Source organism: Streptomyces sp. NPDC012935, from assembly GCF_042900345.1.
In the GTDB taxonomy this organism is placed as follows: Bacteria; Actinomycetota; Actinomycetes; order Streptomycetales; family Streptomycetaceae; genus Streptomyces.
The window spans coordinates 169969-227639 of sequence record NZ_JBIBBC010000001.1 but is presented as its reverse complement, the minus strand read 5'-3'; the positions used below and the strand labels follow the sequence as shown (position 1 = coordinate 227639).

27 protein-coding genes and 2 pseudogenes (2 of these 29 only partly in view) are annotated in these 57671 nt (G+C 70.6%); 18 read left to right on the top strand and 11 right to left on the bottom strand.

Annotated elements, in window-relative coordinates:
* Positions 1-3100 carry the beginning of a neuraminidase-like domain-containing protein gene (locus ACFY5C_RS00895; protein ID WP_389439012.1) on the bottom strand. 6302 nt of this gene lie to the left of the window's left edge, so only the first 3100 of its 9402 coding nucleotides appear in the window; the start codon lies at positions 3098-3100; its stop codon lies off the left edge, out of view.
* Positions 3101-3299: 199 nt separating this feature from the next.
* On the opposite strand from ACFY5C_RS00895, the pseudogene ACFY5C_RS00890 reads away from it, so the two are divergent.
* Both ACFY5C_RS00890 and ACFY5C_RS00885 read left to right on the top strand, forming a co-directional pair.
* Positions 3300-4040 (top strand): annotated as a pseudogene (locus ACFY5C_RS00890) (IS5 family transposase); the annotation flags it as partial.
* Positions 4038-4840 (top strand): IS5 family transposase gene (locus tag ACFY5C_RS00885; RefSeq protein WP_389440628.1). Its coding sequence is split into 2 segments (ribosomal slippage): positions 4038-4344 and positions 4344-4840, totalling 804 coding nucleotides; the frame shifts between segments, so codons are not numbered across the junction. The pseudogene ACFY5C_RS00890 and the gene ACFY5C_RS00885, both read left to right, overlap by 3 nt.
* A 562-nt stretch (positions 4841-5402) precedes the next feature.
* Here ACFY5C_RS00885 and ACFY5C_RS00880 read toward each other — a convergent pair.
* Entirely contained in the window at positions 5403-8537 is a 3135-nt protein-coding gene (locus ACFY5C_RS00880) for a lantibiotic dehydratase (protein WP_389440626.1), read from the bottom strand.
* 11 nt (positions 8538-8548) lie between these two features.
* A complete protein-coding gene (locus ACFY5C_RS00875) occupies positions 8549-9892 on the bottom strand; it encodes a lanthionine synthetase C family protein (RefSeq protein WP_389440624.1) in 1344 nt (447 codons plus the stop codon).
* Positions 9893-10210: 318 nt separating this feature from the next.
* Here ACFY5C_RS00875 and ACFY5C_RS00870 point away from each other — a divergent pair, with 318 nt between their 5' ends.
* Positions 10211-10363, top strand: a complete 153-nt coding sequence (locus tag ACFY5C_RS00870; protein ID WP_389439010.1) for a hypothetical protein — start codon at positions 10211-10213, stop codon at positions 10361-10363.
* Between the two features lie 421 nt (positions 10364-10784).
* Here ACFY5C_RS00870 and ACFY5C_RS00865 read toward each other — a convergent pair whose 3' ends face one another.
* The 3 genes from ACFY5C_RS00865 to ACFY5C_RS00855 all read right to left on the bottom strand — a co-directional run bounded on the left by ACFY5C_RS00865 (position 10785) and on the right by ACFY5C_RS00855 (position 16312).
* Positions 10785-11966, bottom strand: coding sequence for an NAD(P)/FAD-dependent oxidoreductase (locus ACFY5C_RS00865; protein ID WP_389439008.1), 1182 nt, complete (start codon positions 11964-11966; stop codon positions 10785-10787).
* 20 nt (positions 11967-11986) lie between these two features.
* Entirely contained in the window at positions 11987-14968 is a 2982-nt protein-coding gene (locus ACFY5C_RS00860; RefSeq protein WP_389439006.1) for a LodA/GoxA family CTQ-dependent oxidase, read from the bottom strand.
* Between the two features lie 468 nt (positions 14969-15436).
* Positions 15437-16312: a transposase gene (locus ACFY5C_RS00855; protein WP_389440622.1), complete on the bottom strand. Its 876-nt coding sequence runs from the start codon at positions 16310-16312 to the stop codon at positions 15437-15439.
* A gap of 91 nt (positions 16313-16403) precedes the next feature.
* On the opposite strand from ACFY5C_RS00855, the pseudogene ACFY5C_RS00850 reads away from it, so the two are divergent.
* Positions 16404-16565, top strand: a pseudogene (locus ACFY5C_RS00850) (pirin family protein); the annotation flags it as partial.
* 82 nt (positions 16566-16647) lie between these two features.
* Here the strand turns inward: ACFY5C_RS00850 and ACFY5C_RS00845 are convergent.
* From ACFY5C_RS00845 to ACFY5C_RS00835, 3 genes are all read right to left on the bottom strand, one after another.
* Entirely contained in the window at positions 16648-17427 is a 780-nt protein-coding gene (locus ACFY5C_RS00845; protein ID WP_389439004.1) for a TIGR03943 family putative permease subunit, read from the bottom strand.
* A complete protein-coding gene (locus ACFY5C_RS00840) occupies positions 17424-18362 on the bottom strand; it encodes a permease (RefSeq protein ID WP_389440620.1) in 939 nt (312 codons plus the stop codon). The genes ACFY5C_RS00845 and ACFY5C_RS00840 overlap by 4 nt, the downstream gene beginning before the upstream one ends.
* 308 nt (positions 18363-18670) lie before the next feature.
* Positions 18671-19879, bottom strand: a complete 1209-nt coding sequence (locus tag ACFY5C_RS00835) for a DUF2235 domain-containing protein (RefSeq protein WP_389439002.1) — start codon at positions 19877-19879, stop codon at positions 18671-18673.
* Positions 19880-20008: 129 nt separating this feature from the next.
* Between ACFY5C_RS00835 and ACFY5C_RS00830 the strand changes: the two genes are divergently transcribed.
* Positions 20009-21163: an aromatic acid exporter family protein gene (locus ACFY5C_RS00830; protein ID WP_389439000.1), complete on the top strand. Its 1155-nt coding sequence runs from the start codon at positions 20009-20011 to the stop codon at positions 21161-21163.
* Between the two features lie 60 nt (positions 21164-21223).
* Here the strand turns inward: ACFY5C_RS00830 and ACFY5C_RS00825 are convergent, their stop codons facing one another.
* The gene (locus tag ACFY5C_RS00825) at positions 21224-22279 is read right to left on the bottom strand and encodes a mannose-binding protein (protein WP_389440617.1); all 1056 of its coding nucleotides are present in this window, start codon (positions 22277-22279) and stop codon (positions 21224-21226) included.
* A 541-nt stretch (positions 22280-22820) separates the two neighbouring features.
* Between ACFY5C_RS00825 and ACFY5C_RS00820 the strand changes: the two genes are divergently transcribed.
* The 4 genes from ACFY5C_RS00820 (at position 22821) to ACFY5C_RS00805 (ending at position 29564) form a co-directional block, all read left to right on the top strand.
* The gene (locus tag ACFY5C_RS00820; RefSeq protein WP_389438998.1) at positions 22821-23651 is read left to right on the top strand and encodes a type VII secretion system-associated protein; all 831 of its coding nucleotides are present in this window, start codon (positions 22821-22823) and stop codon (positions 23649-23651) included.
* Complete coding sequence (locus ACFY5C_RS00815; RefSeq protein ID WP_389438996.1) at positions 23648-24832, top strand: ricin-type beta-trefoil lectin domain protein; 1185 nt, start codon at positions 23648-23650, stop codon at positions 24830-24832. Before ACFY5C_RS00820 ends, ACFY5C_RS00815 begins: the two co-directional genes overlap by 4 nt.
* A 143-nt stretch (positions 24833-24975) precedes the next feature.
* Entirely contained in the window at positions 24976-28290 is a 3315-nt protein-coding gene (locus ACFY5C_RS00810; protein WP_389438994.1) for a right-handed parallel beta-helix repeat-containing protein, read from the top strand.
* Positions 28287-29564, top strand: coding sequence for a S8 family serine peptidase (locus ACFY5C_RS00805; protein WP_389438992.1), 1278 nt, complete (start codon positions 28287-28289; stop codon positions 29562-29564). Before ACFY5C_RS00810 ends, ACFY5C_RS00805 begins: the two co-directional genes overlap by 4 nt.
* Before the next feature lie 486 nt (positions 29565-30050).
* On the opposite strand, the gene eccCa is transcribed toward ACFY5C_RS00805, so the two are convergent.
* Positions 30051-34076: a type VII secretion protein EccCa gene (gene eccCa / locus ACFY5C_RS00800; protein WP_389438990.1), complete on the bottom strand. Its 4026-nt coding sequence runs from the start codon at positions 34074-34076 to the stop codon at positions 30051-30053.
* A gap of 455 nt (positions 34077-34531) precedes the next feature.
* Between eccCa and eccD the strand changes: the two genes are divergently transcribed.
* From eccD to ACFY5C_RS00755, 9 genes are all read left to right on the top strand, one after another.
* The gene (gene eccD / locus ACFY5C_RS00795) at positions 34532-35938 is read left to right on the top strand and encodes a type VII secretion integral membrane protein EccD (protein ID WP_389438988.1); all 1407 of its coding nucleotides are present in this window, start codon (positions 34532-34534) and stop codon (positions 35936-35938) included.
* 42 nt (positions 35939-35980) lie between these two features.
* Positions 35981-37546, top strand: a complete 1566-nt coding sequence (gene eccB, locus ACFY5C_RS00790) for a type VII secretion protein EccB (protein ID WP_389438986.1) — start codon at positions 35981-35983, stop codon at positions 37544-37546.
* Positions 37547-38022: 476 nt separating this feature from the next.
* Positions 38023-38358 (top strand): hypothetical protein, encoded by a 336-nt coding sequence (locus ACFY5C_RS00785; RefSeq protein WP_389438984.1) that lies wholly within the window; start codon positions 38023-38025, stop codon positions 38356-38358.
* Positions 38359-38449: 91 nt separating this feature from the next.
* On the top strand, positions 38450-38758 hold the full coding sequence (locus ACFY5C_RS00780) for a WXG100 family type VII secretion target (RefSeq protein WP_328420337.1): 309 nt from the start codon (positions 38450-38452) through the stop codon (positions 38756-38758).
* Positions 38759-39070: 312 nt separating this feature from the next.
* On the top strand, positions 39071-39541 hold the full coding sequence (locus ACFY5C_RS00775) for a type VII secretion system-associated protein (protein ID WP_328420335.1): 471 nt from the start codon (positions 39071-39073) through the stop codon (positions 39539-39541).
* Positions 39542-39565: 24 nt separating this feature from the next.
* Entirely contained in the window at positions 39566-43207 is a 3642-nt protein-coding gene (locus ACFY5C_RS00770) for an AAWKG family protein (protein WP_389438982.1), read from the top strand.
* 133 nt (positions 43208-43340) lie between these two features.
* Positions 43341-43799, top strand: a complete 459-nt coding sequence (locus tag ACFY5C_RS00765) for a YbaB/EbfC family nucleoid-associated protein (RefSeq protein WP_389438980.1) — start codon at positions 43341-43343, stop codon at positions 43797-43799.
* A gap of 2 nt (positions 43800-43801) precedes the next feature.
* A complete protein-coding gene (locus ACFY5C_RS00760; RefSeq protein WP_362385821.1) occupies positions 43802-44179 on the top strand; it encodes a hypothetical protein in 378 nt (125 codons plus the stop codon).
* An 84-nt stretch (positions 44180-44263) separates the two neighbouring features.
* Positions 44264-57671 carry the 5' portion of a hypothetical protein gene (locus ACFY5C_RS00755; protein ID WP_389438978.1) on the top strand. The gene runs 3776 nt beyond the window's last position, so 13408 of the gene's 17184 nt are visible here — the first part of the coding sequence; the start codon lies at positions 44264-44266; the stop codon falls past the right edge of the window.

Here is a 57671-nt window from a genome sequence, read left to right as displayed (position 1 = left end):
CCGGCCCAAGGGTGACGGTGTTTGCGGGATCGATCCACCGCATCTCCAGCAACTGCACCAGGTCTCGATAGGCGAGCTTGGTCCGGTGCAGCATTACGGGCACCTTGGCGAGCACTTCGATCCAGGTACCGGTCACGTTCTGAGTCGGATCTGTCGGCATGTCTGGATGAGGAATGGAGTTGCCGGTCTGGGCAAGACCCCAGTACTCCCACGGTTGACGGCGGAGTGTGCCATTCAGGACCTGTCGCTCGACATCCCCGATACCCAACAGCGCACAGTCGACCTGTGCATCGGTTGGCGTTTTCGTTCCGTCCGGTTTGGACTGCTGGAAGAGTTCGAACAGCCGCGGTTGCGGCACGCCGAGCTGGTCCAGGTAGCCGCGGCTCTGCTCGTTGGCCAGGTTGAACGGCAGACCGAACGGAAACACCTCAGAGGCGAGCTTGGTGTAAGCCGCGAGATTCAGATGCTCGGGATTGGCGCGCACCTCGGCCGCGGAGTCGGTCGTCTGACGGGTCGCCCGCAAACAGGGGGCGGCTCCCCGGTGGAAAACGTTGAACGAGTGGGTGCTGTCCCTGATCACCCACCGGCCTTGGCTGTCCGCGGCGTACACCCAAGCGTCGTCGCTGATCGCGACGTCTTTCGTCCTGATCTCCGCCAGCACCTCGGGTGCGATCGGCCCTTCGACCAGCTTCGGCTCGATCGCGGGATCGAGGACTACCAAGGCAGGCGCACTGACGACGTCTTCCAGAATCTCGTTTACCAGGTCGATGTATGAGACGGCGGTGTTGGTGTTCTCGCAGCTCAACTCCACCTCGCCGAGGTCGGGGCGTCGTTCGAGTAGGACCTGAAGAACGCTCTTGCCGCTGTGAGGGCCGGTGCCCTGAGTACCGCGGTCGCCCAGGAAGTGCAGGATGTCCACGAAATGTGCGGCTGGGCTGTACACCGACCGGCAGGCGGGGCAGCCGCAGTAGTCGAGGGATCCGATGAGGGTCCGCAGGCTGAGCAGGATTCTCGGCTGCGGCTGGCGCTCAAGTTTTGCCTGAGGGCTGGGCAAGGCTCCTCTCAGTAGCTGGGACTCAGGTGCCGTCTGCGGACCGGCTACGGCGGCGGGCAGGGCCCCTGTTAGCGCGCGGTTGTAGTCGGCGAAGGTGGTCAAGGCGAGGGCGTACGCGTTCTCCGCCCGGCGGTAGATCCTCCGCGCCTCGATCCTGTTGATCGGCGACTCGGCCAGGGCGCTGACGAACTGCCCTTCACCCATGAAGTAGATCTGCTGGGCGGAGTCGATGTTCCGGGACAGCAGGGCGTTCGCGGCCTTGAACGTCGGCTTGAGTTTGAATACCCGCTGCACCGCGGCAAGCTCCGCGAGAAGTTCGGGGTCTGGCTGGGCGGCCGTCGTGCCGTCCTGTCGCTGGCTGTCCCCACCTTTACGCGAGCGTTGTTCAGCCAGGTAGTGGTCGATCCGGTAGTGGGCGAGGTCGAAGTCGGGATGGTCGTCCAGAAACCGGGCGACACGACGACTCAGCTGCTCAGCCGGCGAGTCGGACCGGGTAATCTTTGCCGCCAGGGACGCAGTCGGATAGGCGCGCTCGAACTGCTGGTCAAGGATGGCCGCGTAGGTCTCCTTCTTCTCCTCGGGGGTGGCGCCGTCGATGTTGTCCGGCACGCCGACTGCGGTGCCATCCGGAAGCCGTCGCGCGAACACCGCGAACCAGTCCGCTTTGGAGTACTGCGCCAGGGAGCGTTTGGTCAGTCGGCCACTGTCGATGTCGTCAGCCAGCGCCGCGACGAGCGGCACGTGATTGCGTGTCAGCGTCCCAACTTCCACCGCGGTCCGGACCTTCTTGACGGTGGTGTCCGGCAGTGACGGATCGGCATCCAGCCGCATCCACAGCTCCGCCAGCGAGCCGGTGCAGTTGGACATGGCAGTGAGAATCGTGTTGCGTTGATCACCAAAGACACCGGCGACGTCAAGCAGGCGACCGATCGTACCCTTGCCTCCGCCCATGGAGATGTCGGCTGTGTCCTTGAGTTTGATACGTGCAAATTGCCCGAGGAGTTCGTCGATCCTGGGCTGCAGATTGGCCGGCACCAGGTTGTCGTCCACGGCCTTGACCAGCAGGTCGCGCTTACGCTGATCATCCAGGCCGGATAGGGCCCGGAGGAGCGCGTCCTCAATCAGGATAATTCGCTCGGGGTGTTGGACATCGGCGAGCAGGAATTCACGGAAGATCGACGGCTCGCCCTGTCGGAGGAAGGCGAAGAAGGATTCGGCAGGCAGTGGCGTCCCGTCCCGCTGGGTCCTGTCAGCGAGCCGCCAGCTCGCCACCCAGGTGCCGATCTCAAGCGCTGTATATCCGGTCTCGGCGACGAGGAACGACACGTCTTGGGTTTGATCGTCCTCGCGCAGGTCGATCGGCCTTAGGGTGCCGAGTAGTGGTGTGATGGCGCCTGTCTGCACCTCCCACTCGGAAGGACCGGAGTAGACCGCACCCTGAAGGGTAAGATCAACCTCGAAATCGGTCGGCGCGTTGTAATGCACCGGAGACCGGAATAATACCGTCCCAGCCTTGGCGACGACGAGGACTAGGTTCGCCGAGCCCTTCGCGGCTGCTTTGAAATCGGTCTTGCTGTAGCTGATCTCATAGCGTCCGTCCTGGCCGACGGCCTTTTCAGGGCCGAGCGGCTCTTCCGTCCGCAGGCCCCGGTCGAACGCCTGTACGGTGATGTCCTTCATTGTCTGGCCGAACTGGTCTCGTACGGTGCCGCTCACCTTTCGGGTGGCAGGCGTCCCCGACTGGAACCCCGTTTTCAAACTGATAACCGTCTCCGGCGCTTGCTTGCGGCTCGGCTTGCTCGTGCCCACTACAGTTTCGTCGATCAGCACCCTAATGATGACCGTGGCGACGTGGGTATGCGGATCTGAAGAATCCTCGTCCACCTTGATCCGGTAGCGGCCTGCGCTTTCGGTGAAGGCCTCCCCAAGCGGTGAATCCTGGTGTCCCTGCCCAGGGCTGAAGGCCCGGACCAGCGCGTCCGGCAACGGATTACCCTTGGAGTCCGTAATCGTTCCAGTGATCACATAGGTCCGTTCTGCTGACATGCTGCTCCTGGTGTTGGCGCGCTGTGCTCTCGGAGCATGCCTTGCCATGAATCTCCGCTGAGTTCGCACTATGGACAGGACTCGGGGCCTCTGGCCCGCTATGCAACGACTCTGAGTCTGCCAGCTAGATCTCGCAATTGCGGCTCCGCTGACGGAGTGCACTTACAGGGGCCAACAAAATGAGGTGGATCGCTCCTGGTTGCCGTGCCCGGGCCTGAAGTTGAGCGTTCGGTCCGCTGTGGGGACGTCACTGTGGATCGTGTCGGATGAGCTGTGGGATCACCTGGAGCCGCTGTTGCCGCAACGTCAGCGCAGGTTCCAGTACCCCGGCCGCCAGCCGTTGCCGGACCGGGAAGTGCTGTGCGGGATCTTGTACGTGCTTCACACCGGGATCCAGTGGGGGTACCTGCCGCAGGACCTTGGCTTCGGCTCGGGCATGACGTGCTGGCGGCGGCTGCGGGACTGGAACGAGGCCGGCGCGTGGCAGCGGCTGCACGAGGTCCTGCTGGCCGAGCTGAACGCGGCCTCGCGCCTGGACTGGCGGGCCGGCTCGAAACACCACCTGATCACCGACGGGCACGGCATCCCGCTCGCGGTCCTGCTGACCGGCGGCAACCGCAACGACGTCACCCAACTCCTGCCCCTGCTCGACGCGATCCCACCGGTCCGCGGCCGGGTGGGACGGCCCCGCCGCAAGCCGGACTCGCTCTTCGCCGACGGCGGCTACGACCACGACATCTACCGCGACCAGGTCCGCGCCCGCGGCATCGTGCCCGCAATCGCTCGCCGCGGCACACTGCACGGCACTGGGCTGGGCACCTACCACTGGGTGGTCGAGCGAAGTTTTGCGTGGCTGCACGGCCTCCGACGTCTACGCATCCGCTGGGAACGGCGAGCCGACATCCACGAAGCGTTCCTCAAACTCGCCTGCTGCCTCATCACCCAGCGACAAATCGGCAAACAGCTTCTGCCGCCTTGGCCTGAGCGGTCACCGGAGCCGAAGCCGGTAGACGACCGGCTGTGCCTGCAGGGCATCTTGTATGTCCTCCACCAGGACATCGCCTGGCAACTCCTGCCCCTGGAGCTCGGGTTTGGCTCCGGACAGACCTGCTGGCGTTGCCTGGGTCGCTGGCAGCACGCCGGAGTCTTCGAGAAGCGGCACCGCCTCCTGCTCGCCGAGCTGAACGCGGCCGGCGAACTCGACTGGTCCCGCGCGCGCGTGGACGGCTCTCACGTCCGCGCGAAAAGGGGGGAGCTGCAACTGGTCCGTCGCCGGTCGACCGGCGGAAGACGGGCAGCAAGCACCACTTGATCTGCGACGGCAAGGGCACCCCGCTGCACGTCATCACGACCGCCGCCAACGTCAACGACATCACCCAGGCCCTCGACTTGGTCGACGGCGTCCCGCCCGTCGCCGGACGGCCCGGCCGACCACGGCGGCGAACCGAGTCCGTCCTGGGCGACAAAGCGTACGACTCCCGGGCCGTACGACGGCAGCTGCGGCACCGCAGGATCCTGCCGGTGATTTCCCGCAAGGGCGCCCCGAACATCAAGGGCCTGGGCAAGCTCCGCTACGTCGTCGAGCAGACCTTCGCCCTGCTCCACCAGTTCAAACGCCTCGCCGTCCGATGGGAGCGCCGCCTTGAACTCCACGACGCCTTCCTCTCGTTGGCCTGCAGCCTGATTTGCTGGAGAAGACTCAAGAAGGCAGGACCCCAGGACCGTGTCACGCGCCTATGACGTCGCCGTGTCCCCTGGCCAAGGGGCCGACGCACGAGACCGTCGGATGAGCTCGGTCGTGGAGACGCCGGCTGTGTACCGAACAAGGCGCAGCTTCCCCGCATCGGCCACTGGTCCGAAGACCTCTTTGAGCGCGTCCGCCCTCAGGACGTCCCCGTGCACGACAACGTCGATACCGTGCAGGTCCAGGAACCCCGTTCGTGACACGGTAGGGAGCGTTCGGGAGCACCACGTCCACGTACCGGCATGCCTCGATCACTGCGCTCCGCCAGCGTCATGATGGGCTTTCGCTTGTACCTGGACACGACCTCGTCAGAGAGCACCCCGACGATCAGCCGCCCCCCCCGAAAGCTCGTGCGGCCCTGAGCAGCGCAACGTGTCCCCGGGTGGAACAGGTCCCCGACCATATCGACGTAGACGTTCCCGTGCTCAGCCATGCCTGATGCCCTCCCGTTGGCGCCAAGCCGGCCAAGACTGGGCTAACCGCCCGGCTCCGTCAACCGTCCGACGGTCGACGCCGAAGCGGAGAGGGAAGGCTCACTAGAGATCCTGTTACGAGCTCTTAACGTCTGACCCGACGACAGGTGTCGGCATTCGGGGCCCACCTCAGCCCCTCGCGCGTGCGCCGGAGCAATTGCAATACCAATTGCTCACTAGCGGAACTTATGCCCAACAGCCGGTTCACGTGCAGGTGGATGAGCTGTCGACACAGTTCGGACCGTGAACTACGACGCAGCAGGCCATTACGTTCGAGTGATTTGAGAAGATCAGCTTGAGGTTCAATTACAGCACGACGACGCGCCATCACCTTGGTGAGTTCCTCGCAGTTTGACATTACTGCGACAGATTCGTATGCGCTCAATAGTTGGCGCAGTTGACGCTTCCGCCCACGGAATTCATCGCCGCCGAGCTTCGACTTCCTTGCATAGAGACGATAAAATTCAGTCCGTTCATCTGTGTTCCATCCCAGGCCGCCGAGCAAATCATCGGCACTTAGCACGGCCAGTGTTGTCGTATCGAATGGGAATCCAAGGTCTCTGCTTACACGAATCATGTCAGCGACAGCAGTGCTGTCTGCGGCGAATATGGCCTCTGCCGCCCGTATACCTTCCTCGCCACCGTAACGTTCAACCTCACGCTCATAAGTGTCAAAAGAGAATCTGCTGCATTTCCCTTCAACCATGAGTTCGGTTGCCCAATCGCAGGCCTTTTGCATTAGAGGACCCGTCAGCGCTGCGGGCGTTCCATGGAAGCGGAGCCGAAGGTGGGGGTCGGGATCAGCGAAGCGTAGGAAGAACCAAGCATCACTCAGGCCGGCATTGGTGGAGAACTCCGCAAAGTTACACATAGGCCCGGCGATTAGGTCATCCTGGAGCGACGGCGGAACGTATATCTTAATATATAGCCAGTCGCTACCAGGCGGGCGCAACCGAACTCGTGACGGGATGAGGATAGGACCTCCGGGTGCGGATCTGGGTATTGGCTCCGCGACTGATTCGGACGCCATAATTGGAACAATGAATTCTGCGATGTGCATACCATCCCTGCCAGGCAGCCATGCCTGTTGCGGATTCGGGAGCCCTTCCTGTAGTAGTATCCGATTTCCCTCCGGGAGATTTTTGATCTCACCCCGTAACAGCTCTATGTGATCGGGCTCGTCAAGGTCGAGGAGTAGGCGATTATCGCCCACGGTAAGATACACATAGCGCGGTACACACCAGTAAGTACGCCATTTCTTCAGCGCATCAGCAAAACCTGAGACTGAACTGATTGCCAGATCTTCCGCTACAGGATCGATGCGCCACTGCGCAAGCGACAGAACGATTCGGCCACACTGGACGCGCGGTAGGAACGGAAAAGACCTAGCCGACCCCCAATCGAAGTGCGAAAGCTGACAAAAACCGTCATTGGCGACGTCCAGCAAGAAGCGTGCGATATCTGGCGCGAGCATCGGATTAAGCATGTTTCCTTGGACCCCAACGATTTCCATGTCATCGCCGTTTGGCCATACCACGGTGAATCGGCTATCGCGAACTCCGACGACGAGCTCGTTGAGCGGTATTACCTTTGCGTCCGCCACACCGGGCAGGGTGGAGAAAACCATCTCATGTCGGCGTGCGGCTGGGCGGATTGCGACGTTTGCTAGCCTCGGCCGTTGGGGGATATAGACGACTTCAGCACGGACGAGGTTCGGGGCAAGAGCAGCCTCAGCGACCGCGATTTGCGCCAGAGCATCTTCAGCTGGTGGCCCAAGCAGGCCAGCGAAGCGCCCGACGCTGCGTCCTGCTCCTGTTGCACCGACGCCAGGCCCGACGACCACGTTGAAGGCCCCAGCATCGACGGCTGCAGCTGACGATGCCGTCACATACACGGAAATCTCCATGGAGAGTGGAGCAGGGCCGAGTTGGGGCGTCCATGTCTGAAGTTGCCCTAATAGGGTGTCGTCTAGCTCTACAACTAGTCGCCTGTTGCGGTTGGCGTACAGGGCCAGCTCGCGCAGCACATGCTCGCGTTGCGGGAAAACGGGGGCAGTGGCCTCGTCATCACGCGGAAGTCCCAGTCCAAAGTCAGGGTCGAGTAGCTCGAGAAGTGGCACCATTCGAACTGGCCCGTAACGCGACTCAAATGCTCGCCGGTAGCATTCGATGTGCGGTGGCCCGTATGGAAGCGGACTCATGCGAAGCAGCAGCTCGCCGGCACGAGCGGCTTCAGCACCGACATTAGCGTTTATGCGTGTGCCCCCGAGCGGCAATGTCATGTCAGTTTGTAGGAAATTCTTACTTGCTGCACCCTCGTGTATAGAACGGACCTGATTAATTAGACGGGCCCAGCCAGCAACACGGTCCTTGAGATCCCGCCCGTCCCATTCCTGCAGCGCAATTGACAAGCTCTCCAATCTGCCAGCTGCCGTTGTGGCAATAGCGGCAGGGATACGGGAAAGGCGTTCTCCCACGTACATGCTGGGGTCCATACCTGTCAAGGGTGGGCGCAGGTCGGAATAGAGGAAGCCTTGACGCCACATTTCATCAATGAGCCGCTGCGCCTTTCGTGGCGCCCCTGCCGCCCCCAGGGAGACACAAAGCTCCTCGACAAGTGATTCGTATAGAATCGGCTGGCGTGCCAGTTCCAGAACTCTACGGATTGGGGGGGCGTCAAGTACAGATACGTCGGATATCGAGTGGCGATTTAGGAATATGCGACCTCCGTGAGTGGTAAACGCTGGATTTAGCCTTAGGGTTAGACTTGGGCGAATATTCTGGTCGTTTTCGAGCGTTGTTACGAAGTCTAGCAGCCACTCCATATCCGGCCGAGTCCGCGTGCGGGGCGAACAATTCGCAAGAGCCAAATCGGTGACTTCCCCCCATTCAGTAAGGGACACGCCGGCAAATAGTCCAAACGGTGTCGGCCGAGTACTCATCCTTATGAGGTAACGCATAAGCTTGGCGCGGATTCGCTCCGCGCCGCAGTCGTCTGGCCGTGTTCGGATCAATGCGTCCATCAGAGAGGAACTCGCAACACTAACCGCCGCTCGCACACGGGGGTCGCAAGGAGCCAACGAGTCTCCTTCCCTGTTGTCGCAAAGCGCCTCGTCGACTGAAAGCAGCGGCAAACGCACCAAGGCCCACTGCAATGGCGTATAGAGCCCTGCAGCATGCTCTACCGAATCGGCGAGGACTCCACGGCCAGAAGTTGACATGTGGGAGGAATTCATGACAACAGGAGTAGCCGGTCCCAACGAGGCTCGGCGTCCGTAGCGGCAGCAAACAATGCCATAGCGACCCCCGGCGCACCGTTGAGGAGCCCAGGGCGATCGAATATCCTTCCCCCTTGCTCGACCGATGCGTAGGCGAGTGGCCGTCTGGGTTGGTATGCAGCAATCAACTCGTCGACAATTTCTGTCGCCGCCATCGAGAAGGTGCTCAAATGCGTGTCGTGCCAGAAGCGCAATACAATTTGCAGCAGGCCAGCCAGGCCATGGCACAACATCAGTGATTCGGGCCTCCGCTCAGAAATCGGGCGTCTTAGTACTGCGTACATCGCTTCTAGTGCAGATGTGCGCAGCCTGTGGTCGTCCAGCGCCTCCCCTGCGAGCCACAAAGATCGGGCCACACCGGGGGTTCCGTAGCACCATCCAATCCGTTTGAGGGCAAGCCTGTAACCGAAAGCCTCTGAATCAGCCAAACCTATCGGCACTACACCGGGCCAGCCAGCACCCAATTGATCGTCAATGCGGTGTGCGACAAGCCAGTCGGAGAAAGTCCGCAGTGACTCATACTGCCCTGGGACTCTTGAACCCTCATTAAGAGCCAGGGCCAGTACGGCAACTGGACCCGCGATGCCATGGGCGATTCCGCAGTTAAGAACGCCTGCCGGATACGAGGAGGCCATGTCCTCGTCACTCATGTGCTTGTGGGGAGTCCACCACTGCGGCATCCCATCCCTCTCCTCAGCCAGTGCCACCAAGCCCCTGAGGATCTCTGGGAGTACACCATGCTCGTCACGCCTCAGGAGATAGGCGGCTACACCACTAGCACCGGAAATTAGATCAAATACTTCAACAGGTCCCGGGCCCGCTCGACAGCGCAACTGCGCTCCCAGAAAGGTGGCTACTGGGGCCAGTTTAAGATCCAGGGCGTCCATTAACTTGCGGTAGCGTTTCCCCCCTTGACTGAGCGACTCCGCTCCGAATGCGAGGCCGCTCATGCCCCCAAAGAGGCCGTAGTGCACATCATTGCATCGTTCAATCTTTCGGACTGATGTCTCCAAAAACTCATGTGCAACAGCATCCCAGCCTTCCCCAGGAAGGCACATATTCGCATAGCCGGACATTACTGCAAGACCCGCGTCGCCTGTGGCGATGTCATATGGATGCCTGTAGTGCCTTCTCGATGACCGCTCCGTCGACCGGCGGGCATCTGTCAATTTGCGCGGATCCGCTACACGCCTGGTCACCTCGCGGGCTAAGGTCAAAGCGTATTCTTGTCGCTGTGCATGCAATATGCTGCGCCATGGCGCAGCAGCCAGATGAGATACGCGCGTAGGATTGACCATGAACGTCACCAGCGCATGAATAGAAGGAGAGTCTTGTATCTCTCGCCGCGGGGGCGCCTCGGAACGTAGTCAAACGGGGCCGCAGCTGGATTGAATGCACGTGTAGTGTCCACCGCAAGTGTCATCGTAACACGTATATATTGAGCCCCCTCCGACAACATATCTCGGCGTGGGCGTGTTGGAGAACCGAACGTCCAGGTCAAACTCATCGACTGGGCGCCCCGTACGTGTCCTCGTGTATTCCACGGTTGCATCACGACGGAGACTAATTCGTGTGGCCTTGTCACCCAACAACTTGGTCTCGGATATGGGCGCCAAATGCAGGACATCCTCCACGCGAAACTCGACGAAGTAGTCCAGGTCGCGCGTGAGGTACAGGCGCCGGAATCCGGGACGATCGCTGTCGCCAAGGAAGCCGTTCAATACATTAGCGGCTTTTGGTGGTTCTTCAGGGTCTGGCCGCAGGTGTGAGACAATGGGATCTTGCGGCCAGTCGTTTTTCTGCGTAGGTTGGTCAGAAGCCCGACCAGAGTTATCGCTCACCATCACATCTCTCCTAGTGAGCCAAGATCGTTGTCGCCCTTGCCGTTCAGGCATCCTGAATGGCGGTCCATCTACTGTCGAGGGAATTGGACTACGTTGACGCTTTTGTATCTAGCTTACTTGTAGGTGCGGTGAACGGCCACCCGTGGAGCTGATGCTGTGACCGCGCGGATTCGCCGAGGCGGTGGTCGAGGCAGTTGGATGGCTCCCTGCGCCGCAGTCGGAAGATCATGGGAGAAGGCGGACCTACCGAGTTCCCCGGAGGCCTTGACGGCCGGGAGCGGATCGAGCCGCTGTTGCCGAGTACGGAGCGGTGCTTCCGGTATCCCGGTCGCAAGCCGCTGCCGCATCAGCAGTGCTGTGCGGAATCTTGTTCTTGCTGTATACGGACATCCCAGTCGGAGCGACTGCCGAAGGAGCTTGGCCCCGGCGTGTCCCCGGACACCGCCGCCGGGCGGCGCCGCGCCCAGAACGGCGACGACGCCCAGCGGGCTTCGTCGGCGTAGGCCCGGGCGTGCAGGGCGAGGTAGCGCGCCGCGATCCCGTCGACGAAGGCGCGGTACGCGGCCAGGGCGCCCGCCTCGCCACGCAGGGAGCCGTCGACGGCCAGGGCCGCGCTGGCGCCGGTGTGCAGGGCCGTGAGGATCCCCTGGGAGGAGAGCGGGTCGCAGGCGAGCGCGGCGTCCCCGGCGGCCACCCAGCCCGGCCCGGCCGGCGGGGCGAGACGCTGCCCATGGGCCGGCGCCCATCGCGGTTCCGGCAGCCGCCCGGCGGCGTAGCCGTTTAGCCGGATCCGTACGTGCCGGGTGCCGACCGCCCCCTCCAGGAACCCGGCGGCGGTGCGCAGCCGGGGCTCGACCAGGTCGAGGTCGGTGAGGTGGGCGACCAGCCGCCCGGTCGGCACCCGCGCGGTGTACCACCAGCCGCCCGGCGCCGACTCGACGAGCGTGCGCAGGTCGTGGTCGGCCGGGACCGGGCCGGTCAGCAGGGCGTACGCGGCGATGAGCCGGTCCTGCCGCAGCCGTACGGCGCCCTGCCGGGCGATCACCGCGCGCCGGCCGGTGGCGTCCACCAGCCACGCGCAGGGCAGCTCCCGCTCCACCCCGCGTTCGCGGACCACCAGCCGCCACGCTCCCGGCCGGCCGGTCCGGCGCACCGCGACACCGCACACGGGCCGGGCCCCGGCGTCCTCGGCCGCGCCGCGCAGCAACGCGTCGAAGCGGAGGCGGTCCAGGTGCCAGCCGTGGCCGTGCGGGTCCATGACGTGACCGCGCCCGTGGAGCCGCTCCGAGCCCCAGGCGGCGTCGGTGCCGGTGCAGGGCAGGTGCCCGTCGGCGTCGAGCCCGGCCAGCAGTCCGAGGTCGCGCAGCAAAGGCCGGGCGGCGGGCGGCAGGGTCTCGCCGATCCGGTACGGGCCCGCACCCCGCGGCCCAGGGTGGTCCCGCGGCCGGGGGTCGAGGAGCAGGACCCGGCGGCCCGCGCGGGCCAGGCACAGCGCCGCGACCGACCCGGCCGGCCCGGCGCCCGCCACGACCGCGTCGCAGCCGCCCGTCACTGGCGGCCCGACAAGCGGGTCATTTTGCTGATAAAACCGGCCGAAACCTCCTCGTCGGGCGGCTCGGCCATCGCTACGGCCGCGGCCACGGCGTCGGCCCGTACCTCCGGATCGGCGGCTTCCGGCACGTGCACGGTGACCAGATTGCGTTCGCGGGGCGGTGCGGGCTCGGGGGAGAAGGTCACTTCGGACTCCACCAGCATGGTCTCCGGGAGCCCAGGGGTGTCCTGCGGTCCGGGACGGCGTTCGACGATCCCGAGCTTGCCGAAGTCCCGGACCATCTCGTTGATCTGGGCCTCGTATCCGGTGGACAGCCAGCGCAGCCACACGGACCTGCGCTCGAAGGCGAGCCGGCGCTCCTCCTGGGGCCGCGCGGGGTCCATCGCGATCGTGTACTCCTCCTCGGCCAGGACGTGATTGGGCACCTTGGCTGGCCAGAACGTGGGCAGGTACGGGTCGTAGCGGGGCCCGAAGCCCTGGACGTAACCGGAGCGGCAGCTCGCCGTGTCGGTGTGCCAGGGGACGGCCATCCACCGGGTGAGGTGGCCGGGCCCCTGCGCGTACAGCGGGCCGAAGACCCCGAGCGCGGCCTGGGGCGTAAGGACTCGGCCGTAGCTCTGGTCGGGCAGACCCGGGTCGCGGTGTTTGATCCGGAAGGGCGCCGAGTACATCGTGGCGTGCCGCATCGGCCAGGTGAGCTCGCAGCCGGGGTGGAAGGCGTCGGCGACGCAGAAAGACAGCGCGGCCCGGTCCAGCGTCGCGGGGCGCTCGGCGAGCGGGACGTCCTCCAGCCTGGTCACCGGCGTGGCGGCCGGATCGAAGTCCTCGACGAAGGCGCCGTCCATCCAGCGCGTCAGCAGGTCGTACTGCAGGGGCGAGAGGGCGAGGTGCTGGCGCGGGGAGACCGGCGGGACATTCACTGCGTCGCCATACACCGAGGGCCAGGGGACGGTGGACATGCCGTCGCGGTCGAGGTGCCGCAGCGATGCCCAGACCTGGCGCCGCAGCTCCTTGTGGACCGGGTCCTTGCTCGCCAGCCGGGTGAGCCGGTCGGGCGCCAGCAGATGGTCGCGGCCGCCGTGGCCGAACTGGACGGCGAGTCCGTGGTTGACCCACTGCAAGTCGCACAGCCGCCTCAGCACCGGCAGCACGTCGTGGGTGAAGGAGACCCGCTGCGGGCGTGGCAGCAGCCCGGCCGTCACGTAGGTGTCGCGGAGCAGGTCGTGGAGCGTGCGCACGGACTTGAGGCCGGGCGCGTAGTCGGGGGGCGCGACAACGACCCAGGCGGGCTCGACGGGGATGGTCCGGCCGTCGATCCGGACCTCGGCCCGCACCGGCCCGTCGGCGATGTCGTCGTGCCAGCCATCGTTGTTGGCATAGTCGGTGGCGGGGAGATTGTCCGCCGAGGCCGCCTTGCCGCGGCCGCCGAGGAAGACGAGCCGGCCGGCCCGGTCGGTGCGCAGTTCGCCCAGGTAGACGCGGGAGCCCATGAACGTGCCGGTGTCGAATCGGAGCTCGGGCAGCCCGGCCCGGTCGCGGCCGCGCACCGACCGGGCGCCGGGGTCGATGACCAGCCGGCTCCGGGGCCGGACGGTGGCGTTGCGCAGTCTGCTCTCTGGGGCCTGGGCGGCCTCCGGGATGTCCAGGGCGAGCTGGAACTGGTACCAGGCGGCCTTTTTGTTGGCCACGTGCACGGTCCACCGCAAGTCGGCGTTGTCCGCGGTCAGCTCGGCGACCGGCTCCCCGGCGGCGTTAAAGCCGTACACCCGGAAGCGGACCGCCTGCCGCTTCAGGGCCCCGGTCGCGTCCTTGTACGACGCCACGGTGGGCGCGTCGTCGACCTCGGGGGCGAGGAAGAACCCGTCGGCGCTGTCGCCGACCCGGGCCACGCCGATCGCCGGGTGGATGGCGGCGCGGACGATCCGGGTGTCGCGGCCGGGCGGCTCGGTGGAGGCCGGCCGGGCGGGGCCTGGCTCGGTCACGGGGACGCCGTTGGCGTCGCGCCGCCGGGCGGCCGAGGCGAGGTACACCACCCGGCGGGCCTCGGCGATACTGCCGGCCGGGCGGTGCTCGGGCAGGGAGTGCCAGGGGTTGAAGGCGAGGTTCTCGCCGTACGCGGCCTGGCCGCGCGCCTCGGTGTTCTGCTGATGCAGGGTCAGCCTGGCCACCCGCACCGGAGCGCTCGCCGCCTCCTCCCAGCGGACCGTGGCCCGGTCCAGAGGCATGCCGTCCGGGTCGGTGCGCAGCTGTACGAACAGGTCGAAGGCCGCCTCCCCGGCGGCCAGCCGGTGCCGCAGGTCGCTGCGGAAGAAGGACGGGTCCTCGTCGGGCGGCACGGCCTGCGGATCGCCGTCCGGGCAGCCCGCGGGGACCAGCTTGTACTTGACGTGCCGCTCGTCCCCGAAGCCGTACGGAAGAACGCTCCAGTACGTGGCCGTCAGCGTGCTCTTCTCGGCCTTGGCCATGTCCTGGAGGACTGTCCGGGTGACCGGATTGCTGTCCAGATAGGCCTGGAGGGTGTTGTCGACCACCCCGGCACGGGTGAATTCGCACATGTCGCGGGCGGTGTCGACGAAGAAGACGTCGTGGTTCTGGAGCAGCAGGTCCTGGGTGTCCGCGGCGCTGTCGGGCGCCAGCAGCTTCTCGCCGGGCACCCCGAAGAGCTTGATCCCGATGCCGAGGGAGGTGCGCAGGTCGGACCGGGTGGGCACGGTGTCGCTGGAGAACCGCACCCAGGCGGTCAGCCCGCCTTGGGCGCGGGCGGCCTCCAGGAAGCCGACACGCAGCTCCTCGTGCAGGTCGACGGCGACGGTGAGGACGCCCCGGACGGAGCCGTGGGCCTTGAGGAAGACGGGCCGCAGCGCGGGTTCCTGCCCCTGCGCGATCCGCCCGCCCTGCACGAGGTCCACGAACATGGCGCGCAGTGCGCCGATGGGGTCGTCGGCGCAGTCGGGCAGGGGTTCCATGGGTCCGGACATGGGTGGCGGGCCTTCCGGGTGGGGTTTTTCTGCCACTGTCTGTGGGGGGCCCGAGGGCCGCCAGCCCGCCGGGCCCGGGGGAGTGAGGAGCGACTTCCGCCGTGCGGGGCAGATGAGCAGACCTGCTGCAACAACGCATCCGGTGTGAGACGCTCCAGCAGCAAGTCACCGAACGGGGGCGAACTCGCCGATCACGAGAGGCATCATCCCGCACTCAGCGGGCCAGGACGTCGAATCAGCCCGGTACGCGGGCCTCGAGTGCCGGGCGGTGGTCTCGGGGGCCGCCCGCACGAGTGCCGCAGGGGGATGTACGTGGGTCCCGCTCACGAGCGTTCACGAAGCTGTAGCCGCCCCGCGCTCCTACCGGCCTTCCAGGTCATCGGCCGCCCGCTGAGCGGCCTCCTTCAACGATCGCCGTCGCGGCCACGTGCGCGGCAGGCTTCCCGCTACTGCTTAGTGCTTCGTTCCTCAAAGGACATACACATATCGGCGGCGTAAGCGCCTTGTGGGCGGTGCGGGTCTGCCCCAGATCCAGGGTCGGGCGCGGGCGTTGAGCTGGGCTGTGGCCACTTCGGTGGCGTGGGTGATGTGGTCGCGGTCGTCGAAGGAGCGTCCGGCCAGGGCGGTCTTGCGGAAGATGCGCCACCAGCCCTCTTGGAGGTTGAGCCAGCAGGCGCCGACCGGGATGAACACGTGCCTGATGCGGGGATGGTCCTCGAATCCGGTCCGGGTGGACACGCTGTTGTGCGAGGACAGATTGTCGGTGATCACATAGATGTCCCCGACGGGGTTGGCGTCCTCTACCAGCTGAAGAAACTGCTGGTAGAAGGCCTTTGGAGGCTCGGCTATTGCCAGTCGGATGCTGACTTCGCATGCAGTCGTACGCGCGTCGTTGGGAAGAGGCTGCTCCAGCCGATGTGACGTGGAGAATCGACAGTCGCCTGGGGAGCAGTTGCTCGTGGTCGTTCCGGTGGAGTCGCTCCGGTGAACCGCCCGCCGGGCGGACGGTGCTTCCAGCAGGGTCGGGCTCTCCTCGCGCCCCAGGCGTTCTCGGAGGTCGGCCTGCCGCCGCCGCTCGCAGCGGAGTCGCTGAAGAGCTCGCGTCGTATGTCCGCGGCCTTCTTGGCGGACAGACCGGCGATGGCCGCCACCGATCGATCGGCCCAGTCCAGATGGCTGGTCAGGTGGTGCCGTGCCGCCGCAATACGCTCCTCGAACGACAGCGGTCGGCCGTGCCGGACGTTCAGCGCCACTGCCGGCAGCTGGCTCTCCGCCATGCCGCCCTCGGAGCAGCGGGCGTCGATGCGCGTGCGTCCTCGCCTGGGCGGGTCGGATGCGGTGCATTTCATCGATGACCGTAATCCAGCTGTGGTGCACGGCGATGGGCGGCAACGGAGCGTCGAGTTCGGCGAGTTGACGCGTGTGGTGCGCTACGTTCTGGAACTGGATCGGGCGGACCCAGGAGGAGATCGAACAGGCCCGCGCCGACTGGATGACCGGCACCCGGTTCGGCGAGGTGAAGGGGTATGACGGGGACCCGCTGCCTGCTCCCGAGCTCCCGGCGCTGGCACTGAAGCCGCGGGGGAGGGTTCGCTGACCTGCGGGGCGGCACAGCGGGTCCGGGCCGGGACCTTCGAAGCCGAGGGGCTGCCCACCCCACGGTGAACTCGCAGTGCGGTTCACCTCGTGGTGGGCAGCGGAAGAGCATCCTTGTACGCGTTCACCGGCCGGGCGACCTTCGTGACGCTACGGGCGTCGAGCGCGACCGGTGCGGAGGTCGTGCCCAGGGTTCCGCCGCTGTGCCAGGTTCCCGTGACGGACACCCAGGTGTCGGCGGGCAGGTCCGGGGCCCCGTGGATGCGTACCTTGACGGACTGGGCGTCTGCCGCGCAGCAGCTGAGTACGAGCCGTGTCAGGTACCAGCCGTCGCCCTCCGAGCCGGGCGTGACGAAGCCGGTCAACAGGACGCTGCGTCCCTTGATGTCCTGCGCGCGGTCTTGCTGCACGCGGCTGGTGAACTCGGTCAGGGTCAGGGGGACCGGCGAGGTCGTGGGCAGCGGATCGAAGTGGTCCCGCTCCTTCACCGCCTTGGCGGGCTCGCGGGAGGCGGTGTACGCGCCGAGCGCGGGAGGGGCGTAGAAGAGCAGGCTCAGGGCCGGCAGGAGCAGCAACCAGGCAACGCGGGGCACCGTGGTGTGGTCGTGCCCGTGCCCGTTGCTGTCGCCGTGGCCGTCGCCGTCGTGATCTTCATCGGCTTCACCGGCCCCGTCTCCTCTGCCGCGCCTCCAGTACGACACCGTCTCCGCCGTCGCCAGCAAGAGCAGGATGGCCCCCGAGGCGATCAGGAACGGACGCATCCCCTCCTTGACGTACCTGAGGTACAGGTCGGTGAAGAGCGAGGCATGCAGCACGCCGAGGCCGCTCAGGAACAGCAGGGACACCTGGAAGAGTGGTCTCACAGCAGCACTTCTCCGATCAGCACGCTGCACAGGATCGCCACGACTGTCGTGGCGGCGGAGAAACGGACCGCGAACGCCCGGCCGAATGTGCCCGACTGAAGGGCGATCAGCTTCAGGTCGACCATCGGCCCGACCACCATGAACGCCAAGCGCGCGAGGGGTGAGAAGCCGGTGAGCGAGGCCGCCACGAACGCGTCGGCCTCGGAGCACACCGAGAGCAGGATGGCGAGCCCGGCCAGGAAGAGCACGGACAGCCAGACGGAACCGGAGAACGCCTCGAGTACCGAGCGCGGGACCGCCACGTTGAAGGTGGCCGCCGCCATGGCCCCGAGGACCAGAAAACCTCCCGCGTGCAGGAAGTCGTGCTGGAAACCGCGCCGGAACTCCGTCCAGCGGCTACGCCCCGGCCGGTGCCCGGAGTGCCGCACGGCGGGCCGCAGCCATTCCTCACGGCCGAACCGGAGCCACAGCCAGCCCATCACGGTGGCGGTGGCGAGTGAGGCGAGCAGCCGGGCCAGCACCATGGCGGGGTTGCCGGGGAAGGCGATCGCCGTGGCCGTCAGTACCACCGGGTTGACCGCAGGGGCCGACAGCAGGAACGCGAAGGCGGCCGCCGGGGTGACGCCCCGGCCGATCAGGCTGTTCGCCACCGGTACCGACGCACACTCGCAGCCGGGCAGGACCACTCCCGCGGCGCCGGCGACCGGGACGGCGAGCGCGGGCCGCTTCGGCAGTACCCGGCTGAACACCCGCGCCGGCACGAACGCGCTGATGGCGCCGGACAGGGCCGTGCCCAGCAACAGAAATGGCAACGCCTGCACGGTGACGGCGAGACACACGGTCCGCCATGCCTGTACGGCCGGTGCCGCCAACCACCCGCCGCTCAGGAAGAGCACCACGTCGAGAAGGAGGACTGCTCCTACCAGCAGGAGCATCCCGGACCGGAGCCGTTCCCGTATCGGACTCTCGTCGTCCGCCTCGGCGACCGTCTCCGTCTCCTCGGCCCGTTGTTCTGTTCTCTGCACGCCAGCCCCGGTGTCTGATGTCGAATGCCGGGTCGAACATAGCGGGCGACCATTCCCCGCGTCCCGCCCTGCCCGCCTCTCCGCCCGGCGGGAACTGCGCGTATGCCCACGCCGAGGACGCCTTCGCGGGCTCGGTGGACGGGGACGGTCTGCAAGCTCAGCGGAGAACCGCGGCGCGCAACGGTACTGACCTGTCGCTGCGGGAGATGGCCACGGGGTCAGGGGGCACGGCCCAGGCCGCCCGGGGCGTCGGTCGGCATCCCCGGGCCGGACGACGCGGGCGGCAGGGGCGGCAGACCCGTGGCGAGGTCCGGCAGGAGGACGGGTTCGAGTCGGATGCGGTCCTGGGCGGTCAGGCTGCGTTGCAACTGCGGTGGCCGGTAACCCGTGTCCCGGTCGTAGCGCTCCTTGGCGGGTACCGCCAAGAACTCGTTGCCGTCGGGTACGCCCTCGGAGTCGACCGCTTCTCCGATGGGCCGGTGCAGCGGCCTGGCCAGTCGGTACATTCCCGTCCGTGAGTTGTGCAGGTCGCCCAAAGCGTCCGGCCGCACCCGGAAGTCGATGCTCTGCTCGGGGTTCATCACCGTGGGCCCGGCGGCGCTGAGCGCGTCGGTGTCGAACTGCAGCCCGTACCTGCGGGCCTGATCGACCATCCACAGCAGCGGGATGTCCGACAGCCCCGTCTCCTTGTAGCCGCCGCCGACGTCGCAGTGCACCCCGGCGAACCAGACCTGCTTCAGTTTCTGACCCTGCTCGGCCGCGCCCGGCTGCTGGTGCCACAGTGCCGGCCGGAACGCCGAGCGCCGCTCGTCGATGGCCAGCGCGTGGAACGCCGCCCCGACCCAGCTGCTCAGCTCGGTGTTGTGGAACGCCCAGCGGCGGTTGAACCGGTGCGCCGCGGGCTGGAGCCACGAGGCGCTGGGAACGGGTATACCGAGTGCGCCGACCGTGTCCCACACCCCGATGAAACGGATCTCCGTCTCGCGCGCGTAGGAGCGGCGGAACAACGTGGCTGCCGCGCCGTTCGGTTGCTCGATCCGGTCCCGGTAGAGGGCCCAGGCCTCCGGGATCCGGTCGGCGTGCTCGCGGCGCAGGATGCCGCCGTTACGCACCAGTCCCGCAAGACTGCGGGCGGTGAACGCGCCCCGGCTGAAGCCGAAGAGGAAGAGTTCGTCATCGGGCTCGTATGTCTCGACGAGGAACCGGTAGGCGTCGACGACGTTCCGGGACAGACCCAAGCCGAACGCGCCTCCGCGCAGGCGTTCCCTCCGTCGCGTGCCCACGCCGCTGTGGTAGTGGACGCGCTGCTCCTTCCCGGCCGCGAACCCAGGGCGCACGGACAGGGCTACCTTGGCGACGTTGGTCTTGCTCGGTTGGTCGGCGAAGTTCCATGTGCCGTCACAGCAGACGACCAGACGCTTGGCCATGACCATCCCTCCTCGCGAGAGCGCGGAGCGGCGCACAGCACCACCTCCAGGCTCCCACTCCTCGAGGGGCCGCGCCATGTGACACGGAGCGGGTGAATTCATCCCGGTCAGTGAGGGCACTTGGCCTGCATGCATGGGATGCGAGGAACGGCGCTGGGCGTACGGCCCCGCGTCAGGGCCGCGGTGGAGGCGGTTCGGCGGGCGTTTGCGGAGCCGGGGCGTGAGCGGGATCTGGCGATGCAGGCGGGCAAGGCTGCGCTGGCGGCGTGGGTGGCGTGGGCGGTGGCGGGCTGGTGGCTGCAGGCGCCGATGGCGTTCATCGCGCCGTGGGTGGCGATCGTGCTGGTGGAGTCGACTGTGTACCGCTCGATCGCGCACGGGCTGCAGCAGTTGGCGGCGATCGCCACGGGCACGGTGGTGGCCACCGGCGTCGCCCTGCTCCTCGATTCCCCGATGGCGGCCATGGCGCTGGTGCTGCCCGCCGTCGTGCTGCTGGGGAACTGGCGGCGCCTGGGCAGCCAGGGCATCTACGCGGCCACGGGCGCCCTCTTCGTACTGACAGGTGGGCCGGTCACGGTCACCTCGTCGGCGGCACGGATAGCGGAGGCGGTCTTCGGCGCGGTCGTCGGTATCGCCGTCAACGCGCTGATCCGGCCTCCGGTGTATCTGCGCAGCACCCGTGCCGCGCTGCAGGACGCGGCGGGCGAGGCGCAGGAGATCCTGGACATGGTGGCCGACCGGTTGGCCGCCGACGAGTGGGACTCCCACACGGCCGGTTCGCTGCACGAGCGTGCGCTGCGCCTGTGGCGCCTCGTGGACCAGGCCCACGCGGCGGTCGGCTGGAGCCGGGAGAGCCTGCGCGTCAATCCCCGCCGCCGCAGCCGCCTCGTCTCGCAGCCGGGTCAGGACTACGACGACGCGGTCACCGTCCTCGACTACGTCGCCGTCCACACCGCGGGCGTCACCCGGGCCGTGCTGGAGTCCTCCGGTGATGAGCGCAAGGGGTGGCGACCGGGCCCGCACGCCGCGAAGCCGTATGCGGACTTTCTGCACAGCAGCGCTCGCGCCATCGGGCTCTATACCCGCAGCCGGTTCGCCCCCGGCGGGCAGGATCAGCAGGCCGACCAGGAGCTCCGCGAGGTGGTCGAGGACCTGAACCGCGCCTTGGCCGATCTACGGCAACGGCTGCTCGGCGCGGCCCCCGACGACCCCGACACCCTGGCGACGTACGGCACCCTCCTCACCCAGGCCCACCGTCTGGCCGACCAACTGGTCGGTCACTGACGGTGGACGGGGACGCGCCTGCGGCAGACCTGGGCGGCGCACCCCGCCGCGCGAGGGGCGTCAGGTCGACCAGACCACGCTGCCGTTGTGCACGATGACCACCTTGGCGTCGGCGCGCAGCACCAGCTGGGCGCCCTCGTGGCCCCAGGTCTGGGAGGCCCAGATGGGGCGGTCCTCGGCGTTGTGGATGACGAGGTTGCCGTCCTGCTGGAAGATCGCACGGTGGTTCTGGCCGAAGGTCATCGAGGCCCAGATGGGCTTGCTCTGCTCGTTGTAGACGACGAGGTTGCCGTCGGTCTGCATGACCATCCGGATGCGGTTGGTGGTCCAGGCCTGGTTGACCTCCAGGACGCTGGTCGCGAAGACGCTCTCGGTGCTCCAGTTCGGCTTCGGGCTCGCCTTGGGCTTGGGCTTCGGCTTCGGCTTCGCGGGAGCGCTGGTCTTGCTGGGCTCCGGGGAGGGCGCGACGGGCGGGGGAACGGCGACCTTCGCAGGCTCGCTCTTCTTGGGCTTCGCCTTCTTCGGGGAGGGACTGGGCGTCTCGGCCACGTAGTCGTCCAGGGCGGCGGGGGCGGAGTTCGGATTCAGGACGGTGTCGGCACCCGCGGTCAGGCCCTTGGGATCGCCGGGTCCGTCGTCCTTGGCGCTGCCGGCCAGCAGCAGCGGTACGGCGATGAGAACCGCGCCCGCTATCGCGGCCCCCGCCAGGACCGGCTTGCGGGGGCGTCCGCTGCCGACGCCGGTGTCCGTCTTGGTACCCGGAGGCGTCGTCCCGACCGCCGCGGCGACCGCGACGCCCTCCTCCGGCGCCTCAGCCGTCCCGGCTGCCGCCGCCGCTCCTGCGGGCGGGGCCGCGGCTTCGACGGTCTCCTCGGGGGGAGGCGTGGTGGCGGCGGTCTCCTCGGGGGGAGGCGTGGTGGCGGCGGTCTCCTCGGGAAGAGGTGCGGTGGCGGCGGCCTCCCCGGCCGGAGCGCTGCCGGACTTCGCCTCGGGGGCTGCGGCCGTGCTCGGCGCCGCCTCGTCCGGTGCGGAGGGGGTGGGCGGTAATCCGGCCTCCCCTTCGCGGGCGGCGGCCGCCTCCGCGTTCGCGCCGGGGGTCTGCTGCTGGGGGGACATGCGGTACTCCTCCTCGGTGGCGGAGCTGTCGGTGGTGTGCGGGGCCCGCGCGATGGCCGGGTCGGACAACGCCGGGGAGCCCGGCAGGCGCTGGTCAAGTGCCGTGCGGGGAGCACCGGTTCGGCCCGGTCGTGGCCGCCGGGTTCCACAAGACCCGCCGCGGTGGCGGCCGCAGGCTGGTCCGACGCCCTTCCGGGCTGCGCGGTCTTCCCGTACGGCCCCGGTCCGGACGTCCTGCCGGAAGGCGCCGTACGCCGACCGGACCGATGGCGTACCCCAACTTAGCCTGTACCGGGGAAGATCAGCCGCCCCACCCGCCCCAACTCTCCCGTCGCTTTGTCCGTCCATGCCTCCTTGCTCCCGGAACGTTCCCCAACCGGGCGGAAAACGGGCACGCGGGCACCCGATACGGGCCCTGCCCGAACCGCCACGGACGAGGCTCGTGTGGCATCCTGTTGGCGCCCCGAGTTGATCAGTGTCGGCGTGCGTCCATGCCGTTCGGCGCTCAAGTATTCGTAGGGACACAAGAGTTCAGGTGGAAATGCGGCCCGGACAGCGGCAGGAGGGCGGGCGCGACGCCCGGCCCGTGGCGCCCGACGGCTCCGGAGCCACCGCCGCCTCCCCTTCACCCGGCGCCGACTCCGTCGAGGCCTCCGACACCCCCGAGATACCCGAGGCCGTGCGGGCCGCCGCCCGCCGGGCGCCGGGGCACTGGATCGGAGTGGTGGACCCCGAGTGGACCGACGAGGGGACCCCGCCCGAGTGGGCGGTGCTGGGGGAGTGGCAGTCGGACGAGAACGGGAGCGTGGGGGACTACCGCGCCAACCCGGCGTACCGGCCTTCCGCTCGGGTGCTCGGCTGGCCGGATCCCACCGACCCGGTGGATGCCGCGGCACAGCGGGCCGCCACCGGCTACGGTTCGGTGGACGAGGCCATCGCGGAGCTCGCCGAAGCGGACATCACGGTGGTGCGCGGACCGGACGGCGGGCCGCTCACGGCCGCCGGGCGGGACGGGGCGCCGGTGGTGCTGTTGTTCACCTCACCGGCGCACGAGTTCATGTCCGCGGCACTTCGGCATGACACGCTCCCCGCCCGGGAGTTGGCCCGCTCCCTGACCGGTTCGGGCACCTTGCTGATGGTCAACGCCGGGGCCGCGGCCCCCTTGCTCGTCCCGGCGGACAGTCTCCTCGCTCCCGCACAAGGGCCGGGTGCAGAGGGGGCGCCCGCGGCGGACGCGGCAGCGGCGGAGGGGGGCTTCGGTGCCCGCTCCGGCCAGGCGGACCGTACCGGTCCCGCGACCGCGGCCCCCTCCGCGGCCCGCACCGACAACTCCCCTGAACCCCGGCCCCACATCACAGGGAGGACCCCGTGACGCGTCCGGTCCAGCACACCCCCGCTTCCCCGCGGTCGGAGTCCGGCTCCGACGGCGAGGAGACGGCCGCGACCGCCACCGCAGTCGCCACTTCAGCCGCCGAGCCCGAGCCCGAACCCGCAGAGGCGAAGACCGGGACCGAGGCCGGAGCTGAGGCCGGCGAGGCGGAGGAGACGGGCGCACCGAGCAGGGCCCCCGAGGTCGAGGAAGGCGTCGGGACCAGCCCCGAGGGCGGGACCGACCCAGGCGACCGGTCCGAGTCCGGGGCCGAAACCGACGCCGGTGCCGCCGCGGCAGCCAAGAGCCGGCTGCCCGCACTCGTGCGGACCATGACCGCGACCGCCATCGACCGGCCGCAGCAGGAGGCCGGTCAGGTGGGGCGGCCGGGCAGGGCGGCGCTGGCCGGGGCCGCGGTCGCCGGTGCGCTGCTCGTGTCGGTGCCGTTCCTGGTACTCGCCGGGGGCGACGACAAGGACAACAAGACGGCCCCGGCGGGAGGAACCGTACTCGGCGGCGGTTCGCCGGAGGCACCGGGCGACTTCGTGGTGACCGAGCCCGACGCCAGTGCCTCGGGCGACGGCAAGAAGGAGTCCGCCAAGCCCGGCAAGCCGGCCAAGGAAGCTCACGCGGGCACCTCGGGGCAGAACTCGGGCAAGGCCACGCCGAAGCAGGACGCCGGCCAGAAGGACAGCCCCAAGGGAGACGCGGGCGAGAAGGACCAGCCCGAGAAGCCCGCCGGAGGGGGCAGGTCCGGCGGCGACGACAAGCCCGCCAACACCGGTTCGGGCGTGACGTTCAGCGCCCCGGTCTCCCTGCGCAGCCACCTCTCCGGCCGCTGCATCGACGTACCGAACGCCGAGTTCGGCGACGGCAAGCAGCTGATGGTGTGGGACTGCAACAACGGCCCCGCGCAGAGGTGGCAGTTCGCCTCCGACGGCACGGTCCGCATCAACGGTCTGTGCCTGGACGTGGCCAACGCGAACTACAACGACGGCACTCCCATCCAGATCGCCTGGTGCAGCGGCAACGCCGCCCAGAAGTTCGTCCTGAACGAGCGGCACGACCTGGTCAACACCGTCGTCGGCAAGTGCGTCGACATCAAGGACAACAACCGGGGCAACGGGGCCTGGCTGCAACTGTGGACCTGCGCCGGGACCGACAACCAGAAGTGGAGCGTCTGAACGGACGCCCGCAGGCCGAGAACACCGCTCTCGGCATCCGTACGCCCCGAAGCCGGGGCATGATGGCTCGGTCGGCTCGCCGACACGCGCCGCCGACGAGGGGGCGCCCGCAGAAGACGCCGCCGGAGCAAGGAGGTTGGTGCGTGTCGCGCCAGGTACTGACGGTCGGTCCGGGGGACCGGGACCGCTACCGGACGATCGGTGAGGCACTCGCGGCCGCCCGTACCGGTGCGCTCATCAGCGTCCAGCCCGGGACGTACGCGGAGAACCTGGTGATCAACACCAGGGTCACCCTCACCGCCGCCGACGGGCGGGGCACCGTCGAGATCCGGCCGCGTTCGGGCAGCGTCCTCGCGCTGCGCGCCGACGCCGTGATGCTCTCCGAACTGACCCTGCGCGGCGGCGACGCCGAACTGCCCGCCGTGGACGTGCGGCGCGGGCAGGCCGCCCTCGACGGCTGCGAGGTCGTCGGCGCCGCCTGGACGGCGATGCTGGCCGGGGGCACCGGTTCCCTGGCGCTGCGGGACTGCCGCGTGAGCAACCCGCAGGGCGCGGGCATCGTGGTCACCTCGACCACGCCCACCACCGTGGAGTCCTGCACGCTCGAGCACCTGGGCACCAGCGGCCTCGTCCTCGCCGAGCAGGGCGAGGTCCGCATCCGCGGCTGCACGGTGCGCGACGCCCGCGGCAACGGCCTGCTCGCCAACGGCGAATCCCGCGGCACCGTCGAGGACTGCGACATCTCCTCCACCGACAAGCCCTCCCTCGCCCTGGAGCAGAACTCCTCCCTCACGGTGATCCGCACCGTGGTGCACGACACCAGCACCGGCGTGCACCTGAGCAGCGCGGGCCGTACGACGCTGGAGGACGTCCGCGTCACCGGCGCCTCCGGCAACGGGATCGCGCTGGCCGCCGGCACCGACCCGGTACTGCGCCGCTGCCGCGTCTCGCGCACCCGCGGCCACGGCGTGTTGGTCACCGACCGGGCCCGCGGCACCTTCGAGGACTGCTGGGTGGACGGCGCGCAAGGCGCCGCGGTGCGGGTCGCCGGGGCCGCCTCCCCGGCCCTGACCGGTCTGACGGTCCGCGACTGCGAACAGACCGGGCTGCTCCTGGAGGAGGACTCGGCGCCCGAGCTGGACCGCCTGGAGCTGATCGGCGGCGCGCCTGCGGTCTCCGTGCGCGGCGGCGCCAACCCGCTGCTGCGCCGGGCCCGGCTGGTGGAGCCCTCCGGCGACGGCATCGTGGCCGGCAAGGACGCCCGGGGCCGCGCCGAGGACTGCGAGATCGTACGGCCGAAGGGCGCGGGTGTGCGCGTGGCCTCCGGCAGCACTCTCTACCTGGCCGGCGGCGGCGTCTCCGACACCGCCACCAGCGGCCTGATAGTGGAGGACGGCGGCAACGTCACCGTCCGCGACTTCCGCGTCGAGATATCCGGCGAGGAGGGCGTGGTGGTGGCCGCGGGCGGCGAGTTGACCGCCAACCGCACCACCGTGCACGCAGCCCAGGGGCACGGCTTCCTGCTCCGCGAGGGCGCGCTCGCCTCGCTCAGCGGCTGCGAGGTCTCCGGCGGCGCCCAGGACGGCTTCCGGGTGGAGTCGACCGCGCCGGTCTCGCTCGTGAACTGCCTCGCCCGGGAGAACGAGGGCGGCGGCCTGGTGCAGACCGCGCCCGGCGAACGGCTCGCCGTGGAGGGCCTGAACAGCACCGGCAACGGCAAGCGGGACGCCTGGGGCACCGGCAGCGCCGAGAACACCGACCCGGCCGGCTCCGGCGCCGCGGACGCGCCCCCGCCGGACCGCGCGGACGGCCCGCTCGGCGCCCTGAACGCGCTGATCGGCCTGGAGAACGTCAAGCAGCAGGTGGGCACCCTGGTCAACCTGACCCAGCTGGCCCAGCGCCGCGAGCAACTCGGCATGTCCGCCCCGCCGATGAGCCGGCACCTGATCTTCGCCGGCCCGCCCGGCACGGGTAAGACCACCGTCGCCCGCCTCTACGGGGCGATCCTCGCCGAGCTGGGATCGCTGCGCAGCGGACACCTCGTGGAGGTCTCCCGCGCCGACCTGGTCGCGCAGGTCGTCGGCGGTACGGCCATCAAGACCACCGAGACCTTCCAACGAGCCCTGGGCGGCGTGCTGTTCATCGACGAGGCGTACACGCTCACGGCGGACAGCGGCAACGGCGGCGCCGACTTCGGCCGCGAGGCGGTGGACACCCTGCTGAAGCTGATGGAGGACCACCGCGACGACGTGGTGGTTGTCGCGGCGGGCTACTCGCGCGAAATGGAGTCCTTCCTCGGGTCCAACCCGGGCCTGGCGTCCCGTTTCTCACGGACCGTCGAGTTCGAGAACTACTCGGTGCCCGAACTGGTCGCGATCATGGAGAACATGTGCGCCCAGCACCAGTACGAGCTGGGCGAGGGCACCGCGGCGGCACTGGCCGCGCACTTCGAGGCGATGCCGAGAGACGCCGGCTTCGGCAACGGCCGTGCCGCGCGCGGGGTGTTCGAGGAGATGGTGGACCGGCAGGCGGTCCGGCTCGCCTCCCAGGCGCAGGTAGGCGAGCACGATCTGCGGCTGCTGCTGCCGGAGGACGTCTCCGCCGCCGCCGCGACGTCCGCCGAGGCCGCCGCTCCGGGCGACGACCCGCTGACCCGCCTCGGCGACATGATCGGCCTGGCCGAGGTGAAGCGCGACGTCGCGGACCTGGTCAACCTCATCACCACCGCCCGCCACCGTGCCGCCGCCGGACTGCCGGTGCCCTCGCTCAGCCACCACCTGGTCTTCACCGGCCCGCCCGGCACCGGCAAGACCACCGTGGCCCGCCTCTACGGCGAGATCCTGACCCAGCTCGGCATCCTGCAGCGGGGCCAGCTGATCGAGGCGGCCCGCGCCGACCTGGTCGGCCGCTACATCGGCCACACCGCCCAGCTGACCCGCGAGGTCTTCGAACGGGCCCGTGGCGGCGTGCTGTTCATCGACGAGGCGTACACCCTCACCCCGCGCGGCGGCGGTGCCGACTTCGGCCAGGAGGCGGTGGACACGCTGCTGAAGCTGATGGAGGACCACCGTGACGAGGTGGTCGTCATCGTCGCCGGATACACCGACGAGATGGAGCGCTTCCTCGCCTCCAACCCGGGCCTGTCCTCCCGCTTCCCGCGCCGGATCGCCTTCGCCGACTACTCCTCCGAGGAACTGGTCACCATCGTGCGCGGTCAGGCCGCGAGCATGGGCTACGAGTGCGGGCCCGGCACCGGACCGCTGCTCAGGGAGTACTTCGAGGCGCTGCCCCGGGACCGTTCGTTCGGCAACGCCCGCCTGGCCCGCCAGGTGGTCGAGGCGATGGTCACCAGGCAGGCGGGACGGCTCGGCTCACTGGCCGCGCCCACCCTGGACGACCTGCGCATCCTGATCCCCGAGGACGTCCCGGCCGCCGCCCCGAAGGCGGCTCCCCGATGACGCCGCGCGCCCACGGGGCCGCCCGCCTGCTGTCCGGCGCCGGCCTCGCCGCCTCGCTGCTGCTGGCCACGGCCGTTCCGGCTCATACGGCACCTCTGTCTCGTCCGCCTGCGGCCGACGAGAAGAAGGGGCAGGAACTGCCCGGTATGCCCTCCCTGCTCGATCCGGAGGCCGAGGAAGCGGCCTGTACTCCCGCCTCCAGGGAGACGGCGAAGAAGCAGGACTGGTCACGTCAGCGCCTCGACCTGGACCGGCTGCGCGGGCACAGCACCGGTGCGGGCGTGACCGTCGCCCTGATCGACACCGGCGTCGCCCCCGACGCCGCCGGCCTCGACGGCCGGGTCACCGCCCAGGGCGCGGCCGCCGAGGACTGTGTCGGGCACGGCACCTTCCTGGCCGGGCTGATCGCCGGCACCGGCGGAGACAGCACGCGCCTCGCCGGGGTCGCCCCGGGCGCGAAGGTCCTGGCGCTGCGTGGCACCGACACGCGCGGTGCGGCGAGCCCCGAGCTGGTCGCGGCGGCCGTACGCGAGGCAACCGAAGCCAGGGCCGAGGTGATCGCAGTCACGGTGGCCCTGCCGCGCCGCGACACGGCGCTGACCGACGCCGTCGCCGCGGCGCGCCGGGCGGGCGCGGTCGTCGTCGCCGCGGCCACCCCGGACCCGCCGTCGCGGGGCGGCACCGACGAGATCCCGTCCCGTGTCTACTGGCCGGCCGGCGAACCCGGCGTCCTGTCGGTCGCCGACATGCTCCCCGGCGGCGTGCGCCCCGACAACTCCCTGCCCACCACGGGCATCGACCTGGCCGCCCCCGGCGCCGGAGTGGTCTCCGGGGGCCCGCGCGGCACCGGCCACTACCTCGGCGCCGGCGCCTCGGTGGCCGCCGCCTACGCCGCCGGTGCCGCCGCGGCGGTCCGGGCCGCCCACCCCGGCGAGGCGCCCGACGCCGTCATCCACCGCCTGACCGCGACCGCCTACCCGGCCGACATCCCCCAACTGGACGCCTACGCCGCCGTGACCACGATCCTCGGCGAGCCGGGTGCGCGGGCGCGCCCCGAGCGGGCCGCGGATCCCGTGACCGTCCGCGACACCTCCACCGCCGACCGCGCCACCGGCCGAGCCACCCTCTTCGTCCTCCTCGGCTCCGCCTCCGTACTCGCCATCCTCTGGGCCGCCTTCACCCTCCCCCGGGCCCGCGCCCGGGGGTGGCGTCCGGCGGCACGTCCGCAGCGAACGGGGGCCCAGCCGGGGCTTGGGGACGCTGAGGCGTCGTAAGGGGCGACCGGGCCGAGTGGCCGCGGTGCGAGGTGCGGTCCGGGGCGTTGTCGCCAACTCTGGTGCGGACACCTCGAGTTGACGCTACGGCCCTGTTCGGGATCGGTATCCGGTGGGTCGGCCGGGCGGAGTGGGGCCGAGGCTCGGAGAGGCTGAGGTGTCGGAGGGGGGCGTCCCGGGGGCGGGTCGGGGCACTCGTCACCAACTCCAGTGGGGCTCACGTCAGGTGCCCCCCAGCCGTGCTCGGGGACGGCGTGCGGCGGGTTGCTGGAGCGAGGCGAGGCTCATGGGTCGGTGGCCCCAGGGCCGGGACGGGCCGCGCAGGTGAGGTTCGTTCCTCGGCGGCCCGCACCGGTGCCGTCCGTATCAGCCGAGTCCGGGATGGCGTCCGGCGGGCGGTCGTAGCGGCGGGGCCGCCGCGGCCCGCCGACCCCGACGACCGCGGGGGCCACACCAGGTGGCCCCCGCTACGTGCCTCACATGCCCTCAGCCCTCCTGGGCCCGGCTCTCCTCCACCAATGCCGTCTGCATCAACCGTGCCTTGCGGCGGGCGATGTGCAGGGCGCGGCCAGGCGGGAGGTTGAGGGGCTTCGCGTTGCCGAAGAGGCGGCCCTCGGTGGGCGGGCAGGACAGGAGGACGGCGGGGTTGTTCGCCTCGTCCATACGGCGGATCAGGGCGTCGCTGAGGCCTCGGCCGGCGCCCATGGCGCTGCGGGCGACGACCAGGTGCAGGCCCATCTCGAAGCCGAGGGTCAGATGCTCGAAGAGCGGCTCGAAGGGGCTCTGGAAGGAGTTGCCGGAGACCATGTCGTAGTCGTCGACGAGGATGAACAGCCGCGGGCCGGTCCACCAGTCGCACCGGCGCATCCGGGCGGGGGCGATGTCCGCGCCGGGGACACGGGTCTTGAGCGCGCGGGCGGCGCCGTCGACGGTCTCCTTCAGGTTGTCCAGGGAGATCACGTGCCCGATGCGGTACTCCGCCGGGACGGCATCCACCAGGGTGCGGCGGTAGTCCACCGCGATGATCTTCGCCTCGCTCGGGGCGTACCGGGCGGTGATGCCCTCGGTGATACGGCGCAGCAGATTGGTCTTGCCGCTCTCCGTGTCGCCGACCACGATCAGGTGCGGGGTGCGGCTGAAGTCGTGCCACACCGGCTCCAGGGCGTCCTGGTCGATGCCGAGCGGCAGGCGCAGACCGCCGCCCTCGGTGGGCTGCGGCGCCGGGAGTTCGGCGAGCGGCAGCCGGTGCGGCAGCATCCGCACCGGTGGTGCGGCCGGGCCCGACCAGTGCCTGGCGACCTCGCCCACCAGGTGGGCGACGCCCTCGCCGAGGTCCTCGAGGGAGCCGCTGCCGTCCAGGCGGGGCAGGCCGGCCAGGAAGTGCATCTTGCTGTCGGCGGTGATGCCGCGACCGCCGCTGCGCGGCACCGAACGGGCCTTGCGGGTGTCGATCTCGGAGTCCATGGGATCACCCATCCGCAACTCAAGGCGGGTGGCGGACTGGTCGCGGACCTGCGCGGACAACTCGACCCAGCGGGTGGTGGTGATGAGCAGGTGGATGCCGTAGTTCAGACCGCGGGCGGCGAGTTCGTTGAACTTCGGGACCAGTTCGTCGTAGTCCTGACGGACCGTCGACCAGCCGTCGACCACCATGAACACGTCGCCGAAGGGCTCGTCGGGGAACTCCCCGGCGGCCCGGCGACGGCGGTAGGACTGCATGGAGTCGAGGGTGTGGTCCACGAAGAACTGCTCGCGGCGGGCGAGCAGCGTCATCACCTCGGCGACGGCCCGGTGCACCCGCTCCGGGTTGAGCCGCGCCGCGACCCCGCCGACGTGGGGGAGCGAGGCGAGCTGGGAGAGACCGCCGCCGCCGAAGTCCAGGCAGTAGAACTGGATCTCGGCGGGGGTGTGGGTGAGGGCGAGAGCGGCGATCAGCGTGCGGGCCAGGGTCGACTTGCCGCTCTGGGAGCCGCCCGCGACGGCGACGTGGCCGCCGGCCCCGGAAAGGTCCACGACCAGCGGATCGCGGCGCTGCTCGAAGGGCTTGTCCACCAGACCGACGGGGACCCGCAGCTTGCCGGTGCCGGACCAGCCGGCCGCGGTGAGACCGCGCTCGGGGTCGGCGGTGATGCCCGGCAGCAGGGCGTCCAGCGGGGAGGGCTCCTCCAGCGGCGGCAGCCACACCTGGTGGGCGGCGGGGCCGGCGTCGCGCAGCCGGTCGAGGGCCACGTCCAGCAGGGTCTCGTCGTCGCCCGTCTCCTCGATCTCCGGCTCCGGCTCGGACGCCGGCTCCAGCGTCCGCGGCACCACCCAGCCGCTGGTCCACGGCACCACCTGGCTGGCCACCCGGGCCTGCACCACCGCGCCGGTGCGGCGCCGGTACGTACCGGAGGAGTAGGCGGCGCGGAACCGGGTCAGGGCCTCCACGCCGGACTTCAGATAGCCGCTGCCGGGCTGGGCCGGCAACTCGTAGGCGTCCGGCACGCCCAGCACGCCGCGGCTCTCCATGGCGGAGAAGGTACGCAGGCCGATGCGGTACGACAGGTGGCTCTCCAACTGGTGCATGCGGCCCTCGTCCAGCCGCTGCGAGGCCAGCAGCAGATGCACCCCGAGGGAGCGCCCGAGGCGGCCGATCATCACGAACAGGTCCATGAACTCCCGGTGCGCGGACAGCAGTTCGCTGAACTCGTCGACGACCACGAACAGGCTGGGCAGCGGGATGAGGTCCGCCCCGGCGGCGCGGGCCCGCTCGTACTCCAGCGCCGAGGTGTAGTTGCCCGCCGCGCGCAACAGCTCCTGGCGGCGGATGAGTTCGCCGTGCAGGGCGTCCTGCATGCGCTCCACCAGGGCGACTTCGTCGGCGAGGTTGGTGATGACGGCGGAGGTGTGCGGGAGTTCCTCCAGGCCGAGGAAGGTCGCGCCGCCCTTGAAGTCGACCAGGACGAAGTTGAGGGTCTCGGAGGAGTTCGTCAGCGCGAGACCGAGGACGAGGGTGCGCAGCAGTTCGCTCTTGCCGGAGCCGGTGGCGCCGATCAGCATGCCGTGCGGGCCCATGCCACCCTGTGCGGACTCCTTGATGTCGAGGTCCACCGGGCGGCCGTCCACGCCGACGGCGATCGGCACCCGCAGCCGGGCGGACCCGGTGTGCCGGTCGAAGAGGACCTTCGGGTCGTGCCGGTGCAGATCGGGGATACCGAGCAGGGTGGTGAGCTCGACGTCGGCGTCCAGCGGCTGCGCGATGTCCGTGCCCAGGCTCATCCGGCGGGCGGTCAGCAGCCGGGCCAGCGACTCGGCGCCGAGCGGGCCTAGCCGGTCCGGGCGGCCGAGCGCGACGGAACGCTCCTTGCGGCTGCGGTCGGTCCGCACCAGGTTCACCCGGTCCGGTCCGACGGTCAGCCGCAGCGTGTTGCGGCCGGGCCGCCAGCGCAGCGCCCCGGACACGTCCAGGAGCACGGCATTGCGGTAGCCGTGGCCCTCCCAGCGGTGGCCCTCGGGGACGGTGACGCCGTCCAGGACCACGACCGTGTAGGGCTCGTCGCGGCCGGGGCGGGCGTCCGGGTCGAAGCCGGGACGCTCGGCGAACTCGGCGCCGAGCAGATCGTCCAGCTCGGTGAGGTCGGCGGTGATCCGGCGGACCTGGCCGGCGCCGTCCTCCTCGTGCGGGTGCAGCGCGTGCGGCAGCCACTTGACCCACTCCCAGTCGGGCCGGCGCTCGTCGCTGACGCAGACGGCGAGCCACAGCTCCTCGGGCGCATGGAACACCGCGAGCTGGCCGAGCATGGCGCGCACCAGGGCCCGTACCGCGTCGGCGCCCGGACCGGTGTTCTCGGCCCGGCTCTCGCCGCTCGCCCCGTACGACGCGGCCCCCGGCTCGGCCACCGCCTCGCCGGGTGACTCCTCGGGGCGCAGCATGACCCGCGCGGAGGAGCGCAGGTAGAGGCCGAGGGGTTGCTCGGGGATGGTGGAGTAGGCGCGGATGAAGCGGCGCAGGGCGTGCGCACAGAGCGGTTCGAGGTCCTCCACCGGGCGGGTGGAGACCGGGTTGAGGGTGAGGGCGAGCTGCTGTTCGCCGATCGCGAGCCGGACCTCGCCGAAGTCCTCGTCGGCCGGGCGCCGTTCCCACAGCCGTGAGGTGCGGGCCAGCGAACGCAGGGAGGCGGGCTCCGGGTGGCGCCAGGCGAGCGCCCGCTGCTGCTCCGTGATGGTGCTCCGGACCCGCTTGCGCATCTGCGCCAGATAGCGGAGATAGTCGCGACGTTCTCCCTTCAGGCGCTGCTTGCGCTCGCTGGAGCGGCGCATCAGCTGCCCCAGCAGCATGGCACCGGCGGAGAGCGCCATGACGCCCATCGCCAGATACATGAAGACGCCGTTGCCGCCGCCCGGGCGCAGGAACATCAGCATCATCGACACCGACATCAGCGCCATCGGCAAATAGGTCCATATCGCCGAGGTGTCCGGCACCGTCTCAGCGAGAACCGGCGGCTCCTGGAGGGTCAATTGCCCGTCGGGCATCTCGGGTCCGCGCCTGCGGGCCGGCCGGCGAAACAGCACCACACTCAAGGAACGAAACCTCCGGTTTCACTGGCTTTCCGGCCCGCGCCGAATAGCGGCACACCCGGTAGCGGGAAAGACCGCACCGCACCCATTCTGCGGGTCCCGGGCGGCGCGGTGAACGCCGGATGAATGTTGTGAGCTGAAAGCGGGGGAGGGTCAACTCCCCCCGCACTCAACTGCATACCGGACAAGGAGTCCGGTCCGCAGCACGATCCGGCGGGCGTAGGCAGTAGTCTGCATTCACGTAACGCGACCTGTCCACGCGGGAGAGGTGGTTTCCGGGCGCACGGACACAATTCCCTTGTCCGACCGCCCGGTTCTGGGCCGCGCGGGCCTTACGTACTCTGCGCACGGCTCCTCTCCCAAGGAAGTCCTTCTGTCAAAGCCCCCCACGGAAGACGAGAGTTCAGCTGATGACCGACAGCGCGGTGGCCCAACTGTGCCGCCTGACCGTACGTGCGCCGAGCGTCTCCGTCGATCTGGCCGTGCCCGCCGACGTGCCGGTCGCCGATCTGCTGCCGACGCTGCTGCGTTACGTCGGCGAGGAGGCCGAGGAGGCCGGGCTCGACCACGCAGGATGGGTGCTGCAGCTGCTCGGTGACGCCCCCCTCGACGAGGAGAGCACCCTCGCGCGGGCCGGGCTCGCCGACGGGGACGTGCTCTATCTGCGCCCGCACACCGAGGCGTTGCCCGAGGCGAGGCTCGACGACCTGGTCGACGGCATAGCCGACACCGCGGGCCGCAGGCTGCACACCTGGCACCCCGAGGCGGCCCGTGGGCTGCTGGTGGGCACCACGGTGGCGACCGTGGTGGCCGCACTGGTGCTGGTGTTCTGGCCAGGGGTGACCGGCTCGGGTTCGATCAGGGCCGCCTGTGCGGCCGTCGCGGGGGTGCTGCTGCTCGCGGGCGCGGGTACCGCCAGCCGCGCCGTCGGTGAGCGCCTCTCCGCGACCGCGCTCGGCCTGCTGGTGGCACCCTGCCTGGCACTGGCGGGCTGGGTGCTGCCCGGCGGCGAGCTGACCGGCCCGGACGCGGCGCGGGTCGTGGGCGCGCGGCTGCTCGCCGCGGGCGCCGCGGGCGCGGGCGGTGCGGTCCTCGCGCTGGCCGCCACCGCGGTCGGCGCCCCGGCCCTGCTGGCCACCGCGGTCGTCTCGGTGGCCACCGCGATCGCGGGCGCCCTGATCGGGTACTCGGGCCTGGACGCACCGGCCGCGGTGTCCCTGGTGGCGGCGGTCGTCGCGCTGGCGGCCGGGACCGTCGCACCGTTCGCCTTCAAGCTCGCCGGAATGCGGATGCCCGCCCTTCCCTCCTCCGCCAGCCAGCTCCAGGAGGGCATCGAGCCCTACGCGGGCGACGAGGTCGCCGAGCGCACCGAGCTGGCCGGACGCTGGGTCACCGCGCTCTTCGCCGCCACCGGCACCGTCGCCGCGGCCGCCCTCGTCGTCATCACCCAACGCCCCGACCTGCCCGAGGTGTTGACCGCGGTCACGCTGAGCCTGCTGCTGCTCCTGCACTCCCGCGGCCTGGTGCACATCGGGCAGCGGCTGACCCTCGCCGTGCCCGGCGTCTGGGGGCTGCTGCTGCTCGCCCGCGCCTGGGCGGTGGACAGCCACGGCGACGGACGCCTGGTGGTCTTCGCGGTGCTGCTCGGCGCCGCGGCCGCACTGGTCATCGCCGCCTGGACGGTGCCCGGCCGGCGGATGCTGCCGTACTGGGGCCGGGCGGCGGAGATCGCGCACACCGGCTTCGCCGTGGCGCTGCTGCCGCTCAGCCTGTGGGTGGCCGGGCTCTTCGGCTGGCTGCGCGGCCTGTTCGGCTGAGCCACCCGCACTCCGGCAAGAGAACGAAGTCGAGGAGAGGCCGTGCAGTCCAAACGCGACCAGGTACACGCCCACAGCTTCATGATGGGCAGGCTCAGTTCAGGCCTGCTGATGGCCGACCCGGACGCCCCGGAGAGCCCCCTCGGGCGCACCACCCGCGGAGTGGTCTTCGGCGTCCTGGCCACCGTCCTGATCGGCGCCGGCGCCACCGTCTACGGCCTGCTGCGCCCCGGCGGGAACGACGCCTGGCGCGACGGCGACCACCTGGTGGTCAACCGCGACACCGGCGCCCGCTACCTGTGGACCGGCACCGACGGCGTACTGCACCCCGTGCGCAACTACGCCTCGGCGCGGCTCATCGGCGGGTCCGACCTGGAGACCGTGGACGTCGGCACCGCCTCGCTGCGGGACGTCCCGGTGGGCGCCCCGGCCGGCATCCCCGGCGCCCCCGACACCGTGCCCGAGCCCGGCCAACTCGACAACGGCGCCTGGCACATGTGCGTCACCGGGCCGGGCGGGGCGCTGCCCGACACGTCCGGTGCCGTGGCGAACACCGGCGTGGACGAGCCGGGCGCCACCACCGTGGTCGCCGGGGCGCCGCTGGACTCCCGCGGCATCGGCGCCGACCGCGCGCTTCTGGTGCGCGGTCCGGACGACACCGAATACCTCGTGTGGCGGGGCAGCAGACTGCCGCTGGACCGCGCCTCCGACGCCCGCAACGCCCTCGGCTACGGTTCCGAGCAGCCGATGCCGGTCTCGGCGGCCTTCCTCGACGCGCTGGCCCCCGGCCCCGCCCTCAAGCCTCCCGCGGTACCGGGACGCGGTGCGCAGGGGCCCGAACTCGGAGGCGAAGCCAGCCGGATCGGCCAGCTGTTCAAGGTCAGCGTGCCCGGCGGCGGCAGCACCTACCACCTGCTGCGCAAGGACGGCCTGGTGCCGCTGACCCGGCTCGGCGCCGCCCTGGTGCTGGGCGACCCGGCCACCCAGAAGGACGCCTACCAAGGACAGTCGCCCGAAGTGCGCACGGTCGGCGCGGACGCGCTGCGCGAGCACCGGGCCACGGACCCGGGCCCCTCCGCATCCGCGGAGCTGCCGGACGCGCCGCCTCTCCCGCAGTCCGCGCCGCGCGGCACCGCGCTCTGCGCGCAGGTGGACGGCGACGACGGCGGCGCCCGGATCCGGTCGGTGCTGGTCCCCCTGACCCGGCTCACCCCGGTCGCGGTGCCGCAGGGCACCGCCGAGCCGCTGAAGCCGGCCTGTGTCCCGGTCGACGCCACCGTGGTTCGGCCCGGACGCGGCGCCCTGGTCAGGGCCCTGCACGCCAGCGGCGCCGCGCATGCCGGGACCACGTACCTGGTGGCGGAGAACGGCGTGAAGTACCGGGTCTCCGCGAAGAATTCGCTGGCCGCCCTCGGGTACGGAACCGGGGACATCGGCTCGGTCCCCGCTCCGCTGCTCGCGGCTCTCCCGACCGGCGCGGACCTCGACCCGGCCGCCGCGTCCGGCGCAGCGGAACCCAAGGTCACGGCACCGGCGTGCGGTGTCGCCGGACAGCCGGAGCGCAGCGAGACGAACGCCGAGAAGGACAAGGCGGACACGGCACGCTGATCGCGGCAAGGAACTCATACCGTGCCGAAGAAATGGAAAAGGGCGGGGGCAGCAGAAGTATTCAGCCAAACTCGGCGCCGCGGGTGTGAAGTTCGAGGAGTCATCCCGGGATCGAGCGCGGCGGAGAACCTCAAATAAAGCTCTGAAATATCAGCCGGCGGCACCCCTGAAATCCGGCGGAAGCGCTTTCCCGGTCCGGATGCGGTCCTCGCCATGCCCGCTTACCTACTTCGCGTGCCCGCTTTCTGCCCGCATCGCGTTGCCCGGCGGACAGGTTCACATCCGCTGCCCCGCTGGTCGGGTGCGCGCGTTCATATCGCGGAAACCTCCGCACAACTCCCTTGCCACGCAGGAATTCTGGGGTCAGCTGACCGATGCTCAAATCTTCCCTGCGCGCGTTGCGCGGAACGCTCAGTTCTCTTTAGCCTCAGCGGGCAACGATGCGTCGAGACAAGCCTGAACGAAGGGAGCGCGACATGGCGGACAGCGCCGCGAGGAAAGCGGACTATGCCAAGGGCTTGGGGGGTGTCTCCTCCCTGGAGTCGGCCCGGAGCCAGGTCGAGAAGATCCAGAACAACGTCGCTGAGATCGCCGCGCGTTCGGGTGTCGGCGGCGACGAGGGCCAGGCCCTGCTGAAGCTCTTCCGCAGCTGGAACGCCGAGGCGCAGAAGGTCGTCATCCAGATCAGCAAGATGGTCGACGCGCTCCAGGAGAACGTGACCTCCGCCAACCGCCTGGCGCAGGAGAACCAGGACCTGACCGAGGTCCTCAACAGCAAGACCAGCCAGGGCGTCTTCGAAGCGCTGCGCTGACCCACCCCGGCAGCACCGGCCCTGCGTACGGCGAGGCCGGCCCCCCTGAGCTTCCCGGGCGCCGACGCCCGGCCGTCCGAGAGGAGACGTCATGGCCGACGGCATCATCGACGTGCAGTACCCCGCGGTCCGTAATGCCATCGAGGAGCTGATGGCCCAGACCCAGCAGATCATCACGACCCTCAACAACCTGGAGGACGAGCTGAAGCCGCTCGTCACCTCCTGGGAGGGTTCGGACCAGGAGACGTACCGCCAGGTCCAGGCGGAGTGGGACCAGGCCACCAAGAACATGGCGATGCTCCTCGGCGACAACGGCGAGCTGATCCAGACCATCCACGACAACCACTCCCGCGACGAGCGCCGGAGCGCAGACAACTGGGGGAACGTGCGGGCCCGTTAGGGCCTCGGCCGGAGTTTCCCTCTGTCCGGCCGAAGGGCGGGACCGGCGGCCGGACGGCGCGACCGCAGGACGCCGAACCACCCGTATCCCGTTTCACGGCCGGTTCGGCGACGCGGTCGGGACGCCGCCCGAGGACCCTGTAGGCGGACGTGCCGACGCCGACGCCAACGCCGGCGAGCGGGCGGGAACCTCCGGACCGACCCCGTGTGCCCACCCGGCACACGGGCCCGCCGGCCCGGCCGTCGCCCGTGAGCGGGGCGTCCGCCGGGCTCCCGTATCCCCGTCCGGCACCAAGCGGCAGGAGAGCGTCCCATGGCCGGTGAGAAGGCCGACGTCAAGCATTTCGACCTCAAGCAGATGGAGAACTTCCGGGACAACGAGGTGCAGCCGGTGTACACCGCCGCGAAGAAGCACAAGGAGGACGGCGACGGGTCCCACATCCGCCCGCTCGGCCACCTCATCGACGGCCACACCACACCGGAGAACCTCGCCCAGGACAAGCAACTCCTGCGCATCGGCAGGATGGTGACCGAACCCCTGGTCTCGGGACCGAAGCTGATCGAGGACATCCGCACCGCGGCCGAGGCCATCGACAAGCTCCTCGGTGACCAGATGGACCTCTTCAAGGAGCTGAAAGAGGCGCTCACTGACACGATCGACGAGGCCAACAAGACCAAGGACAAGAACCTCGACGCGATCGACGCGCAGACGCTGCTGCAGACCTTCGACGAGGTCGACACCCTCACCGCCGGCACCACCGGCGACCCGGACGACGAGTCCTGACCAACCGACCAGAAAGGGCGCCCGGTGGCCGATCGCTACGATCCCAACTCCGTCGCCAACCTCGACAAGTTCGACAATGCCGGCGACCCGTCGAGCGACACCTGGGCCACCCTGGTCACCCACATCACCGGCTACCCGGTGCCGGACCGCAACACCGTCTTCGACACGCTGCGCTCCGAACACGGCGGCAAGCTCTTCCGGATGGACATCAAGGAGCGCAGCCTCTCCCTGCTCGTCAAGGACTCCGGCTTCCTGACGAACAAGGGCGAGGACTACGACATCTGGTTCTTCGACAGCGGCAAGAAACGGTCCATCATGCAGGCCCGGATCGTCTTCGAGGGCCGCGTGAAGGCAGGCGAAGAGATCATCTTCGCGGGTCCGGGTTCGGACAACGTCCATGACGCGCAGGTCCGTGAGGGCAACGAGTTCACGGACTACAACAAGGACAAGATGAGCACCATCCCGCTCGCCCGGTACATGAACGGGCCGCGGGCGGCGCTCCTCGCCCTGCTGGGCGGCAACACCCAGGACGCCCGGTTCAGCAACCTGGGCGTACCCGGCGCCGACGTGGTGGACCTGAACTCCTTCAACACCACAGGGGAGTCCTTCGACTTCGCGGCCAAGTTCTTCCGGGACCACGCGGTGGTGCTGAAGGACTGGGAGGACCGCTTCGGGCGGGACGACGCGAGCTGGAAGGGCGAGGCTGCGGAGGTATTCCGCAGCCTGCTGCAGAAGATCCGCGAGAACTACGACAGTTACGTCGAGACCTTCGACTCCAACCCGGGCTCCGGCGACGAGACCGGCACCGGCAACACGGTGTACTCGCGCGCCCTGTCACTGGGCCGCAAGTACCTGGTGGACTCCGCCAACAAGCTGCTGGAGGCGTGGCTCGCCTGGGCCAAGTCCCCGTACTACGACCCGCACCAGGTGCTGCGCTACGTCCTGGACGACCTCGCCCAGTGGGTGGACGCGAACAACGTCGCCAAGACCGACATCAAGTCGTACACCTCCCGCTACACCACCACCGTCAGCCACAGCCCGCAGGGCGGCTTCTCCCAGGTGCATCCCGACTACGGCGACCTCACCGACATCGCGAACTGGGCGAAGGTCGGCGACAAGGCGGTGAAGATCTGGAGCCAGGGCGTCGACGAGTTCCTCGGCAAGCCCGCCGCCCAGGTGCAGTCGGCCCTGAACAACCACTTCCTCGACCTGGGCGACGACTTCTCCGACAACGTGCCCAAGCCGAAGTCGACCAGCACGGCCGCGGAGGAGTACGAGGAGCGCAAGGCCGAGGAGGCGCAGGAGGAGATCAACCGGCAGAACGAGGAGAACCGCAAGTACCAGGACGAGCTGCGCGCCGAGCAGGAGCGGCAGCGCGAGGAGGACCGCAAGTACCAGGAGGAGCTCCGCGAGGAGCAGCGGCGCCAGCGGGAGGAGGACAAGAAGTACCAGGACGAGCTGCGCGAGGAGCAGAACCAGCAGCGCGAGGAGGACAAGAAGCTCCAGGAGGAGCTGCGCAACGAGCAGAACCAGCAACGCGAAGAGGACAAGAAGTACCAGGACGAGCTCCGCGAGGAGCAGCGGCGTGAGCAGGAGGAGGCCAAGCGCGAGGCCGAGGAGCAGGCCAAGGCCATGCAGGAGAGCCTCGGCGGCATCAACGACCCGGCCGCCGTCACCGAGCAGAACCTCGGCAACCTGGACCAGCTGCTGAACCCGACCACGGTCACGGAGAGCCTGGGCGACCTCGGCGACGTGAACAACCCGGGCGGTGAGCAGGAGGCCCTCACGAGCACCCCGCCGCCGATCACCACGAACCTGGGCAACCTCGGGCCGCTGAACAACGGACCGGGCGGGACGAACAGCTCCGCCAACGACGCGATCACCGAGAACCTCGGCAGCCTCGGCGGCCTGAACGCCGGCGGCGGCTCCCTCAAGACCCCGACCGGCGGCAACACCCAGCTCAACGACGGCAAGCTCACCACGGACTTCCCGGACGGCAGCAGCACCAGCTTCGACCCGGACAGCGGGGTGCTCACGACCACCCATCCGGACGGCAGCGTCACCACGCAGAACCTGGGCGACGGCACCAGGGTGACCAACCCGGACGGCTCGGTCACCTCACTCGGCGACGACGGCAAACTGACGACCACGTTCCCGGACGGCACCACCCAGACCGTCGATCCCACGACCGGGCAGACCACCACGACCAACCCGGACGGCACGACCACCACGACCGACCTGGGCAGCCTCGACGGCCTCAACAGCGGCCTCGGCGGCGGCGACGGCGTGCTCGACACCCCGACCGGCGGCAGTACCCAGCTGACCAGCGGCGGCGACCTGACGACCGACTTCGCGGACGGCAGCCGTACCAGCTTCGACCCGGACAGCGGGACGCTCACCACCACACACCCGGACGGCTCGACCACCACGACCGACCTCGGCAACGGTAACGAGGTGACCAACCCGGACGGCTCGGTCACCTCACTCGGCGACGACGGCAAGCTGACGACCACGTTCCCGGACGGCACCACGCAGACGGTCGACCCGACGACCGGGCAGACGACCACCACCGATCCGGACGGGAAGACCACCACCGAGAACCTGGGCGGCCTGGGCAACCTCAACAGCCAGAACGGGCTCGGTGACCTGGGCGACCTCAACCCCGATCTGCCCACGGAGTCCATCGGCGACCTGGGCGACCTCGGGAACCTCAACACCGACCGCGCCGGCCTGGAGACCCCGACGGGCGGGAACACCGCCCTTCAGGGCGACGATTTCGCCACGACCTTCGCGGACGGCAGCAAGGCCGTCTTCGACCCGGACACCGGGACGCTCACCACCACCGACGCGAACGGGTCCACCACGACCACCGACCTCACCCACGGCGCGAAGGTGACCAACCCGGACGGCTCCACCACCGTCCTGGACAACGGCAAGCTGACCACCACGTTCCCGGACGGCAGCACCCAGGTGATCGACCCGGACACCGGCATCGCCACCGTCACCGACCCGCAGGGCAACACCGAGACGGTGGACCTGCACGACCTCAACTCGCAAGACAGTCGCGGCGATTCGGGCGTACTCGACGACCTCGGCGGTCTCGGCGACCTCAACGGGACCGGCGGCGGTGCCGGAACCAGCAGCCGGGACGTGTCGCTCTCCGATCTGGGACTCGGCGGCGGCGTGGGCGCAGGGGCCTCCGGCGGCGGCCTGTCCGCAGCGGACGCCCCCGGCGGACTCGGTGCCGAGCCTCTCTCCGACGGTGCCGCCGCGAGCGAGGGCACCCCGCTCGCTCCCGCCGCCACGGCCGGCGCCCCTGGCGCGCCCGGCACACCCGGCAGCCCAGGGATGCCGATGGGCGGCGGCATGGGCGGCATGGGCGCGGGCGGCGAGAAGGGCAACGGCGAGCGGGTGCGTGCCGTCCTGGTCGACGCGGCGGAGGAGAGCGAGCGCCGCAATCGCCGCCGACGCAGCCCGTGGAACCGCCAGGAGGACAGCGACACCTTCCTGGCCCCGGCCTCCCGGGTGGCGACCACCGGCGGCGACAGCCCCGAGGAGGAGACGGAGCCGGGCCGCAGGGTCACCAGCTCCGCCGACTTCCTGGAGGAGGACACGGACGTGTGGGGGACCGAGGACGGCGGCACCCCGGCCGTCATCGGGCGGTGAACACCGCGCGGCCCGGCGTGCCCACCGCGCGGAGAGGAATCCCACGGGCCCCGGCTTCCGCTGCCGGTGCCTCACCAGGCAGGATCGGCAGGGAAGTTGATGAAGCGGGCGACGCAGAAGGGCAGGAGCAGCCGTGACTGAACCGCTGGAGAAGCGCCTCGAAAAGGCGATGGCCGAACTCCAGGCGGCCCAGGAAGCAGTCGCGCGCACCGAACGCGAGCTGCGGCAGGCGTCGTTCGCGGTGCTCTCCTCCGACCGCGCCGTCCGCGCCACCGTGGGTCCGCAGGGCGAACTGTCCGGGATCGAGTTCCTGGAGAACAAGTACCGAGACATGTCCCCCCAGGAGCTGGCCGCCAGCGTCCTGGAGGCGGCGAACGCGGCCCGCCTGAAGATGAACCGGCACGTGATGAAGGCGATGGCGCCCTTCGCCGAGCCCAGCAGCAACGTGCCGGAACTGAAGGGCTTCGAGCTGGACTGGGAGCGCATCTTCGGCCCCGAAGTGCTGCGCGAGGACGACGAGGACACGGCGCGCGACGGCCAGGCGGCCACCCCCGCCTGGCGGGACGCGCTCGGCGAGGACGGGGAGGACTGACCATGGGGCAGCGGTACTACGTCGACCCGCACCGCATCGAGGCGCTGGCGAGGCAGCTGGAGGAGATCGGCACCCTCGCCACGAGCATCACCGAGGAATTCCTCGACGAGCTGGCGCCCACGGTCAGGTGGCCCGGCACGGAAGGCGAGTTCGCCGAGAAGGCCAAGCCGCAGGAGCAGAAGGAGCGGCAGACCACCAAGGAAACGATGATGTCCATCCGTGACGCGCTGGTCGGCATCACCGACGCCACGGTCAGCCAGGTCCGGATGATGAAGGACACCCGCGACCGTAACCTCGAGGACATCGAGCGGGGCGACAACCGCATCAGGACCAACGGGTTGAACGGCGACGGCGGCCCGGGCGGGCATGGCCGCCGCTGACCACCCCCGCACCGCCGGCCGCTCCCGCATCACGCCGGGAGCGGCCGCTCCGTCCCGCCCGTACGGTCCCCAGGACGGCCCCCGATGAGCATCCAGGCATCGCCCGAGGTCAACGCGATGATCTTCATCCTCACCGGGGAGAAGCTCATCGACGCCGACGAGGACCTCGCTTACGACAGCCGACAGCCCTACTCAGGACTGGGCCGCAAGCTGGACCGGATGTCCGCCCTGATCGACAAGTCGATCCACGACATCGCCGAGGTCATGCCGGACGACCTGGCCAAGTCGTACGCCAAGGCGATGGGCATGCTCATCGACGACGGCGGCAAGAACTACCTGCGCGACTTCGCCGAACAGCTGGACAAGATCGCCGAGGGCCGGCGCAAGACCTCCATGGACATCATGGAGTCCAAGTGGCAGGTCATCGCCGAGGTCATCCGGCTGCTCATCGAGATCGCCATCTATCTGGCGATGTCCTTCTTCACCGGCGGCGCCTCGGCCAGCCAGATCATGATGGCCAAGCTGCGCAGCCGGTTCCTGATCCTCACCACGCTCACCCATCTGCTCCAGCGGCTGCACATCGCGCCCTCGCTGACCGAGGCGTTCGCCGAGGCGTTCACCACGTTCGCGGTGCGGCTGGCGATGATGAACTTCGCCCCGGACGGCCGCCGCCCCGACGGCTTCGACTGGAACGACATCCTCAAGTCCGCCGCGTTCGGCGCCGCTGCGGGCTTCTTCACCAGCGTCTTCGACAACTTCGCGAAGAACATCGTCAAGAGCTACGACAACAACTTCCTCAAGAACGGGCCGGACCTCGACTTCAAACCGACCCCCAACCCCAACCTGCGCAACACCCCCGACCTCGACTTCAAGAACAACAGTCCCAACCCCAAGCCGGACCCCGACCCGAACAACAGCCCTGACCCCAGCCCCAACCCGAACGGGAACGGCCCCAACCTCACCGACAACCCGCCGGTGACGTTCCGCAACGACCCGCTCTCCTTCCGGAACAACCCCGACCTGTGGCGCAACAACCAGCTCCTGCGCAACAACGCCGACCGGCCGGGCGCGCTGGCCGGGCACTACGGAATCAAGGGGACGGCCGACTTCCTCGCCGCCGGCGCCGGTGAGTCGGTCGCCGAGATCCTGATCAAGGGCGCCTTCGAGGGGGACTGGTCCACCAGTTGGTCCACCTTCGTCGGCGCGGGCGTGAGCAGCCAGGTCGAGGCCACGCTCACCGACACCGCCCAGAACAGCGGCGCCGAGCTGCGCCACGTCATCGACAAGATGCGCAACCAGCCGCCGACCGTCTCCGGTGACACGGCGGACACCGGCGACTCCGACACGCGCGACTCCTCCGACTCCTCCCGCTCCCAGCACGGTGACGGCCCCGACCGCACCGACGGCCCCTCGACCGTGAACACTCCGGGCGGCGTCGGCTCCTCGTCCACCTCACCCCAGCCTGTCACCCAACAGAACACCGGGCAGGGCGACTTCACCGGCAGCCAGTCTCCTCCGCCCTACTCCGCGGAGAACCTGCCGCCGTACACGACCGTGGACCCACCGCCGTACTCCCCGGGCACGCTGCCCGTGACCGCCGCCGAGAACGCACTGTGGCAGCAGGTCCACAACGGCCCCGCCGAGGTCCGCGAGCAGGCGCTGCGCGACATCGCCGCCCTGCGCGGCGCCGGGCCGCCCGGCAGCACGGAGATCGGCGTCCGCGACAGCCTGCACAGCAACCTGTCACAGGTGCCCGAGGTCCGGGTGGTGCCCGCCGGGAACGGCCCGGCTGCCCAGGTCGATGCCGACCAGGTCCGCCGCGCCCTCGACGGCTTCGGCACGCCGGTCACGGTGGACGACCCGCTCACGTCTTCCGTGGAGGTGGGTGGGCAGGACGACCGTACGGGTGCGGCGCCGGGGCAGGGGAGCGGTGGTCCCGTCGCCTCCAACGGCTCAACCAGCGCAAACGCGCCCGGCACGGGCACTGGCGGCCGGCCGGGCGGCGCCCACACCGGCGGAGGCCCCCCGGCCCCCACCGCCACCCGAACCCCGGACGGTGCGGCCCAGGTAGACGCCTCGCAGACGACGACAGACGGCTCCCAGCAGACCTCGCAGCCGCCGGAGAACACGTCCCCTGCGCAAAACATTTCCTCTGCGGGGGACACCTCCACTGTGGGGGACACGTCCTCCCAGGAGGCCACGTCTTCCACGGACTCCCATTCCTCCACGGAGAACGACTCTGCTCCGGACACCACCTTCTCGTGGGAGCCCACTCCTTCTCCGGACACCGTCAACTCACCTGACGTCGCCATCACTTCGGACTCCATCGGCAGCGTCTCCACCCTGGCGGCGGACCTCACCGCCGCTCCGCCGAAGGTGGGCACCACCGGCTCGTACGCCGACACGCGTGACGCACTCGACATCAGCGGCGTAACTACGGCACCGCCGCTGACGATCGTGGTCTCCTCCGAGGTGCCCCCGCCGCGGGAGGGTTCGCCGGAAGCCACCGCGTTGCTGGACGGGGCCGGGACGGACCGGGCCGTGGTGCTCGGGCCGGCGGTCACACCCGAGGGGGCCGCGCGTCCGGTTCGCGCCGCCGTCGAGCTGACCCGCGAAGGGCCGGGCGCTCCGGTACGCGTACGGCCGTTGACCGGCCCGCCGCCGCCCACCATGCCGGAGGACGGCATCACGGAGGCCACGGACGCCAGAACAGTCACCACGGAGACCGCCTTCCCCGGCGCGGACGTACTGCTGCCCCTCGCCGACGCCCTTGGACCTGCATCCCGCCCCACCACCCTGAGCACGGCGACGACCGACAGCGACCCGGTGAGCACCATCACGGCGCCGCCGCCCGCGAAGGTGCTCACGGAGACCACAACGCCCTTGCACGGCAACGGAGTCGACTCAGACTCCAAGGTCGTCACCACCATCACCACCGAACCCCCAGCGGCCAAACTCACCACCCTGTCCCGCCCCTGGACCGAGCCGGCCACCGATCTGCACCTGGAGTCGGGCCACGGCAACGGAACCGGCGGACAAGACACCGGTCCGGGCGGCGATGGCACTCCGCCGCTCCCACCCCCGCTCAGCACGCCGGACAACACCCCGGCGACACCCCCCGTAGCACCCCCGCCGCCGGGACGGCTCGTCGTACGACCGGTGGACGACAGCGGCAACACCGGCGACGGGAACCGGCCCACGCGCACCACGGGCGAGCCGTTCGTCACCACCCTGGACGGCCACACGGTCCCCGTTGAACAGCTCCGACGCTGGGTGCCGGACGCGGCAGTGAAACCCCGACCCGGGCGTGCTGTGCAGACGTTGACCATCTCGCAGAGCCCCGCCGAGGACGGAACGTCGCACGGGACGGCACGCCGGACTCTGCTAGGCCAGGACACCTTCCGTGGTGTGCGCACCACCTCCGGCCCCCTCACCACCCCGGGGACCGACTCCGTCCAGCCCCCGCCCCGTACCGTGTTCACCGGCCCCCCGACCCCCCTCCCCGGCTCGGGCACCGAGCAGGGCGCCGACTACTTCGCCGGGCACGGCACCCCCCGTACCGTCACCCTCGGCACCGACGACGCGGCGCGCCCCACCGTGAAGGTCAGCGGTGTGCAGCTGGGCGAGGTGCTCAAGTCCTGGGCGCAGGACGGCGATCAGGACCGGCCGCTGGTGCTGTTCTCCTGCGAGACCGGGCGGCAGCCGCAGGTGGCGGGCCTGCCGGTGGCCCAGCACGTGGCGAACCGCACCGGGCGGCCGGTGTACGCGCCGACCACCGAGGTGGGCACGGCCCGGGACCGGGACGGCGACGTCCGCCCGGTGCTCACCGAGGGCCCGGACGGGCCGGGCAGGTGGCGGCTGTTCACCCCGGAGCCCAGCGGCGCCGACCTGGACGGGCTGGCGCGCGACGCCGGCCTGCACACGGGCCCGGAACCGGCCGACGCCTTCGCCCGGGCCCGTACCCTCCAGCAGATCCGCACGTTGCGCGACGCCCTCGGCACGGACGCCGAACAGCGCCCGGAGAACCGGGAGTTGCTCACCGGTCTGGCCTATGTGGACGGCCTGCGCTGGCTGAGCCCGGACACCGCGGCCCGCTACGGCGACGGCCGCATGACCCCGGATCTGCTGCGCCGTATGGTCTCCGACTGGGCCGCTGCCACGGCCGGTGCCACCGTCGATCCGGTGAGCGGCCCCACCGTCGAGCAGTACACCGATTTCCTGCGTGCCGCAGCCGAGCTGCGCTCCACCGCCGGCCCCGACACCACGCTCGACGCGCTGCTGCCCCCGCCGCCGCCCGCGCTCCCGCCGACCACCCTGGTCTCGCCGGAGGACGTGCGCGGACTCGCCTACGCCCCTTCCGCGCAGATCACCTGGTCGCTCTCCGACACCCCGCTGCCGCTGTCCGAACTGGCCCTCAGTCCCGAGGACACGGCCGAACTCGCCCGCCGCAGACCCGACCTGGCTCCCACGCCGAGCCGACCGGAGAGCCTCGCCGAAGACCTGACCCTGTACAGCAAGGGCGCCACCACGACCGGCCCGGCGGACACCGTGCACGCGGACGGCACGCAGTTCAGGCGGCTGGACACGCCGGGCGACGGGAACTGCCTCTTCCGGGCGCTGCTGGACAGCGCGCGCAGCCAGGACGTACCGCCCGCGTGGGCGGCACGCAACGTCGCCGGGCTGCGCGGCATGCTGCGCAGCCGGTTCACCGGCTCCGAACTTGCCACCGCGGCGGCTGAGGCGATGCCGGACCCGGTGCTCGCCGTGGTGGACGACCTGCGGATGACCGCCGTCGCCGGGGTGCAGGACCCGGACGCGCGGCGCCGGATAACCGAACGATGGAACCGGCTCGCGCAGTCCGTCGTCACCGACGGCGACGGCCGCCAGTGGCGGCGCATCCTCCGCGACAGCGGCTACCCAGGCCTCGCCGAGGTGGCTCCGACTCCCGCCGACGCGCGACGACTCGGCACCGAGGGCCTGATCGCCGAGGCGGCCGAACGCACGGAGCTGTGGTCCTCTCCCTTCGCCGACCTGCTCCCGCAGGCGCTGGCGCACACCCTCGACCTCGACCTGCGGCTCGTCCAGAGCGACCCGCAGTCACCGGCGAACACCCTCGTCACGACCCTCCACCCGGGCGGACAGGGGGGCACCCTGCACCTGGCCTACAACGGCAGCGACCACTACGACGCCCTGGTCCCGGCCGACGCCCCGCTCACCGCCGTACCGGACCCCGCCACCACCCCGGAGCCGGCCACCGAGGAGCCGGACGGCTCCGACCCCTTCAGCGAGTGGCTGCGCAGCATGGGCGGGATCACCGACCTCGACCGCCCCGACCCCGAGACCCCCGACCGGGGCGACCCGGTACCGCTGGAGACCCAGCTCGAACGGCACCGCCCGGCCCGGCTGCTGACCGGCCCGGACACCCGGCCGCCGGGCCCCGCCCCGCGCACCGTCACCTTCGAGGACGGCAGCCGGCTGCCCACCGTACTGATCAGCCCCGATGGCGATCCGCACGGCCGGAGCCCGAAGTCCCCCACGGACGGGACGACCCCCCGGAGCACCCCGACGGGGCTCTTCACCGGCCCCGGCGTCCTCACCCTGCGCTCGCCCGAGCAGGCGGCCCAGGAGATCCTCGGGCAGCTGCCGAAGAAGCTGCGCGACCAGTTCGACGAGGCGGAACTGCTCCGCCTGCTGACCGAACAGCCCGGCGCCTTCACCGCCCCACGCGGCGCACGCCTCGTGGGCCGGGAGAAGTCCGGCGTCGGCCACGAGATGACCGTCGAGGCCGTCCCGTACCACCGCTGGGAACGCTTCTCCGACGTGCACGGCGGCACCGTACGGCTGGACACCATGCGGCGCGGCCAGGCCGGTACGGGCGGCGGGCGCAGCGTCGGCTACGGGCGCCGGATCGCCGCCGCGCTGAGCATGGGCCCGCCGCTCAATTGGCTGCTGAAGATCGGCGTCTCACTCGGCTGGACCCGCAGGACCGACTACACGCAGGGCACCCAGGCGTACCACCAGACCGAGCACCGCGCCCACGAGGGCTCGCACCTGCACCTGGACGACGTCCACTACCGGGTGCGCGTGGACCGGGTCACCGAGGCGCCACCGAACACCACCGGACCGGACAACCCGGCGCCCTCCAGCCCCAGTTGGCAGCGCAGCCCGGTGCACACCGCGCAGTTCGCCATGCGGGACGGGCTCAGCTGGCGGCTTCCGGACGACTTCACCGTGCCTTTCGCGGGGCCCCGGCGGGCGCCGGAGACGCTCACCTTCCCGGACGGGGTCGAGCCGCGGATCACCGACACCACCGGCCTGCATCTGACGGACCCCCCGGAGGACTTGGCGCTCGCCATCTCAGGTGCACGGCCCGGCAGTTCGGCACACCGCACGCTGGTCTCGTACGTCCGACCGGGGCGGCTGCTGGCGCTGTTCGGGCGGTTCTCCGGGCCGGTCAGCGGACCCGAGCTGACCCGGGGGAGCGGACAGCACCCACTCGGGCACCTGATCGTCGAGCGGTCGATCCCGCACCGGGCCACCCTGGTCACGGAGTCGGTCAAGGCGGAGCTGCGCGACCTCACCCAGACCACGTACCAGAACGAGCGCGGCCACGCCCGCGACACCCGCTTCGGCGTCCAGGTCACCGCCGGACCCAACCACACCCTCGCCGGCCCGGAGACCGACGTACGCCTTCAGGGCGGGCCGCTGGTCCGCGCGGACCTCAGCACCGGGCGCGGCCACTACCTGGGCACCGACGCCGCCCGCAAGACCACCGGCCGCGTCCGCAACCACCCGGTTGCGCTGTACCGGGTGGAGCGCACCCTGATGGTGCGCAAGGCCGGCGAGCCGTCGTCCGCGGCCCGCCCGGTCCGGGTGGTCAGCCTGGACTGGATCTCCACGCAGGACGCCCGCCGGCTCGCGGGCTGGGACAGCCGTACGCCCGGACAGACGGGCCCGAACCCCGACGCCGAGCCGCCGGTCCCGTGGTACCTCACCCGCGAGGACCCGGTGCACCTGAGCGGCCAGGTCCGCGCCGAGGGCTTCCGCCCCGACCGCCCGCAGAACGCCGTACCGAACCAACAGCAGAACCTGAACGGGCAGCCCGCCCCCGCCCCCGCCCCTCAAGACCCCATGCGGGCCTTCGCGGACACCGTCCTGGACACCCTGCACCGCTCGTACCCGTCGCTGTTCGTCCCGCCGCTGATGCTCCGGCACCCGCGGCTGGCGAAGTTCTGGTACGGCGACGGGCGGATGCGGACCGCGCTGCACAACGACCGCCAGGTCCGCGAGGCCCTCAACCGGCCCACCCTCGCGCAGAGTCTGGACGATCTGACCACCACCGGGGTGCCGGTCACCCTCACCGAGGACGGCAAGGTGCGCCGCGGCCACCACACCCTGATCCTGCGGGCCCGGCTCGGCGACCGGCGGTTCGAGACCACCATGAGCGAACGGTCGCTGCGCAACGCGGTGATCGGCACCGAGGTGTCCGGCCAGGGGCAGCAGGCGGCCGCCACACTCTCCGGCGGCGTGGAGCTGGGCATCTCGCCGCGTGACCACGACAAGGTGCCCGAGGCCGGCGTGCCCCGCCAGACCGGCAGCGTGTCCGTCGGCGTCCGCTACGCCAGGACCGACCAGAAGTCCACCCGGAACACGGTCGCGGTCACCCACGACCACCTGACGTTCCAGAACGGCGCCGACCTCTACAGCTACCAGGTGGAACTGGGCGCCTCCTTCGAAGGCCACCGCCGCCCGCGCGGCTGGGCCCGGCTCGCCTCGGTCGGCCTGCTCGGCGCCGGCGTGTTCGTCAGCAAGGTCGAGGAGCGCCCGCTGTTCGACCGGGGCAGCGAGACCGTGGGCCGTGTGGAGCTGGCCGTCCCCGTGGCGCACGGCTCCGAACGGCACGCCCCCGCCGACCCGCCGCCCGGCGGACCGGTCACGGCACCGGCGCCCGCCACCCCCGCACCGCAGCGGCTCTCCGCCCTCGAGGCTGACCAGCTCCTCGACGGCACCCGCCCGCTGCCGAGGACGGAATCGGCCGAACGACAGCTCACCCGGAAGCTGCTGAGCGCCCCGCACGTGGTGCTCAGTGCCGAGGGCGGCCCGCAGCGCCAGCAGCTCATGCAGGACACCGCCGACCGCGCCTCGGGCACCTCCTGGCACGTCAGCGCACCCGGCGCCCCGGTGCGCACGGCGCTGCGCCGGGCGATGGCGAACCTCAACGTGGCCGGCCAACTCGGCCAGTACCTGGGCCCGTTCGGCTCCCGCATCACCGGGCTCAACGGCGCCGGACCGTTCCAGACCCACTACCTGAAGGCCGCGGTCCGCGGCGAACTGCACAACCTGCGCGTCAAGAGCGATCCGAAGCCCGCCAGCCTCGAGGCCACCATCGGCAACGAGCACCGCGTCGCCGGCAGCGCCGGCACCACCTCGCGCACGACCCTCGGCGTCCAGGGCGCCGACATGCCGCTTCAGCAGGCCCCGGGCGGGCCGGCGGTGGTCGGCTCCTACTCGACGGCCCTCCAGTACGCCTGGGGCAAGGGCCGCAGCGTCTCGCAGACCCTCACCCGGGGCCGCAACACCACCCTCACCTTCGCCGGGCGCATGTACCTCGTGGTCGCCGACGCCGCCGAGACCGTCGCCGTACGGGACCGGTGGACGGCCGCGATGGGCGCGATCGGCACCCGCGCCGGGGACCGGATCAGCTCCGCCGCCGGACGCCTCTCCGGGCGCCTCGGGCGCGGTCTGGCCCCGCGCAGGGCCGCCGCCGCGCTCCAGCGCGTCCGCGACGCGGTGATGTTCCACCTGCCGATGCAGGACGCCATCGAGGCCGGACTCGCCCCCGACGGCCTGGGCACCAGCACCCCGCGCAACCTCGGTGGCGGCTACCGGCTGCCCGGCTTCCTGAGCGGCCGCCGTTTCCCCACCCACCCCAGCGGCCAGCTCGACGCGAGCCACGCGGCGCAGCAGCTGATGGGGCGGCTGGAGAAGATCGGAGTGCCCTCGCACGACCGCGAGCAGGTCCTCCAGCGGCTCTCCCCGGACTTCCTGCGCGCCAACCTGCACGAGCTGACGACCGACGGGATGACCCTGCCCGTCCGCTACCGCGCCTGGTCCAGCCCGCTCCGGCTGCCCGTCGGCGGCAGTCCCGGACAGGTCCGGTTCAAGCTGACACCGGTCACCACCACCGTGGAGCGGCTGCGCACCGGCTTCGAGTTGGAGGACTACCGCACCACCGCCCGCGACGACGCCGACAGCTCCTCCCAGGACCGCGGCGCCGACGTGACGCTCGGCGTCGGCCAGCGCGCGGTGGACAGCGGCGCCCTCCTCGCCAACCCCTCGCTCCAGGGCACCGCGGCCAAGCAGCGGTCGAGCACCCGCACCGAGACCGCCGGCAGCACCTCCATGCCGAACATCGCCACCACGCAGGCGCACGCCGAGATCGTCACCAGCTACACCCTGACGGTCACCATGACGGACGCGACCGGCGAACCGCTCCCCCCTCGCGCCGTCGCCCCGGTCGGCAGCCTCAACGAGATCCTCCCCGCAGGCCTGCTCACCCCCGACGGCGACGGCGCCGACGGCGCACTCACCGAACAGAACGTGCCGGAACCCGAGCGCGCGGTACGGATGCTGACGGCCGATCAGGCCCGTCCGGACGGCATCGCGGCCTGGCGCAGCGGCACCGCCGACGACTCGGATGTCCTGCCCTTCGACGACCGGATCGGCTCCGGCATCCTCGCCGTGGACCTCCGCGGCGCGGCCAACGTGCAGGACGCCCTGACCCTGGCCACGGCCCGCGCCGACGGCCTCGGCGACAGCGACCTCGGCAAACGGCACACCGGCAAAACTCTCAGCGAACGCGTCCGCATGGCCCGCCTCACCCCGCTCACCGGCCTCGGCACCGCCCCCGCCCAGGCCCAGCAGGAGGCCACCACACAGGTCGGCCTGACCGCCGGCTTCCGCGAGGCGCTCGGCGCGCACGGGTCGTCGCTGCCCACCCAGGCCTCCGCCCGCCTCTTCGGCCAGTCCCACACCGCCGACTCCCGCCTCTACGCGAAGATGCACCGCCGCGGAGCCCGGCTGCTCACCGTGGAGAACAAGCCGCGCATGGAGGCCATGCAGCGCGCGAAGACCTCCGACGCGCTGGAAGCCGGCATCACCGACAACTTCGAGGGCGTGGTCGGCACATCGCCGCTGGCCGGCAACAGCAACGCGGGCGTCACCAACCCGGGCGCCGCGATCCCGATCGGCGGCGCGAACGACGGCACTGCCCTCAAGGGCACCGTGGACACCACCCTCGGCACCCACCTCAAGGTCGTCACCGACCGCAGCATGCTCTTCGCGCTGCCGGTGAGCTGGCTGTCGGTGGCCGAGGTGGACCACCGCATCACCGACAGCCGCCCCCTGCACGCCCTCGGCAAGGCCGAGCGCGGGCCCCGCGCCGCCGAGGCGGAGACCACCGCCCTGGTCTGGCTGCGCGAGGACATCGCCCGCGACTACGGCCTCCTGGACGACACCACGTTCCCCGACGAGGTCAGCAGCGCCTGGGACGACCTTGCGGGCGCCGCGGGCGACCTCGCCGCGGCCGAGAAGGGCTACTACGACGCCCGTGCGCGGGCCCGCGAGACGTGGCTCGACCTGAGCGCGCAGGAACAGGCCGCGCTCGGCGACGACCACCCCGACCGGCCGACGGTCCTGCCGCAGGCCATGGCCCAGTCCCCGGCCGTGGCCGCCTGGCAGGCCGCCCGCGAGGAGGTACGCCGCTGGGAACAGCGCACCGACGCCGCCGCCGCGGACCACCACCGGCTGCACCTCGCAGCCTCCCGCCTCACCGCCCACCACCAGGGTTCGGCCTCGGTTCCCGTGCCGGACCGACAGCAGGAGTACACCGCGCCGGACTGGCGCTCCGAGGCGCCCGAGCCGTACACGATCACCGACGGCACCGACTCCACCCCGCGCACCCTCACCTCGCCGGACGGCACCACCGTGCGCGAGGTGCACGACATGCCGCACGACGGCGCCTCGTTCTTCCACGCCCTGCTCGCCGCCGCCCACGACCGTGGCCGGTTGCCCCATCTCCTCGGCACCGACCTGGCCGGCCGGTTCACCGCCGCCGCCGGCGACCCGGCGGTCACCGAGCGGGCCGTCCGCGCCGCCCGCAACCGCCTCGCCTGGGCACTGGGCGAGGACAGCAACGCGGACCTGCTCGACGGGCTCGCCCTGGACGCCGCGGACACCTTCACCCAGGACGAACTCAGTTTCGCGGGCGTGCAGTTGACCCCCGCCCAGCAGGCCGAGTTCGACGCGTTCGGCCGGCTCCCGCAGACCCTGTGGCCGACCCCCGCCCAGCGGGTGGCGCTGGCCACCGCGGCAATGCTCCGCCCGTTCACGAGCGAGCCCCGGCAGGACGGCACCGGGCAACCCGACGGCGAACCCGCCCCGCCCGAGCGCCGCGCCGGTGACCACGGCGGCGCCGACCTGCTGCCCGCCCTTGCCGCCCGGGTCCTGGGCACCCCGCTCACCGTGGTGACCGGTGAGGGCCGCGACCAGCTCTTCCTCCCGCACGGCACCGATCCGGCCGCCGTCGACCCGGCCACCGATCCAGTCCTCTTCGCAGCCGACGGCTTCTTCCACGCCGCCCTCCCTCCGGGCACCCAACCCCCCGTCGCCACGCCGCTGCCGGCCCCGACCGCCACCACCACAACCGCCGGGACGACGAACGGACCCACCTCGCAGCAGCAGTCCGCGAAGCCGCCCGCGCACCGCAGCCACGCCACCCCGCCCTGGATGCCGCCCGCCGACAGCAGCGGCCCGCGCTACCGCCTCGACCGCGACGGAGTCCTCACCGCACCCGACGGCGCCACCTACACCCAGGGCACCCCCACCGGCCGCGGCAACGGCTTCTTCGCCGCGCTCTCCACGGCCCTGCACCACGCCGCCGACCAGCCGGGCCTGGACCCCCACGTGGCGACCCGGCTGCGCAGCCGCGCCGGAGCGCCGCCCAACCGGCTCATGCGGCTGAACGGTCTCCCCGGCGCCCCGGCCGAGCGCGACTCCCTCTTCACGCCTCCGCCGCTCCGCCGGCTGCCCGGGGCCCCCGCACCGAGCCAGGACGCCCGCGACGGCCACCTGCGCCGCCACCTCGCCGACGCCCCCTGGGGCCCCGAGGCCGACCGCGCGGTCGCCGAGTGGGCCGCCGCCGCGACCGGCGCCACCGTCACCCTCATCGAGGAGAACGGCACCGCCCACACCTACGCCGGACCGTCCGGCGAAGCGGGCCCCCACCTGAGACTCCGCCGCCGCGGCGGCGACTTCGTCCCCCTGCTCGTGCGCACCCCGGCACCCGAGCCGCGGCAGGACCAGCAGGACCCGGCCGCAGTCCCGCTGCCCCCGTCCCCCACGGGCAGCGACCTTCCCGGCCTCCCGCCTCTCCCGCCCCTGCCGGGCCTCACCACCGAGGAGGAGGCGCTCGACCTGAGCACCCTGTCCGGAAACCGCCCCACGATGGACCTGGGGGACCCGGGCGCCACAGGGCAGACGGGCGCGGACTCGGACACCGAGATGGATCTCGACTCCGGCGACGACTCCGCGCCCGAGGAGGCGGCCGTACTCACCGGCCCGGAGTCCGAGTTCGCGAATCGGTTCGCCGACCTCCTCGCCGAGCCCGAACCTCCGGTCGACGCCCTGCTGGACGTGGTGCGACAGCGCAACACCGCGCTCGGCGGATTCCCGGACGTGGCGTTCGACAGCGCCTTCACCGAGCTCACGGGCATCGGCGTACCCGAGGCCCTGGACCAGGCGGAGCAGGACGGCCGGCTCCGGACGGAGGACTACGACGACCTGCGTGAGGCCCTCGGCCTCGGCATCGGCGGCCCGTTCACCCAGACACGCCCCACCGGCACCTCGGCACGGGACCGCGAGGTGACACTGCGGATGCTGGACCGGGTGGCCCGCCTGGTGAAGGAGGCGCTCCGCAAGGAGAACCGGGAGGCGGACGCCCAGGTCACCCCGCACATCGCCGTCGCCCTGCTGCCGGACGGCTCCCTCGGCATCGCGGGCAACACCGGCGCGAAGGCGATGACCAGCGACGAGGCCGCCCTGGTGGAGCAGGAACTGCGCTGGTTCGTCACCGGTCAGGAGGCGGCGGGAACCCCGCGGCAGCGAAAGCTGGAGCAGTGGAACCGCGACGAGGAACAGCACCGGCAGAGCAGGGCACGGCTGGACCGGCGACAGCGGGAACTCGACCAGCGGGGCGAGGAGTTGGCGGAGCTCCGGACGAGGCTGGACGAACAGTACGAGTCGGGTGCCTGGAACGACGAGCTGCAGCAGCAGTGGGACAACCTCCCGAACGAGGACGAGTCCCTCCGGCAGGACCGCCGGCGCCTTACGGCGGACCAGCAGCAGTGGCGGCGCGACGAACGGTGGCTGGCCCGCAGGCGGCCCGCGATGGCACGGGAGATGCGGGACCGCACGAAGCTACGGGCCCTGGCCA

Excerpts from the sequence above, each read along its gene's own strand:
- ACFY5C_RS00880 (WP_389440626.1), bottom strand. The coding sequence starts at position 8,537 with ATGTCAACTTCTGGCCGTGGAGTCCTCGCCGATTCGGTAGAGCATGCT.
- ACFY5C_RS00875 (WP_389440624.1), bottom strand. The coding sequence starts at position 9,892 with ATGGTCAATCCTACGCGCGTATCTCATCTGGCTGCTGCGCCATGGCGC.
- ACFY5C_RS00870 (WP_389439010.1), top strand. The coding sequence starts at position 10,211 with ATGCAGGACATCCTCCACGCGAAACTCGACGAAGTAGTCCAGGTCGCG.
- ACFY5C_RS00860 (WP_389439006.1), bottom strand. The coding sequence starts at position 14,968 with ATGTCCGGACCCATGGAACCCCTGCCCGACTGCGCCGACGACCCCATC.
- ACFY5C_RS00855 (WP_389440622.1), bottom strand. The coding sequence starts at position 16,312 with ATGCACCGCATCCGACCCGCCCAGGCGAGGACGCACGCGCATCGACGC.
- ACFY5C_RS00840 (WP_389440620.1), bottom strand. The coding sequence starts at position 18,362 with ATGCTCCTGCTGGTAGGAGCAGTCCTCCTTCTCGACGTGGTGCTCTTC.
- ACFY5C_RS00835 (WP_389439002.1), bottom strand. The coding sequence starts at position 19,879 with ATGGCCAAGCGTCTGGTCGTCTGCTGTGACGGCACATGGAACTTCGCC.
- ACFY5C_RS00830 (WP_389439000.1), top strand. The coding sequence starts at position 20,009 with ATGCATGGGATGCGAGGAACGGCGCTGGGCGTACGGCCCCGCGTCAGG.
- ACFY5C_RS00825 (WP_389440617.1), bottom strand. The coding sequence starts at position 22,279 with ATGTCCCCCCAGCAGCAGACCCCCGGCGCGAACGCGGAGGCGGCCGCC.
- ACFY5C_RS00820 (WP_389438998.1), top strand. The coding sequence starts at position 22,821 with ATGCGGCCCGGACAGCGGCAGGAGGGCGGGCGCGACGCCCGGCCCGTG.
- ACFY5C_RS00805 (WP_389438992.1), top strand. The coding sequence starts at position 28,287 with ATGACGCCGCGCGCCCACGGGGCCGCCCGCCTGCTGTCCGGCGCCGGC.
- eccCa (WP_389438990.1), bottom strand. The coding sequence starts at position 34,076 with ATGCCCGACGGGCAATTGACCCTCCAGGAGCCGCCGGTTCTCGCTGAG.
- eccD (WP_389438988.1), top strand. The coding sequence starts at position 34,532 with ATGACCGACAGCGCGGTGGCCCAACTGTGCCGCCTGACCGTACGTGCG.
- ACFY5C_RS00785 (WP_389438984.1), top strand. The coding sequence starts at position 38,023 with ATGGCGGACAGCGCCGCGAGGAAAGCGGACTATGCCAAGGGCTTGGGG.
- ACFY5C_RS00780 (WP_328420337.1), top strand. The coding sequence starts at position 38,450 with ATGGCCGACGGCATCATCGACGTGCAGTACCCCGCGGTCCGTAATGCC.
- ACFY5C_RS00775 (WP_328420335.1), top strand. The coding sequence starts at position 39,071 with ATGGCCGGTGAGAAGGCCGACGTCAAGCATTTCGACCTCAAGCAGATG.
- ACFY5C_RS00760 (WP_362385821.1), top strand. The coding sequence starts at position 43,802 with ATGGGGCAGCGGTACTACGTCGACCCGCACCGCATCGAGGCGCTGGCG.